Source organism: Vibrio maerlii (genome assembly GCF_003415655.1).
Classification (GTDB): domain Bacteria; phylum Pseudomonadota; class Gammaproteobacteria; order Enterobacterales; family Vibrionaceae; genus Vibrio; species Vibrio maerlii.
Window position 1 is genome coordinate 115343 of the sequence record NZ_QRHC01000003.1, and the last position, 57671, is coordinate 173013.

Annotated in this window: 54 protein-coding genes, 6 tRNA genes and 1 riboswitch (2 of these 61 running past the window's edge); of the genes, 31 read left to right on the plus strand and 29 right to left on the minus strand. The window is 44.6% G+C overall.

What is annotated here, in order from left to right:
• Positions 1-1225, plus strand: the 3' portion of a protein-coding gene (locus DPF91_RS04795) for a patatin-like phospholipase family protein (protein WP_117233310.1). Its footprint begins 122 nt before the window's first position; 1225 of the gene's 1347 nt are visible here — the last part of the coding sequence; its start codon lies off the left edge, out of view; it ends in the stop codon at positions 1223-1225.
• Between the two features lie 64 nt (positions 1226-1289).
• Here the strand turns inward: DPF91_RS04795 and DPF91_RS04800 are convergent, their stop codons facing one another.
• Together DPF91_RS04800 and DPF91_RS04805 are read right to left on the minus strand one after the other, a co-directional pair.
• Positions 1290-1979 (minus strand): hypothetical protein, encoded by a 690-nt coding sequence (locus DPF91_RS04800; RefSeq protein ID WP_241033761.1) that lies wholly within the window; start codon positions 1977-1979, stop codon positions 1290-1292.
• A 15-nt stretch (positions 1980-1994) separates the two neighbouring features.
• Positions 1995-2456 (minus strand): Lrp/AsnC family transcriptional regulator, encoded by a 462-nt coding sequence (locus tag DPF91_RS04805; protein ID WP_117233311.1) that lies wholly within the window; start codon positions 2454-2456, stop codon positions 1995-1997.
• 129 nt (positions 2457-2585) lie between these two features.
• Here DPF91_RS04805 and DPF91_RS04810 point away from each other — a divergent pair, with 129 nt between their 5' ends.
• The gene (locus DPF91_RS04810; protein WP_117233312.1) at positions 2586-3647 is read left to right on the plus strand and encodes a PLP-dependent cysteine synthase family protein; all 1062 of its coding nucleotides are present in this window, start codon (positions 2586-2588) and stop codon (positions 3645-3647) included.
• Positions 3648-3729: 82 nt separating this feature from the next.
• Here the strand turns inward: DPF91_RS04810 and DPF91_RS04815 are convergent, their stop codons facing one another.
• From DPF91_RS04815 to DPF91_RS04825, 3 genes are all read right to left on the minus strand, one after another.
• On the minus strand, positions 3730-4047 hold the full coding sequence (locus DPF91_RS04815) for a DUF1244 domain-containing protein (RefSeq protein WP_117233313.1): 318 nt from the start codon (positions 4045-4047) through the stop codon (positions 3730-3732).
• Between the two features lie 170 nt (positions 4048-4217).
• A complete protein-coding gene (vexH, locus tag DPF91_RS04820; protein WP_117233314.1) occupies positions 4218-7340 on the minus strand; it encodes a vibriobactin export RND transporter permease subunit VexH in 3123 nt (1040 codons plus the stop codon).
• Positions 7341-7342: 2 nt separating this feature from the next.
• Positions 7343-8434, minus strand: a complete 1092-nt coding sequence (locus DPF91_RS04825) for an efflux RND transporter periplasmic adaptor subunit (RefSeq protein WP_117233315.1) — start codon at positions 8432-8434, stop codon at positions 7343-7345.
• Positions 8435-8718: 284 nt separating this feature from the next.
• On the opposite strand from DPF91_RS04825, the gene DPF91_RS04830 reads away from it, so the two are divergent.
• From DPF91_RS04830 to DPF91_RS04850, 4 genes are all read left to right on the plus strand, one after another.
• Positions 8719-8803, plus strand: a tRNA-Tyr gene (locus DPF91_RS04830).
• Between the two features lie 102 nt (positions 8804-8905).
• Positions 8906-9829: an aromatic amino acid DMT transporter YddG gene (gene yddG, locus DPF91_RS04835; RefSeq protein WP_117233316.1), complete on the plus strand. Its 924-nt coding sequence runs from the start codon at positions 8906-8908 to the stop codon at positions 9827-9829.
• A 207-nt stretch (positions 9830-10036) separates the two neighbouring features.
• Positions 10037-10121, plus strand: a tRNA-Tyr gene (locus tag DPF91_RS04845).
• A gap of 99 nt (positions 10122-10220) precedes the next feature.
• Positions 10221-10305: transfer RNA gene (locus tag DPF91_RS04850), tRNA-Tyr, on the plus strand.
• A gap of 124 nt (positions 10306-10429) precedes the next feature.
• On the opposite strand, the gene DPF91_RS04855 is transcribed toward DPF91_RS04850, so the two are convergent.
• The 6 genes from DPF91_RS04855 to moaA form a co-directional block, all read right to left on the minus strand.
• Positions 10430-10813, minus strand: a complete 384-nt coding sequence (locus DPF91_RS04855; RefSeq protein ID WP_117233318.1) for a hypothetical protein — start codon at positions 10811-10813, stop codon at positions 10430-10432.
• Between the two features lie 265 nt (positions 10814-11078).
• Positions 11079-11537 carry a molybdopterin synthase catalytic subunit MoaE gene (moaE, locus tag DPF91_RS04860; RefSeq protein WP_117233319.1) on the minus strand — a complete coding sequence of 153 codons (459 nt, stop codon included), beginning with the start codon at positions 11535-11537 and terminating at the stop codon, positions 11079-11081.
• Position 11538: 1 nt separating this feature from the next.
• Positions 11539-11784: a molybdopterin synthase sulfur carrier subunit gene (gene moaD / locus DPF91_RS04865; protein WP_117233320.1), complete on the minus strand. Its 246-nt coding sequence runs from the start codon at positions 11782-11784 to the stop codon at positions 11539-11541.
• Positions 11781-12260 carry a cyclic pyranopterin monophosphate synthase MoaC gene (gene moaC, locus DPF91_RS04870; protein WP_117233321.1) on the minus strand — a complete coding sequence of 160 codons (480 nt, stop codon included), beginning with the start codon at positions 12258-12260 and terminating at the stop codon, positions 11781-11783. The genes moaD and moaC overlap by 4 nt, the downstream gene beginning before the upstream one ends.
• A gap of 2 nt (positions 12261-12262) precedes the next feature.
• A complete protein-coding gene (moaB, locus tag DPF91_RS04875) occupies positions 12263-12775 on the minus strand; it encodes a molybdenum cofactor biosynthesis protein B (protein WP_117233322.1) in 513 nt (170 codons plus the stop codon).
• 67 nt (positions 12776-12842) lie between these two features.
• On the minus strand, positions 12843-13832 hold the full coding sequence (gene moaA / locus DPF91_RS04880) for a GTP 3',8-cyclase MoaA (protein WP_117233323.1): 990 nt from the start codon (positions 13830-13832) through the stop codon (positions 12843-12845).
• Positions 13820-13967: riboswitch (molybdenum cofactor riboswitch) on the minus strand. (Overlaps the previous gene by 13 nt.)
• 187 nt (positions 13968-14154) lie before the next feature.
• Between moaA and DPF91_RS04885 the strand changes: the two genes are divergently transcribed.
• Complete coding sequence (locus tag DPF91_RS04885) at positions 14155-15045, plus strand: YvcK family protein (protein ID WP_117233324.1); 891 nt, start codon at positions 14155-14157, stop codon at positions 15043-15045.
• A 50-nt stretch (positions 15046-15095) separates the two neighbouring features.
• On the opposite strand, the gene DPF91_RS04890 is transcribed toward DPF91_RS04885, so the two are convergent.
• From DPF91_RS04890 to uvrB, 3 genes are all read right to left on the minus strand, one after another.
• On the minus strand, positions 15096-15446 hold the full coding sequence (locus DPF91_RS04890) for an Hpt domain-containing protein (protein ID WP_117233325.1): 351 nt from the start codon (positions 15444-15446) through the stop codon (positions 15096-15098).
• Positions 15443-16855 carry a quorum-sensing sigma-54 dependent transcriptional regulator LuxO gene (luxO, locus tag DPF91_RS04895; RefSeq protein WP_117233326.1) on the minus strand — a complete coding sequence of 471 codons (1413 nt, stop codon included), beginning with the start codon at positions 16853-16855 and terminating at the stop codon, positions 15443-15445. The genes DPF91_RS04890 and luxO overlap by 4 nt, the downstream gene beginning before the upstream one ends.
• A 478-nt stretch (positions 16856-17333) precedes the next feature.
• The gene (gene uvrB, locus DPF91_RS04905; RefSeq protein ID WP_117233327.1) at positions 17334-19364 is read right to left on the minus strand and encodes an excinuclease ABC subunit UvrB; all 2031 of its coding nucleotides are present in this window, start codon (positions 19362-19364) and stop codon (positions 17334-17336) included.
• Positions 19365-19874: 510 nt separating this feature from the next.
• Here uvrB and DPF91_RS04910 point away from each other — a divergent pair.
• From DPF91_RS04910 to gloA, 9 genes are all read left to right on the plus strand, one after another.
• Positions 19875-19950, plus strand: a tRNA-Asn gene (locus tag DPF91_RS04910).
• A 227-nt stretch (positions 19951-20177) separates the two neighbouring features.
• Positions 20178-20759, plus strand: a complete 582-nt coding sequence (gene rsxA, locus DPF91_RS04915; RefSeq protein WP_117233328.1) for an electron transport complex subunit RsxA — start codon at positions 20178-20180, stop codon at positions 20757-20759.
• Positions 20759-21343 (plus strand): electron transport complex subunit RsxB, encoded by a 585-nt coding sequence (gene rsxB, locus DPF91_RS04920; protein WP_117233329.1) that lies wholly within the window; start codon positions 20759-20761, stop codon positions 21341-21343. Before rsxA ends, rsxB begins: the two co-directional genes overlap by 1 nt.
• A 9-nt stretch (positions 21344-21352) precedes the next feature.
• The gene (rsxC, locus tag DPF91_RS04925; RefSeq protein WP_117233330.1) at positions 21353-24109 is read left to right on the plus strand and encodes an electron transport complex subunit RsxC; all 2757 of its coding nucleotides are present in this window, start codon (positions 21353-21355) and stop codon (positions 24107-24109) included.
• 2 nt (positions 24110-24111) lie between these two features.
• Complete coding sequence (gene rsxD / locus DPF91_RS04930; RefSeq protein ID WP_117233331.1) at positions 24112-25161, plus strand: electron transport complex subunit RsxD; 1050 nt, start codon at positions 24112-24114, stop codon at positions 25159-25161.
• A gap of 9 nt (positions 25162-25170) precedes the next feature.
• Positions 25171-25881, plus strand: a complete 711-nt coding sequence (rsxG, locus tag DPF91_RS04935; protein WP_117233332.1) for an electron transport complex subunit RsxG — start codon at positions 25171-25173, stop codon at positions 25879-25881.
• Positions 25881-26573, plus strand: a complete 693-nt coding sequence (locus DPF91_RS04940; RefSeq protein WP_117233333.1) for an electron transport complex subunit E — start codon at positions 25881-25883, stop codon at positions 26571-26573. Before rsxG ends, DPF91_RS04940 begins: the two co-directional genes overlap by 1 nt.
• Positions 26574-26634: 61 nt before the next feature.
• Positions 26635-27270, plus strand: a complete 636-nt coding sequence (nth, locus tag DPF91_RS04945) for an endonuclease III (RefSeq protein ID WP_117233334.1) — start codon at positions 26635-26637, stop codon at positions 27268-27270.
• A 91-nt stretch (positions 27271-27361) separates the two neighbouring features.
• Positions 27362-27778, plus strand: a complete 417-nt coding sequence (gene gloA, locus DPF91_RS04950; RefSeq protein ID WP_117233335.1) for a lactoylglutathione lyase — start codon at positions 27362-27364, stop codon at positions 27776-27778.
• An 80-nt stretch (positions 27779-27858) separates the two neighbouring features.
• Here the strand turns inward: gloA and motY are convergent, their stop codons facing one another.
• Positions 27859-28713 carry a flagellar protein MotY gene (gene motY, locus DPF91_RS04955; protein ID WP_117233784.1) on the minus strand — a complete coding sequence of 285 codons (855 nt, stop codon included), beginning with the start codon at positions 28711-28713 and terminating at the stop codon, positions 27859-27861.
• Between the two features lie 340 nt (positions 28714-29053).
• Here motY and rnt point away from each other — a divergent pair, with 340 nt between their 5' ends.
• Together rnt and DPF91_RS04965 are read left to right on the plus strand one after the other, a co-directional pair.
• A complete protein-coding gene (gene rnt / locus DPF91_RS04960) occupies positions 29054-29701 on the plus strand; it encodes a ribonuclease T (RefSeq protein ID WP_117233336.1) in 648 nt (215 codons plus the stop codon).
• Between the two features lie 47 nt (positions 29702-29748).
• On the plus strand, positions 29749-31074 hold the full coding sequence (locus DPF91_RS04965) for a Na+/H+ antiporter family protein (protein WP_117233337.1): 1326 nt from the start codon (positions 29749-29751) through the stop codon (positions 31072-31074).
• Positions 31075-31230: 156 nt separating this feature from the next.
• Here the strand turns inward: DPF91_RS04965 and DPF91_RS04970 are convergent, their stop codons facing one another.
• Positions 31231-31854, minus strand: coding sequence for a DsbA family protein (locus DPF91_RS04970; RefSeq protein ID WP_117233338.1), 624 nt, complete (start codon positions 31852-31854; stop codon positions 31231-31233).
• Positions 31855-31943: 89 nt separating this feature from the next.
• Positions 31944-32279 (minus strand): Grx4 family monothiol glutaredoxin, encoded by a 336-nt coding sequence (locus DPF91_RS04975; RefSeq protein ID WP_117233339.1) that lies wholly within the window; start codon positions 32277-32279, stop codon positions 31944-31946.
• Between the two features lie 240 nt (positions 32280-32519).
• Between DPF91_RS04975 and sodB the strand changes: the two genes are divergently transcribed.
• The 3 genes from sodB to DPF91_RS04990 all read left to right on the plus strand — a co-directional run bounded on the left by sodB (position 32520) and on the right by DPF91_RS04990 (position 34607).
• Positions 32520-33104 (plus strand): superoxide dismutase [Fe], encoded by a 585-nt coding sequence (gene sodB, locus DPF91_RS04980; RefSeq protein ID WP_117233340.1) that lies wholly within the window; start codon positions 32520-32522, stop codon positions 33102-33104.
• A 127-nt stretch (positions 33105-33231) separates the two neighbouring features.
• On the plus strand, positions 33232-33729 hold the full coding sequence (locus DPF91_RS04985) for a VC2046/SO_2500 family protein (RefSeq protein WP_117233341.1): 498 nt from the start codon (positions 33232-33234) through the stop codon (positions 33727-33729).
• Between the two features lie 209 nt (positions 33730-33938).
• Positions 33939-34607 carry an SDR family oxidoreductase gene (locus tag DPF91_RS04990; RefSeq protein ID WP_164684046.1) on the plus strand — a complete coding sequence of 223 codons (669 nt, stop codon included), beginning with the start codon at positions 33939-33941 and terminating at the stop codon, positions 34605-34607.
• 90 nt (positions 34608-34697) lie between these two features.
• On the opposite strand, the gene DPF91_RS04995 is transcribed toward DPF91_RS04990, so the two are convergent.
• The 3 genes from DPF91_RS04995 to adhE form a co-directional block, all read right to left on the minus strand.
• A complete protein-coding gene (locus DPF91_RS04995; protein WP_117233343.1) occupies positions 34698-35834 on the minus strand; it encodes a polysaccharide pyruvyl transferase family protein in 1137 nt (378 codons plus the stop codon).
• Positions 35831-37330 carry an MATE family efflux transporter gene (locus DPF91_RS05000; RefSeq protein WP_117233344.1) on the minus strand — a complete coding sequence of 500 codons (1500 nt, stop codon included), beginning with the start codon at positions 37328-37330 and terminating at the stop codon, positions 35831-35833. The genes DPF91_RS04995 and DPF91_RS05000 overlap by 4 nt, the downstream gene beginning before the upstream one ends.
• A gap of 421 nt (positions 37331-37751) precedes the next feature.
• A complete protein-coding gene (gene adhE, locus DPF91_RS05005; RefSeq protein ID WP_117233345.1) occupies positions 37752-40442 on the minus strand; it encodes a bifunctional acetaldehyde-CoA/alcohol dehydrogenase in 2691 nt (896 codons plus the stop codon).
• 638 nt (positions 40443-41080) lie between these two features.
• Here adhE and DPF91_RS05010 point away from each other — a divergent pair.
• Both DPF91_RS05010 and DPF91_RS05015 read left to right on the plus strand, forming a co-directional pair.
• On the plus strand, positions 41081-41719 hold the full coding sequence (locus tag DPF91_RS05010; protein WP_117233346.1) for a YchE family NAAT transporter: 639 nt from the start codon (positions 41081-41083) through the stop codon (positions 41717-41719).
• Between the two features lie 41 nt (positions 41720-41760).
• On the plus strand, positions 41761-42606 hold the full coding sequence (locus tag DPF91_RS05015) for an ion transporter (RefSeq protein WP_117233347.1): 846 nt from the start codon (positions 41761-41763) through the stop codon (positions 42604-42606).
• Here DPF91_RS05015 and DPF91_RS05020 read toward each other — a convergent pair.
• From DPF91_RS05020 to yejK, 4 genes are all read right to left on the minus strand, one after another.
• Positions 42603-42995: a hypothetical protein gene (locus tag DPF91_RS05020; RefSeq protein ID WP_117233348.1), complete on the minus strand. Its 393-nt coding sequence runs from the start codon at positions 42993-42995 to the stop codon at positions 42603-42605. The genes DPF91_RS05015 and DPF91_RS05020 overlap by 4 nt on opposite strands.
• Positions 42996-43082: 87 nt before the next feature.
• Positions 43083-44201, minus strand: coding sequence for an aspartate-semialdehyde dehydrogenase (gene asd / locus DPF91_RS05025; RefSeq protein WP_117233349.1), 1119 nt, complete (start codon positions 44199-44201; stop codon positions 43083-43085).
• Between the two features lie 212 nt (positions 44202-44413).
• Positions 44414-45643, minus strand: a complete 1230-nt coding sequence (locus DPF91_RS05030; RefSeq protein ID WP_164684048.1) for an Hpt domain-containing protein — start codon at positions 45641-45643, stop codon at positions 44414-44416.
• 159 nt (positions 45644-45802) lie between these two features.
• Complete coding sequence (gene yejK / locus DPF91_RS05035) at positions 45803-46804, minus strand: nucleoid-associated protein YejK (RefSeq protein ID WP_117233351.1); 1002 nt, start codon at positions 46802-46804, stop codon at positions 45803-45805.
• Between the two features lie 92 nt (positions 46805-46896).
• Here yejK and DPF91_RS05040 point away from each other — a divergent pair, with 92 nt between their 5' ends.
• The 4 genes from DPF91_RS05040 (at position 46897) to DPF91_RS05055 (ending at position 51029) form a co-directional block, all read left to right on the plus strand.
• On the plus strand, positions 46897-47124 hold the full coding sequence (locus tag DPF91_RS05040; RefSeq protein ID WP_117233352.1) for a YejL family protein: 228 nt from the start codon (positions 46897-46899) through the stop codon (positions 47122-47124).
• Between the two features lie 52 nt (positions 47125-47176).
• Positions 47177-48976, plus strand: a complete 1800-nt coding sequence (locus DPF91_RS05045; protein WP_117233353.1) for a DUF3413 domain-containing protein — start codon at positions 47177-47179, stop codon at positions 48974-48976.
• A gap of 142 nt (positions 48977-49118) precedes the next feature.
• Positions 49119-49209: transfer RNA gene (locus tag DPF91_RS05050), tRNA-Ser, on the plus strand.
• Positions 49210-49694: 485 nt separating this feature from the next.
• Positions 49695-51029, plus strand: coding sequence for a D-serine ammonia-lyase (locus DPF91_RS05055; protein ID WP_164684050.1), 1335 nt, complete (start codon positions 49695-49697; stop codon positions 51027-51029).
• Positions 51030-51151: 122 nt separating this feature from the next.
• Here the strand turns inward: DPF91_RS05055 and DPF91_RS05060 are convergent, their stop codons facing one another.
• Both DPF91_RS05060 and DPF91_RS05065 read right to left on the minus strand, forming a co-directional pair.
• The gene (locus tag DPF91_RS05060) at positions 51152-51784 is read right to left on the minus strand and encodes an HD domain-containing protein (RefSeq protein ID WP_117233355.1); all 633 of its coding nucleotides are present in this window, start codon (positions 51782-51784) and stop codon (positions 51152-51154) included.
• A 187-nt stretch (positions 51785-51971) separates the two neighbouring features.
• Positions 51972-52048 (minus strand) — tRNA-Arg (locus DPF91_RS05065).
• Between the two features lie 221 nt (positions 52049-52269).
• Here DPF91_RS05065 and folD point away from each other — a divergent pair.
• On the plus strand, positions 52270-53127 hold the full coding sequence (gene folD, locus DPF91_RS05070) for a bifunctional methylenetetrahydrofolate dehydrogenase/methenyltetrahydrofolate cyclohydrolase FolD (RefSeq protein ID WP_117233356.1): 858 nt from the start codon (positions 52270-52272) through the stop codon (positions 53125-53127).
• A 192-nt stretch (positions 53128-53319) separates the two neighbouring features.
• Here the strand turns inward: folD and DPF91_RS05075 are convergent, their stop codons facing one another.
• Complete coding sequence (locus tag DPF91_RS05075; protein ID WP_117233785.1) at positions 53320-54267, minus strand: lytic murein transglycosylase; 948 nt, start codon at positions 54265-54267, stop codon at positions 53320-53322.
• Between the two features lie 94 nt (positions 54268-54361).
• Positions 54362-54643, minus strand: a complete 282-nt coding sequence (locus DPF91_RS05080; RefSeq protein WP_117233357.1) for a YcgL domain-containing protein — start codon at positions 54641-54643, stop codon at positions 54362-54364.
• Positions 54644-54812: 169 nt separating this feature from the next.
• On the opposite strand from DPF91_RS05080, the gene minC reads away from it, so the two are divergent.
• The 3 genes from minC to minE are packed head-to-tail and all read left to right on the plus strand — an operon-like array spanning position 54813 to position 56577.
• Entirely contained in the window at positions 54813-55475 is a 663-nt protein-coding gene (minC, locus tag DPF91_RS05085) for a septum site-determining protein MinC (RefSeq protein ID WP_117233358.1), read from the plus strand.
• A gap of 21 nt (positions 55476-55496) precedes the next feature.
• Positions 55497-56309, plus strand: coding sequence for a septum site-determining protein MinD (gene minD / locus DPF91_RS05090; protein WP_117233359.1), 813 nt, complete (start codon positions 55497-55499; stop codon positions 56307-56309).
• Between the two features lie 4 nt (positions 56310-56313).
• Positions 56314-56577: a cell division topological specificity factor MinE gene (minE, locus tag DPF91_RS05095; RefSeq protein WP_117233360.1), complete on the plus strand. Its 264-nt coding sequence runs from the start codon at positions 56314-56316 to the stop codon at positions 56575-56577.
• Positions 56578-56725: 148 nt separating this feature from the next.
• On the opposite strand, the gene rnd is transcribed toward minE, so the two are convergent.
• Positions 56726-57671: the 3' portion of a ribonuclease D gene (gene rnd, locus DPF91_RS05100; protein ID WP_123766751.1), read on the minus strand. 173 nt of this gene lie beyond the right edge of the window; the window shows 946 of its 1119 coding nt (coding positions 174-1119); the start codon falls outside the window, past its right edge; the stop codon is at positions 56726-56728.

A 57671-nucleotide genomic window follows, 5' to 3' on the forward strand; every position in this document is an offset into this window, starting at 1 on the left:
GATGAAACTTAACAATGGTGAATACACCATTGTTATTGCAATGTCCGGTGGTGGTACTCGAGCATCGGCTCTTTCTTACGGCGTGCTAAAGGCACTACGTGCCGAGATTCACCCACTTGATTCGGAAAAGAGCTTGTTAAATGAAGTCGATGCCATCAGTTCAGTATCAGGAGGCAGCTTTACAGCAGCTTATTACGGCCTGTACGGAGATAAAATATTTAGCGATTTTGAACAGGACTTTCTTTATCACGACGTAAGCAGTGACCTGATTGATAACTTATTCAACCCATTTCAGTGGTTTTCTGAACAAGGTAGGACTGAAGAAGCAATCAATTTGTATAATGCTAGGCTATTCAAGGACGCCACGTTTGCAGATATCCGAGAAGATAGCCCACTGATCATTATTAACGCTTCCGATCTGGGCAACGGTGTACGCTTTTCCTTCTTGCAAGAATACTTCGACTTATTGTGCTCCGACCTTTCTCAATACCCAATTGCAAACGCAGTTACCGCTTCATCCGCGGTACCTGTCGTCTTCAACCCGGTAGTACTTGAGAACTACGATACCTGTAAAGTTGACGACAGCTATTTAATGCGAGATTTCAAAGAGCTGAGCCCTATGACCCGAGAGACACTCATCGGGTTATCAAAGTACCAGCGTAAAGACTACATAAAATACATTCATCTCGTCGACGGAGGCATAACCGACAACTTAGGACTATTGGCACTTTATGACATCGCCGACCTTGGTGGTGGTCAAATGGAGTTCTTTGAACAAACTAAGGTTCAACCTCGTCCGCACTACGTCATAATTTCTATCGATGCCTCAGCAAAGCCTGAGTCTATGATTCACAGTTCGCCACAGGAACCCGGAATCTCTGAGACAATCTCGGCAATGACAGATATACAGCTACATCGCTTTAATACTACGACTCGAGGCTTGATTGAAAAGTGGAGTGACGATTACGGGAAAATGACCTCTAGCAAGATGGGCATCAACGTAGAGACTTACCTTATTAATATCAACCTCTCCGACTTTGCGATACCAGATAAAGAGAAGCAACGTTATCTGAACAACATCCCTACCGACCTGACGTTGGAGAAAGAACAGGTAGACGCACTGGTGATGGAAGGTTACGTGCAGTTGCAAAACCACCCCGAGTTTTTTCGCCTGATGGGTAATATTAAAAAACAAGCCGAGTTGCAAACCTCAGCCAAGCAATGACAGAAAAATTTAACCGCCCACATTAGAGTGGGCGGTTTTGGTTTATATCTCAGAGGCTCAAAAACTACTCTTCTTCCGTTACGATACGACTCTTCACATTCTGTCCGGCATCTTTTAGCAGGTTGACCGGTGTTAACACTACACCTTTCACTGTCCCTTCCACTGCACCGATTGTCGCTTGCTGCATAATATCTTTGCTGTTATCGACAATTTCATCCGCTTTTGCCAGCATTGGGGGTAGTTCCTGGCGTAACTGTTCCGACTCTTTGATAATAACTGGGATTGTTTGTTCACGATATCCCTTACTTTCCGTCAGCACTGGCGGAATAACATTTTTTCGATATAGGCTTGCTTCTTTTAGCACAGCCGGCACGGACTGACGACGTACCGCTTCGACTTCCGTTAGTACAGATGGAATCGTCTCACTGCGAATCGCATAAACTTCGGTCACAATCGAAGGAATCTTACTATCGATAGAGGCTGCGGTTTTCTCAATGTCAGCCGCGGTCATCTGAACCTTATCGACGGTCGCTATAATTTGTGGAACAAATACTTCCAACTGATTGGTGAATTCGATCCAGTCTTCAATCTGCAATTCTTTCGTCACCTCAGACGCATCACTTAGCACTTGAGGATAGACATCAATCACATCGGTGATCTTTTGGCTGATTTGGTAAATGCTACTTCCTAAATAAACGATGGAAGCTGCCAAGATAAGTTGTACACAGGTGGAGATTTTAGCTTGCAGAGTCATGCGCGATCCTTGGCGTTATTCAATAGGTAATGCTGTGGTGTATTTTAATGATTCCATGGCGAAGGTTGAGGTCACATTCGAAATGCCATCCACGCTATTGACCAACTTTTTGTAGAACTGGTCAAATCGCTTCATATCCTCTACCAAGACTTTCATCATGTAGTCATATTCGCCTGCCATGCGATAAAACTCCATAACTTCGGGAAACTCAGACACAGTAGAAGCAAAACGATGATACCACTCATGGGAATGATCGTTAGTTCGCACTAGCACAAATGCGGTGAATGAGAGGCCAAGTTTATCTGGATTAACTAAAGCGACGCGCTTTTCCAAAATACCGTTATCTTCCAATCGCTTGAGGCGTTTCCAACAAGGTGTCGTCGTTAAATTGACCGACTCGGCCAATTCATTAAGTGACAGTGTGCCATCATTTTGCAGTAATGAGAGCAACTTTTTATCCGTATTATCGAGTTCCATTTCACAAACACTCAATCAGAGAGAAAAATTTTCTACAAATGTAGTGATATATACAAAATATAGCAAAGTATTTCTCCGCAATGAGAATTAGAGTATCTACATCGCCTCGATAAGAATAAAGGAACTCCCATGTGTACTGACCATAACTGGATCAACAGCGCTATCCAAAAAATTGAAGCTGACTATCAACGCTCTGCTGATACCCATCTCATCAAGCTCGATCTTCCTGCACTTGAAGGTATCGATCTCTATCTTAAAGATGAAAGTACACATCCAACAGGCTCACTGAAACACCGCTTGGCTCGTTCACTGTTCCTCTATGCAATCTGTAACGGTTGGGTGGGTCCTGAAACAACGATCATTGAATCTTCATCTGGCAGTACAGCAATTTCTGAAGCCTACTTTGCTCGCCTTCTGGGCCTACCATTTATCGCCGTTATGCCGAAGTGCACAGCCCGCAAGAAGATTGAACAGATAGAGTTCTATGGTGGTCAAGCTCACCTTGTGGACCGCTCAGATCAAATCTATGCAGAATCAAAGCGTCTAGCCAAAGAGTTGAATGGACACTACATGGATCAATTTACCTATGCAGAGCGCGCAACCGACTGGCGTGGTAACAACAACATCGCAAACTCAATCTTTGGACAAATGAAACTGGAACAACACCCAGTACCAACTTGGGTGGTAATGAGCCCTGGCACTGGTGGTACTTCGGCAACCATTGGTCGTTTCATTCGCTATCAAGCACTTGATACGAAACTGTGTGTCGTTGACCCAGAAAACTCTGTATTTCATGATTACTTCAAAACGGGTGATGCATCTCTTACTGGCGATAAAGGTAGCCGTATCGAAGGTATTGGTCGCCCTCGCGTAGAGCCAAGCTTTATTCCAGGCGTAGTCGATGAAATGCGTACCATCCCCGACGCAGCAAGCATCGCAACTATTTATTGGTTAGAAAAGGTGCTTGGTCGTAAGGTCGGCGCATCAACAGGTACAAATCTATTTGGTGCTCTACAGCTTGCTTGTGAAATGAAACAGCGCGGTGAGAAAGGGTCGATTGTCACCCTGTTATGCGACAGTGGTGAGCGATATCTAGATACCTACTTCAATCAAGAGTGGGTAAGTGAAAACATCGGTTGTTATCAACGTTACACCGACGAAATCGAGACGATGCTGGCGTCATCACTCTAAAGACACAGGGCAGGATATTCACTCTCCTGCCCTTTTCTTCTCTGGTTAGCCAAACCCTTTTACGGTTTGCCAAGTCCAGTTTCTATTTCTTTTGCTTTGCTTCAAATGCTGCCAACTGTTCTGGTGTTGCCTTAGGTTGGTGGTTTGTTTTCCACTCATCGTAAGTCATTCCATAAACACGCTCACGAGCATCATCAATATCGATGTCCAAACCGGCTTGCTCAGCTTCGGCTTTGTACCATTTACTGAAACAGTTGCGGCAGAATCCAGCTAAGATCATAAGATCGATATTCTGCACGTCTTTATTTTCATCTAAGTGAGCAAGCAGACGACGAAATGTCGCAGCATCCAGCTTGTCTTGTTCTTCTTGGCTTAGGTTTTTGTATTTAAATTCAGCCACTTTACTTTCCTTTCTCAGTGTTGTTTTTATTCCCTAGAGCATAGAGATTCCGCTACGCCAAGTCCATCTCAGCATCAACAATTCTTAACAGCGAAAATAGACAACTAAAAAAAGCGCTTGGTTCACACCAAGCGCTTTCGTATCAACACTTTTTACCAACAGAGGAACTATTAGCTCAACTCACCATGGCTACTACGTGTCTTGTGGTCATGCGATAGAGCCTTATTCAACTCAGCTTCTACGTGGCCAGGAGACTTAGTACCGGCTGAAATTAAGCGGTACATCGCAGGGATAACAAACAGTGTAACCAAAGTCGCAAAGGCCATACCGAAGAAGATCACCGTACCCACCGCCACGCGGCTCTCATAACCTGCACCCGTCGACATAATCAGTGGAATCGCGCCAGCCAATGTCGTAAAGGCGGTCATCATGATTGGGCGTAGACGACGTGCAGAAGCATCCAGAATCGCTTTCTCAAATTCAATGCCACGGTCACGAAGCTGGTTAGCAAACTCAACGATCAAGATACCGTTTTTCGTTACCATACCGATCAACATGATCATACCAATCTGGCTATATACATTCAGGCCTTGGTTCATTAGGAATAAACCTAGGAAGCCACCAAATACGCCCATAGGAACCGTAAACATAACGACCAATGGGTTGATGAAGCTCTCGAACTGTGCCGCCAGTACCAAGTAAGCCACCAGCAAAGCCAAGCCAAATACAATCAGAATACTCGATTGGTTCTCTTTGAAGTCTTTTGACTCTCCAGAGTAGCTCACTGAAATATCACCCGGTAGTACTTCAATCGCTTTTGCATCAAGGAAATCCAGAGCATCGCCCAATGTGTAACCGTCAATCAAGTTCGCGGTCACAGTGATCGCTTTTTGCTTGTTGTAGTGCGATAGACGAATTGAAGATGCAATTTCTTCAATCTTAGTCACCGAATCGAGCGTCACCAGCTCACCACTGTTAGTACGTAGGTAGATTTGACTCAAGTCTGCCGCATTGTTGAAGCTATTTTCATCACCACGTAGGTAAACATCATACTCTTCACCACGCTCAACAAAGGTAGTCTCGCTCTTACCACCGAGCATAATTTCAAGCGTATCCGAGATTTCCGATACAGAAATACCTAGTTCTGCAGCACGCTGTTTATCAACGCTTACCACTAGCTCAGGTGTTTTTTCTGAGTAGTTGATATCCGCACCTTCCATCATTGGGGAATCATCAGCTGCCTGTTTCAGCACTTCCGCCCATTCTTTTAGCTCTGGGTAATCTGAACCACCCAGCACGAATTGAACAGGCTCACTTGAACCACCACGGAAACCCGGCATGAACGGGAAGACACGTGCATCAGGAATCGCCCCTAATGCCTTGCGCACCATACCAACCGCTTCTTGAGCAGTAGCCGTTCTGTCATTCCAATCTTCTAAGATCATGATAACAAAGCCAGTTTGGTCACCCGCTTGGCCACCAAATGCTGGCGATTGAATGCTGAAAGACTTTAGTACACCTTGACCAAGTAATGGCATCAAGCGCTCTTCCACCAAGTCCATGTTTGCTGACATTCGGTTGTAACTGGTGGCATCCGCACCACGAACAAAGGCAAAGATCACACCACGGTCTTCTTGCGGAGTGAGCTGAGCGGGCACTTGCTGCATCAGACCATAACTACCACCTAAACAGGCGATGATCACAATCGGAGCCGCAAAGCGAAATTTAAGAGCACCTGCTAGAACCTTACGATAACCATTTTCAAGCTTACCAAAGACTCTTTCGACAAAGCGGTTGAATGCATTTGGCTTCACATTGGCTTTTAGGATTTTACTGCCAAGTACTGGTGTCAGAGTCAATGCTATCAGTGATGAGAAGATCACCGACATCGCCAACAATACCGAGAATTCAGTAAACAGCAGGCCAACCATACCGTCCATGAAAGAGATCGGTAGGAAAACCATCACCAGTACTAGAGTCGTTGCGATTACCGCGAAGCCTACTTCACGCGTCCCCTTATAGGCTGCCAGTAATGGCGATTCCCCCTTCTCGATATGGTGGAAGATGTTCTCAACCACAACGATAGCATCGTCAACTACCAAGCCAATTGACAGGATAAGCGCCATTAAGGTGATAAGGTTGATCGAGAAACCGAAGTAGTATGCCGCCATAAAGGAAGAGATTAACGATACTGGTACCGTCACCGCAGGGATCAACGTTGCTCGTGCCTGCCCAATGAAGATGTACAGCACCAAGATAACTAGGCCACCAGTGATAAAGAGTGTGCTATATACCTCAGCAATAGAGCGTTCGATGAATACCGTTGAATCGTAGTCAATCGCCAATCGGGTACCATCAGGTAAGAACTGCTGAATCTGCTCAACTTCATTGTGAACACGCTCTGCTACTTCTAATGGGTTGGCGTCCGACTGAGGAACAATACCCATACTTACGTTAACGACACCGTCACTCTTAAAGGTTGAGTTTTCATTCTCAGCACCTAGGTAAACATCAGCCACATCTTTAAGATAGATTGGGAAATCATCCGATGTACGCTTCACCACTAGGTATTCAAAATCTTCAGCAGATTGATAGGAACGTGCAGTACGAACTGACATTACAATCGAATCGTTACGTACTTCACCGCCTGGGTTTTCCACGTTCTCTGAGCGCAGTGCATTGGTAATATCCGCTGCGGTCACACCACGTCCTGCCATCAACTCCGGCTTGAGCTTAACGTACATAACTTTGTACAAACCGCCCGAGACATCTACCGAGCTTACACCAGAGATCAGGCTGAAACGGTCGAGCAACACACGGTCGATGTAATCCGTAAGTTGCGTACGGTCCATCTCACTTGAGCTTAGGTTAATGTAGAGTGATGCCTCGCCGCTACCATTGTTCTTAAATACAACCGGATCATCCGCTTCATCAGGAAGGCTACGCTGTGCACGTGCTACTGCATCTCGAACATCACTGACACCGGTATTGAGGTCATAGCCAAGCTCAAAGGTAATCGTGATGCGCGACATGCTGTTACGAGTAGTCGAGCTGATTTCGTCAATACCACTGATACCGGAGAGTTGGTCTTCCAATACTGAAGTAATTTGGCTCTCGATAATAGTCGCTGAAGCGCCATCGTAACGAGTACTGATCGAAACTACCGGACTCTCGATATCAGGCATCTCACGAACAGCGAGCTTAGAGAAAGAGACAATACCAAACACCACCAGCAGCAAGCTGAGTACGATTGCCGCTATCGGTCTTTTTACCGAAACGTCAGAAAGCAACATGATTATTCACCCTTTGCTGCTGATTTGCTTGGTTTACCAGAAGGCAGCTCTACCGCGACGCCGTCTGTACTTAGGATTTTCACTGAAGCACCATCACGCATGTTCACGATACCTTGAACCACAATATTGGCACCGATATCCAAACCTTTTTCGATAACCACTTCGTTACCAATACGAGCGCCAAGGAACACCTCAGTACGAGTAACCTTGTTATCTTCACCGATCACGTAGACGTATCGCTTGGTACCTGAATACTCAAGCGCTTGAACAGGAATAATAGGGGCAGAAATTGGTGGGAAAGCCATGTCAGCTGAAACCAACATGCCTGGCTTTAACCGCTGCTCTGGGTTATCAAAATGGATACGTACGCGCAGGTTCAAACTCTCAGAATTGATACGAGAGTCAATACCGACAACTGTGCCTGTGAATGTTTGGTCACCCCAAGCACTGGTTGTAGCAATAACCTCCATGCCATTTGAGATTTGAGCTAAGTAACGCTCTGGAACTTGCAGATCAAGCTGCATGACCGACAGGTCATCAAGAGTGATAAGTTCACTACCAGAACTCACCAATGCACCGCGGCTAAAATCGATGAAACCTACTGTTCCAGCAAACGGTGCAGAGATATGTAGGTCTTTTAGATTTGCGTTCGCTGCGTCAAGTCGTGCGTTTGCGATATCAACATTAGCGCGCTGGCCTTCGATCTCAGTTTGGGTGATTGCGTTTTTCTTTGCTAATCGCTCAAACTCTTTCAGCTTACGCTGTTCATCTTTCAGATAGGCTTTTGCTTCAGCAACTGCTGCAATCGCTTTGTCGTCATCGAGCTTGATTAAAAGCTCGCCTTGGTTAACAAACTGATTAGCTTTGACCAAGATAGTTTCAACCTTACCCGATACTTCCGAAGCAACAATTACCGATTGGTCAGCTTCAAGCTTTCCGATAAGAGTGAGTGATTGAGACACTTCATGAGTCTGAACCGTTTCAGAAACAACCGGAGTTGCACCTCCAGGACCACGAGGTTTCGCTGCATGAGCAGTCATTCCTGCTGAAAGTAAAGCCACAGACAACAAGCTTAAAGCAATTTTATTTTTCATAATTTAGGTACGTAATCAATATTATCGAATAGACGAATACATTAGCTAAGCAAATTCTATCAACTAAGTTGCGGGTGTAGCGTAAAGGAATGTAAATCTACCCAGATATTTTGTAAGTTTGTCGTGACGATTGCCGTGCATGATTTGTTTAGATTAAGTTTTATACGGCCAAGCACAAAATTAGACCAAACGGTTCAAAAGTATCAAATTTTTCTTTACTCTCTCGGCCTTAGTGCTATTGTTAGCGACCTAGCTGACACGAAAGTGTAACGGCAGCACAATTTGGGGGGGTTCCCGAGTGGCCAAAGGGAGCAGACTGTAAATCTGCCGGCACTGCCTTCGATGGTTCGAATCCGTCCCCCCCCACCATATTCCGAAAGCCAGCTCATTGAGCTGGCTTTTCTCGTTTTGCTTCAACCCTTTCCATGGTATACATGTTTCCTTTGCAACGACCGTTGAACAAGGAAGAGCATGTTAAGTCGTCAACGCTATAATGTTTTTGGTACCCTCGCGATTTTACTTTGGAGTTGTGTCATTTCTCTGACACGATTTGTCGCAGAGTACTTCGGCCCCGTCGGTGGTGCGGCTCTTCTTTACACCGTAAGTTCAGTGTTACTCATGTTGACTGTTGGTATGCCAAAGTTCTCACAGATACCAAAGAAGTATCTAATTTTAGGCGGAGTAATGTTTGCTTGTTATGAGATCTTTTTATCCCTGGCGCTAGGTATGGCAAATAGTCGTCAACAAGCCCTAGATATGGCGATCATCAACTACCTGTGGCCTGCTCTGACTGTTGTTATTGCGACTTTGATATCAAAGAAACCCACGCCAATTGCTCTCTACCCACTCATCATGGCTGCATTTGTTGGAGTCGTATGGTGCGTTAGTGGTGACCAGCCATTATCTTGGGCTACGTTGGTGAGTAATATTCAATCGAACCCTTTGACCTATACCCTCGCCCTTAGTGGCGCATTTATATGGGCTTTGTATTGTAACCTCACACAGAAGTGGTCAAACGGTATCAATGCGATCACTCCTTTTTTTATGCTCACAGCCATAACGCTATGGATTCATCTACTGTTTGTCGATGAACCTAGTTTTACCTTCACCTGGACAAATTCATCGGTATTACTGCTCTCTGCTGCAGTGATGGCTGGTGGTTATGGTTTATGGAACATCGCTATTATTGGCGGCAACATGATATTTCTCGCCACATTGTCTTATTTTACTCCCGTTATCTCCATCTTTATTTCAAGTATCGTGTTTGCAATTGCGCTTAGCTGGTCTTTTTGGCAAGGTGTGATCATCGTGACGCTAAGCAGTTTAGGTTGCTGGTGGTTAACGCGAGAGAAGAGCGAAAAAAGCCGAATAACTGAAATAGAACAGCCTCAATAGGGCCATCAAGACAAAGGTATATATGTCTACTTTTGCCACGATATGACTATTTTTTAGGTGAAACGTCCAAAACATCTACACTTGCACTATTTTTTGCAGAAAAATACTTTACAGCCAAATCTAATTTGCTATGATGCGCTCCGCACTTGAGCAACGGGCTGGGAAAACGTTGTGCTAAGTTCTTACCTTGAGTAAGTAAAAGACCCTGGGGGGGTTCCCGAGTGGCCAAAGGGAGCAGACTGTAAATCTGCCGGCACTGCCTTCGATGGTTCGAATCCGTCCCCCCCCACCATATTTTTGYTTGTGTTTGTTCCTTTCAAACATAAGAAAGCCTAAATGATGCGTTGGGAAATYATCATTTCGGTTCCTATCTTGAATAGGTAAAACCCCTGGGGGGGTTCCCGAGTGGCCAAAGGGAGCAGACTGTAAATCTGCCGGCACTGCCTTCGATGGTTCGAATCCGTCCCCCCCCACCATATACAGAAAGCCAGCTCATCGAGCTGGCTTTTTTGTTTCTGTTTTCGTCTCGAAACAAACAAATATAAAAAATCCGAGCCTTAGCCCGGATCTATTCGCTATCTTTTGTCTGATACAAAAAGCTTAGATACGAGAAATGTCGTAACCAGATGCGATCAACAGATCACGCTCTTGCTTGATCAACTGTGCGCGATCTTCAATCAACTCACGCAGTGCTTGCGATGGCTTATCAGCTTGTTCTTTAAACTGTGTAAACGACTCAACAGCATTAATTTCTTTAAATAAACCACTGATCACGTTGCGTGCTTCACATGAGCTGTCTTCCACTTTGAAGTATTCAACACTACCCGCAGCATCACGCATCTCAGTCAAAAGCTCAGCAGGGCTGTTCTGCGTTGCAATTGTCATGTAGTTATCAAGTACACGCTTAGCAAAAAGTAACTCTTTTAGAGGGATGTCACGACCACTAACGATCAGGTCTTGAGAAAGAATGTTGCTTGAGCTCATTATTTTACCTTGAGTTTATTTTGTTTTTTCCCAGTCTAATTTATTCAGACGACAAAGGAAATCGTTCATCTCACTCTATTCTTAAATAGCTTCACTTGTGAATCTAACCAAAATGTTTCTATAAAGAGAGATCCCCGGCGTACTCGTCGACTCGCGCTCGTGGATGACTATTAGGCTGTTGAAAATAAGAGTTTTATTCTTTCAATCTACCGGCATAAAAAAACCGAGCATAGGCTCGGTTCTCAATATAGAAAGTCTATTGTGACTACTGTTGCCAGCGCTCTGCTGCTTTCGCATCAGAATCACGAGACTCAACCCAACGAGTTTCTTCAGTCGTGCGTTCTTTCTTCCAAAATGGTGCTTTGGTCTTCAAATAGTCCATAACAAACTCGCATGCATCAAACGCCGCACCACGGTGGGCACTGGTTACGCCAACGAAAACGATTTGATCGCCGATATCCAGATCACCGACGCGATGGATAACATCAACCTTCTGAAGTGGCCAACGCTCAGCCGCTTGTTCTGCGATTTCGCGTAAAGCTTTCTCCGTCATACCAGGGTAATGCTCAAGAGATAAACCAATCACATTATCACCGAGGTTCATATCGCGTACTTTGCCAATGAAAGTTACCACAGCGCCTACAGAAGTACCTTCAGCCAGCCAGTCGTACTCACTACCAACAGAGAAATCGTCGTTTGATACAGTTATTCGGATATCTGTCATGTTAACCACCTGTTACTGGTGGAAAAAACGCTACTTCATCACCTTCAGAAATCGCAAAGTCGAGCGGCACAATCGCTTGATTCACTGCAACAAGCAGTTTACCAGCCTCTAAAGCTAGCTCCCACTTATCGCCACGAGTCACTAGGCTTTGGCGAAGTTCTTCAACGGTTGCAAAGCTCTCAGAGATTTCAACTTCACCGGTACCCACTAGCTCTTTAGTTTGAGCAAAGAAAAGAACCTTAATCATGCATCCGCCTTAAAATGACCTGACTTGCCACCTGTTTTTTCTAATAGACGAACCGCATCAATCACCATGTCTTTCTGTACGGCTTTACACATATCGTAGATCGTTAATGCTGCTACTGAAGCCGCTGTAAGCGCCTCCATCTCAACACCTGTTTTACCTGCAAGCTTACATACTGATTCGATGCGTACTTTGTTCTCAGCCTCAATCGCTTCAAGCTGCACTTCAACTTTAGATAGTAAAAGTGGATGACAAAGTGGGATCAGGTCCCAAGTCTTTTTAGCCGCTTGAATGCCCGCAATACGTGCAGTGGCAAACACATCACCCTTATGATGGTTGCCCGACATAATAAGTTGCAGTGTTTCTGGTGCCATGTGAACAAAAGCTTCGGCACGTGCTTCACGCACGGTTTCTGCTTTCGCAGACACGTCCACCATGTTTGCTTCACCAGAGGCATTAATATGAGTGAACTCGCTCATAACTACACCTTTAGATGAGGCATGAAGTTACAAGGGCGGTGACTCGCATCTAGCTGTTGCTTGATGATCTTCGTCCACGCTGTACGACATGCACCAGTTGAACCTGGCATTGCAAAAATCACTGTGTGGTTAGCAAAACCAGCAATCGCACGAGATTGAATGGTTGATGTGCCGATTTCTTCATAAGAAACAGTACGGAACAACTCACCGAAACCTTCAACTTGCTTATCAAATAAAGGGACAAGTGCTTCTGGCGTGCTGTCACGTGAAGTGAAGCCTGTACCGCCAGTAATCATCACCGCTTGTACGTTTTCATCCGCAATCCATTGGCTTACTACCGCACGGATTTGGTAAACATCATCAATAACAATTTTTTTGTCTGCCAGGATATGACCTGCTTCTTGAAGTTGTTCTGCTAGGTAACCGCCTGATGTGTCGTTTTCTTCTGTACGAGTATCAGAAACAGTCAGAACTGCAATCTTTGCAGCTTCGAATTTGCTAACCGCGTGACCCATTAAATTCACCTATTAATCTGTCTAGTCGTTATTTAATTTGAAATTTCAAGTTTGAAGTTTGCGCTCACTAACCGCCAATCGACGCTAGGTGAGGTGTCATGCCAGTATTTCCGTCTTGTAGGAAATGACTCACAGACTTAGTTTGAAGTTGTGATTGGATTCGTTCGATCAACTCGGCTTCTTGCTGGTCTTCTTGCAAAAGATCTCTCAGCTCAACGCCGTGTTCGCCGAACAAACAAAGATGAAGTTTACCCATCGCCGATACACGTAGACGGTTACAGCTCTCACAAAAGTCTTTTTCGTACGGCATAATCAGGCCGATTTCACCCTCGTAATCAGGGTGAACAAAGACTTGTGCGGGTCCGTCATTCTTCGAACGCACTTTTAGCAACCAACCATTAGCAATCAGTTGGTTACGTATTGCGACACCCGATACGTGATGCTTTGAGAACAACTCATCCATCTCGCCCGTCTGCATCAACTCAATGAAACGAAGCTGAATTGGGCGGTGTTTGATCCAGTTTAGAAAGGCTGGCAACTCGCCACTGTTAAGATCTTTCATCAACACAACGTTGACCTTAACTTGCTCGTAGCCGACTTCGAATGCTTTCTCGATACCATCCATTACCTCGCGGAATTTGTTCTCACCGGTGATTTGGTGGAACATGCGAGGGTCAAGGCTATCAACGCTGACGTTGATGTGGGTTAACCCCGCATCACGCCAGTCGGCCACTTGCTTGGCCATACGATAGCCGTTCGTCGTGGTCGCGACTTTGGTAATACCCTCAGTAGAAGCGATAGAGTGGATGATTTCAGTGAAGTCTTTACGCAGGCTTGGTTCACCACCTGTAATACGAACCTTTGAAGTACCGCAATCTGCAAACGCTTTTACAACACGTTTGATCTCAGGTAGGGATAAAAAAGACGAGTTTTTGTTGCCCGACGGTTTGTAACCATCAGGAAGGCAATATGTGCATTTAAAATTGCAAACGTCAGTAACTGACAAACGCAAGTAATAAAACTTGCGGTGGAATCTATCTTCGAATTGTTGCGCCACGGAACACCTTTCCAAACACGGGAGGCATAATCATTTCCAACTATGCCCTTGTGACAACACGTCACTGGCTTGGACGCCATATTAATGGATAGAAACCATTAACTTAGCCAGCCAAGCTCGGAGTTATGGCAGCTATACGTGAGAATTACTTTTTCTACAGCGATACAGCAGCTATGCCGGGTAAAATACTGAAAAACCTTTAGTGAATCTACCCTCATACACTAAAAACCCTATCAAACCCTCACTTTATTTGACCTAAGTTAGGATTTGCGTATGGTTTGTTTTAAATTGTAGCTGTTAAATAACCAAAACGTATAAAAATATGACGATTTACACATCAAAGAAAGTGGTCGCCGTCGGTGGTGGTCACGGGCTAGGTCGTATGTTGGCTGCGCTCAAGGACTTCGGCTCAAACGCGACAGGCATTGTCACTACAACGGACAATGGCGGTTCTACCGGACGTATCCGTGACTGTCAGGGCGGTATTGCCTGGGGTGACATGCGTAATTGTATGAATCAGCTGATTACCGAACCGTCGATTAGCTCAATGATGTTTGAGTACCGCTTTAAAGGCGCAGGTGAATTGAATGGTCATAACCTTGGTAACCTGATGCTCACGGCTCTAGATAACCTTTCCGTTCGCCCTCTTGATGCCATCAACCTTATCCGCGATATGCTCAAGGTAGATGTAAACATACTACCAATGACAGAACACCCAGCCGATCTCACTGCGTTATCGATGGATGGTCAATGGGTCACAGGAGAGACCGATGTTGACGACATGCCTCAAGAGCTACGTCGCCTAGATATCGTACCTGAAGTACCCGCGACTCAAGAAGCGGTACAAGCATTACGTGAAGCCGATTGCATCGTACTTGGACCCGGCAGCTTCTTAACCAGTATTATGCCACCGTTATTGCTGCCGGAAATTGGCTCTGCGATTAACAATAATACTGATGCTAAGCTTATCTTTATTGAGAACTTATCGCCGGAATATGGTCCTGCGGGACGAATGACGTTACAACAAAAGTTAGAATGGTGTGAACGCTCATGCAAGGGTAGAAAGATTGATGTTGTACTTGGTGATACACCGCACCCTGAGCTAGAAGAGCTGTGGAACTGCGTAACAGTTGAACTGGCATCACCAAACCGAGAGTGGCGACATGACCGAGACAAACTTCAACAAGCAGTTGAAAATTTACTCAGCGACTAAGTAACCTCAGCTGAGGTTAAGTAAAAAACAGAGCCTATTGGCTCTGTTTTTTAGGCGGTTACGGTGGCACGATAATCACTATAAGCTTGCTCGGTTTGAGACATCACAGCACAGAGTTCATTGCCTTCGACCTCAAATTTCAGTTCCGCAAACTGCTTCCCTTTAAGGTCAATAGATTGCGCAATATCTCGTAAAGCATCCGCGCCAAAACTGGCAGCACTGCTTTTTAATGCGTGGCTGATCTCTTTGAGCTGTTGTATTTGCTCATCACCATTAAGCTCCTGCAGCTTCGTTTTGTATGAACCGAGTTCACCAATAAAAATATCTAAGAGCATGGGTACGTTCTCTGCTCCAATCTCCGAACTCAACTTATCTACCTTGCCTTGATTCAATAAGGTCATGTAAGAGCTTCCTTCTCTCGTTTTTCCCAAGCTTGCAGTTTACGATAAATGGTTGATGGGCTTACATCAAGCAGGCGGGCCGCTTTAGGAATGTTTCCATCACAAATGTCAATCGCTTGTTCTATCGTGGTCTTCTCGCTAATCCACAAAGGTAAGATATCAGATTCGGTTAACGATGAAATATCTCCCTTAACGGCCTGCTGCTTAGCCTGCTGTAAGATTTCGGGGTTGTTGAGTGGCGGCGGAAGCATGCCAACTTGAATCTCTTTCCCTTGGTTAAGCACCACTACATTTCGCAGCACATTTTGTAACTGGCGCACGTTCCCTGGCCATTCATATTGACTAAAAATACGAGTCACTTCAGGAGAGAGTCGAACAAAGTCTTTCCCCTCCTCTACCGACATAAAGCCAAGGAGCGAGTAGGCTATCTCAATCACATCTTCTCCTCGCTCTCGCAATGGTGGAAGATGCAAAGGAATCACATAGAGGCGGTAATACAGATCTTCTCGGAATCGGCCGTTTTGCACTTCTTCCCAAGGGTCACGGTTGGTCGCACACACAAAACGAACATCCACACTCTTCATTTTAGAAGAGCCCACTTTTTGAAAGGTACCGGTTTGGATAAAACGTAGCAATTTAGTTTGTAGCTCCAAGTCCATCTCACACAGCTCGTCGAGGAACAAAGTACCTCCATCAGCAAGTTCAGCTGCACCTTTTCGATCAGAAGCTGCCCCGGTAAATGCTCCCTTCACATGGCCAAAGAGCTCACTCTCTATGAGATCTTTGGGAATCGCAGCACAGTTGATAGCAATAAACGGTTTATCACCACGCTTGCTCGCTGCGTGCACTGCTTCCGCACAAACCTCTTTACCTGTACCACTCTCACCGGTGATAAAAATACTGGCTTTACTGCCTGCCGCTGAATCGATCGTACTGTATACAGACTGCATGGTCTGGCTACTACCAATAAAGCCTTGATAAATGTGCTTACCACGCAGCAAGGTATCATTACGGAACTTGGTCGCCTTATGGATCGCATTGTTAACTGTTACACGCAAACGGTCCGCTTCACACGGCTTAATCAAGAAGTCTTGCGCGCCATGACGCATAGCCTCTACAGCAGTATCAATTGAACCGTGAGCAGTCATGAAGATGACAGGAACATCGGGATAATCACGCTTCACCGAATACAACACATCCATTCCGGTCATATCAGGCAGTCGTAAATCTAATAATATGAGGTCGGGAGTGCGCTCAGCTAAGCTTACGAGCGCATCTTTACCCGTACCGACGATGTTAATGTCGATACCTAGCGGGGTAAGATAAGAACGATAGAGAGCCGCTACGGACGCGGTGTCCTCCACCATCAGCAAATACTTGGTTTTACAAGCTTCTGAATTCGGTGACATAGACGTGTTTAAGCCTTATTTATACTTTTGCATTATGCAGTAATAATCTCACTTGCTGTTGCAATTTGCAACGAGCGTTCAATCAATATGTTTAAAATTCATTAACCAATTATTCATTCGAGAAATGATTCAAGATCGATCATTAAGAGTGATGTGGGTGCGCACTGTAAAACTAAGCCAAAGGTGCGCACTTAATTGGGTGGGATTATTGGTTAGGGTCTGTTGACCTTTCGAGCTGATTTTTGCAGCAGTTTGTGGGAAATTTCTACAAGGCAGAGGCTTTGATGTGTAGCTAGCCTACATGAGAAGCCGATAACGCAGTAGAAATGAAGCACAAACGCTGCCCGAAGGGTTCGGCTAAAATCGTTTTATGCTTTGTTAAGGGGTATTTACTTAGAGTGACTAGGCTACACACCCCTTGCCGCGCCTAAAACGATTTTATCTCGAACAAAATTTAACCTCGAAAGGTCAACAGACCCTAGCTATTCACAATGAACTGTTTACGCAGAGTTTCGATTTGATCGCGCTTTTCAGCCGCCAACTCAAACTCAAGGTCTTGTGCATGCTTATACATTTGCGATTCAAGTTTATTGATCTCTTTCTCTAACTCTTGTGGAGAGAGAGATGCATACCCTGCTGACTCTTCCGCCACCTTAGACAATGGCACTTGTTTCGACTGGCGCTTCTCTTTGCCCTTAGTGATATCCCCGAGCTCCATAATATCTTTGATATTACGTTTCAGCGCTTTTGGCTGCAGACCATTTTCTTCGTTGTAAGCCCGTTGTTTATCTCTACGACGGTTAGTTTCATCCATCGCTTTTTTCATGGAATTGGTAATACGATCTGCATAGAGAATCGCCTTCCCTTCCAAGTTACGTGCAGCACGACCAATAGTCTGAATCAAAGAACGCTCGGAACGTAGGAAGCCCTCTTTGTCAGCATCTAGAATCGCGACCAAAGAGACCTCTGGCATATCGAGACCCTCACGAAGAAGGTTGATCCCTACAAGCACGTCAAACTCACCTAAACGGAGGTCTCGAATGATCTCCACTCGCTCCACCGTATCAATATCCGAGTGAAGATAACGCACTTTGACACCATGCTCATCAAGGTATTCTGTGAGGTCTTCCGCCATGCGCTTAGTTAATGTCGTGACAAGTACGCGTTCATCTTTCGCAGAGCGTATACGTATCTCAGATAACAAATCGTCGACCTGGGTAGCGACTGGGCGTACTTCCAACTCAGGATCAAGCAGTCCTGTTGGACGAACAACCTGGTCAGCAATCTCATCATCAGATTTTTCTAACTCATAGTTGCCAGGTGTCGCGGATACAAAGATGGTTTGCGGCGCAATAGATTCGAACTCTTCAAACTTCATTGGCCGGTTATCAAGAGCCGACGGTAATCGGAACCCGTATTCCACTAGCGTCTCTTTACGTGAACGATCACCTTTATACATTGCACCAATCTGCGGCACTGTCACATGTGACTCATCGATAATCAACAAACCATCATGAGGTAGGTAGTCAAAAAGTGTCGGAGGCGGCTCACCCTCTTTACGACCACTGAGAAATCGAGAATAGTTCTCAATGCCCGAGCAAAAGCCCAGCTCATTCATCATCTCAATGTCGAACTGAGTACGTTGTGAGATACGTTGCTCTTCAAGTAACTTATTATTTTCTAGTAAGTACTTCTTGCGCTCTTCGAGCTCCTCTTTGATATCCTCAATCGCTTCGAGCATACGCTCACGAGGCGTTACATAGTGGGTTTTTGGATAGATAGTGAACCGAGGCAAATCACGCTGCTTAACCACACCAGTTAAAGGATCAAACACGCTGATACAGTCAATCTCATCATCAAACATCTCGATTCTAACGGCGTCTTGATCCGATTCAGCAGGGAAAATATCAATAACTTCTCCACGTACTCGGAACTGCCCACGCTCAAATGCCACATCGTTACGAGAGTATTGAAGCTCAGCTAAACGGCGTAATATATCGCGCTGATCCATGATGTCACCACGACGAACATGCAACATCATTTTCAAGTAAGAATCAGGATCACCCAAACCATAGATTGCCGATACAGACGCTACAATAATTGCGTCTTTACGCTCAAGTAGTGCTTTTGTGGCCGACAAGCGCATCTGTTCAATGTGAGCGTTTACTGACGAATCCTTCTCAATAAAGGTATCTGTCGTTGGAACGTAGGCCTCTGGTTGATAGTAGTCATAATAAGAAACAAAATACTCAACCGCGTTGTTCGGGAAGAAGGACTTCATTTCCCCGTATAACTGTGCTGCCAGTGTTTTATTCGGAGCAAGCAATATTGCGGGACGCTCCGATTGAGCGATAACGTTAGCTAAGGTAAATGTCTTACCTGACCCCGTTACCCCCAACAGCGTTTGGTGAGCAAGTCCCGCATCCAGGCCACCCATTAACTGCTTTATCGCAGTCGGCTGATCACCAGATGGGCTGTAGTCAGAAACCAATTCATACTGCTTACTCATTGACGATCCTTTCCTAAAACTTATATTGCTATCAGTTTACGAGATCCGACATAGATCGCACAACCACTCACGCACTACTCAACTCCACTCATAAAAGGATTCCCAACCCAGTAAACGTTTGCTATAGTATTTCGCCCTGATATTCGAACTACCTTCTCTCTAAAAGCAAAATAATCCACTGCTTTTCCCCACAACATCATTGTTTGTTAACATATCGTCAGTTTTCTCCCTATTTGTTTAATAGCGACTACAAGTGGATAAGTTACTAAGCTTATGATTTGAAACTGTTTAAATTTCGAACAAATACTCTAGTTAAATTTATAGCTCGGTTACTAAACAACCATCAACATAGTTATCCACAATTTTTGTGGATAAACATTGTAAACCTTTGTCCCATCAGGCTTTGATAAACACAATAAAAATTATCACATTATATTGGATAAGTTTTTGGCGTTTGAGTGTTGACTCATTTCAATAAGGGCTATATCATTCGCCCCGCTTTAGAGCAATTCCCCCTTAGTTCAGTTGGTAGAACGGCGGACTGTTAATCCGTATGTCGCAGGTTCGAGTCCCGCAGGGGGAGCCAAATTCAGAAAAAGCCGTGTCGAAAGACGCGGCTTTTTCGTATCTAAACTCACACACTTCTCTTAACTCACACACAAAAACGCTAGATTATTGATTCTCCTTTATGATCTGAGCACGCCAACTAGCAATATAATAAGAAAAATCCCATAAAACCCTACCGTTCCGTGGTTGTTATTAGGCGCACAAAGCACGATAATATTGGGATCGGATTAAATTACACCTAACATTATGACCGAATATCTTTTGTTGTTGGTCGGTACTGTACTCGTCAACAACTTCGTTCTTGTAAAATTTCTTGGCCTCTGCCCTTTCATGGGTGTTTCTAAAAAGCTAGAAACTGCTATTGGCATGGGGTTGGCGACTACTTTTGTACTTACCCTCGCGTCGGTATGCGCCTACTTGGTCGAAACTTACATTCTTGCTCCACTTGGCATTAGTTATCTGCGAACCATGAGCTTCATTTTGGTGATTGCTGTCGTGGTGCAGTTTACAGAAATGGTCGTCCACAAAACGAGCCCGACACTCTATCGCTTGCTAGGTATTTTTCTGCCTCTGATTACCACAAACTGTGCTGTATTGGGTGTGGCACTTCTCAACATCAATGAAAATCACAACTTCTTCCAGTCGATCATCTATGGCTTTGGTGCCGCGGTTGGTTTCTCACTTGTTCTTGTCGTTTTTGCCTCTCTACGAGAGCGTATTGCAGCGGCAGATGTTCCTACTCCATTTAAGGGGGCGTCCATCGCAATGATCACTGCTGGTTTAATGTCTCTAGCCTTTATGGGTTTCACAGGTTTGGTTAAGTTGTAATGAGCACCATTCTAATCGCAATTTTTGCACTCGTCGTATTAGCTGCTCTATTTGGTGGCTTACTTGGTTTTGCATCGATCAAATTCAAAGTGGAATCGGATCCTATTGTCGATCAAATCGACGCTATCCTTCCACAGACTCAATGTGGCCAGTGTGGATATCCTGGTTGCAGGCCCTACGCCGAAGCAATCGCTAACGGCGATGAAATCAACAAATGTCCTCCAGGTGGTCAAGCCACCATTGAAAAGCTTGCTGACCTAATGGGGGTTGAAGCAACTGAGTCGGCACATGACTTGAGTGACAATGTGAAAACTGTGGCCTTCATTCATGAAGATATGTGTATTGGCTGTACTAAGTGTATTCAAGCTTGTCCTGTCGATGCCATCGTTGGTGGTACTAAAGCCCTCCATACGGTTATCAAAGATGAATGTACCGGTTGTGACCTCTGTGTTGCACCATGCCCTACAGATTGTATTGAAATGATCCCAGTGGAAACCACAACCGACAACTGGAAGTGGCAACTAAACCAAATCCCTGTCGTTAACGTTGAAGCAACGTCAACTGCTGCAACCAACGAGTTATAGAGAGAGATTATGTTGTCACTTATCGAGCAAATTCGTACCGGCTCTCTTTGGGATTTCCCAGGTGGGGTTCATCCTGCTGAACACAAAAAGCAGTCGCTAAAAGAATCACTAGGCTATGCATCTTTGCCATCAGAGATTGTATTGCCGCTAAAGCAACACATTGGTAAAGCGGGTGACCTGCTGGTCAACGTTGGCGATAAAGTACTAAAGGGTCAGCCTTTAACCCGCTACACCACCAGCTTCATGCTGCCAGTGCATGCAACCACATCCGGCACAATCACAGCGATCGAGCCACGTACAACCGCTCACCCATCAGGGCTTACAGAGCTTTGTGTGATAATTCAACCAGATGGTGAAGACCAATGGTGTGAAAGAACGCCTATCGAAGACTTCAAGCAATCAACACCAGATGAGCTGATTGAGGTAATCCGTCAGGCGGGTGTATCTGGTATGGGTGGTGCAGGGTTTCCTACTGCGAAGAAAATCCAATCAGGAATGGCACGTACCGAGATCTTGATTGTCAACGCTGCGGAATGTGAACCTTACATTACCGCCGATGACATTTTGATGCAGGAGTTTGCTCAAGACATCCTCACTGGTATTGAAATCGTGGAGCACATCCTTAAGCCGAAACTGACTATCATTGGTATCGAGGATAACAAGCCGAAAGCCATTAAGGCACTAACTGAGGCTGCGGTAAACAAAGATATCGTTATCCGAGTGATACCGACTAAGTACCCATCAGGTGGTGAAAAGCAGCTAATTAAGGTACTAACGAATAAAGAAGTGCCTAATGGTGGTATCCCTGCTGATATCGGTTTATTAGTACAGAACGTAGGCTCGTTATTTGCGATAAAAGAAGCAGTTATCGACGGTAACCCTCTGATTGAGCGCATCGTTACCCTAACTGGTAAAACCTTTAAGCGCCCACGTAATGTGGTCGCTCGCATTGGTACACCCGTTGAGTCGTTACTGAACGAGTTTGGCTATAAAGCTGATAAGAAGCACCCACGCTTAATTATGGGTGGTCCTATGATGGGCTTTACCCTACCTCATTCACAGGTGCCAATTACTAAAGTCAGTAACTGTATTCTTGCGCCAACACGACGTGAGATCGCCCCAGAGCGAGATGAAATGGCGTGTATTCGCTGCAGTCAATGTGCTGAAGCCTGCCCAGCTTCTCTTCTACCACAGCAGCTGGTTTGGTACTCGAAGTCACAAGACTACGAAAAATTAGAAGAACTGAATCTCAAAGATTGCATTGAATGTGGTGCGTGTGCTTACGTCTGCCCAAGTGAGATCCCACTAGTTCACTATTACCGCCAATCTAAAGCGGAAATGAAAGCAGCCAAGCAAGAAGCCGATGCTGCTGAACGCGCTAAACAACGCTTTGAAGAAAAGAATGCTCGCCTTGAACGCGATAAACAAGAGCGAGAAAACCGCTTTAAGAAAGCTGCCGAAAGCCGACGCACTGAAATGAAAGCAAAAGGTGGTGATGATGCTGTGGCCGCTGCCATCGCTCGCGTCAAAGCGCAAAAAGAAGCGACAACTTCAGAGCCAGCGGTAAAACCAGCGGTAGCCGCTGCTATTGCTAAAGCAAAAGCAAAACAAGCAGAGGCGGCAAAGCAAGGTGTTACAGAGCCTGACAACTCAGATATGGCTAAACTGCGTGAAGAACGCAAGCGTCAAGCGCGTGAACGTAAAGCGCAAAAAGCCGCAGAAGCGAGCACAAACGAATCAGAATCGAGTTCAGGCGATGCTAAAAAAGACGCTGTCGCAGCGGCTATTGCTAGAGCCAAGGCCAAAAAAGCGGCTCAAGCTAATAGTGTGACAGAGTCAACGTCTGAGAATACAAACGACAGTAAAAGCGATGCCGTAGCTGCAGCGGTTGCAAGAGCAAAAGCGCGCAAAGCGGCGCAAGCATCAGAAGTCACAGCAGAGGATACTCCAGAGGCAACAGCCCAAGACGACGCTCCTGCTGATCCTAAGAAAGCCGCTGTTGCTGCAGCCATCGCTCGCGCTAAAGCTCGTAAAGCTGCGCAAGATACTACAACCGAAGGCGCGCCTGAGGAGTCTTCAGAGACAGAATCTCAAGAAGAAACGCCTGTCGATCCGAAGAAAGCCGCCGTTGCTGCTGCCATTGCTCGCGCTAAAGCTCGTAAAGCAGCGCAAGAGCAAACAACGGAAGCCTCAGCAGAAGAAACTTCAACTTCAGAGGCAGAATCTCAGCAAGAAGCGCCTGTCGATCCGAAGAAAGCCGCTGTCGCTGCAGCCATTGCTCGCGCTAAAGCTCGTAAAGCAGCACAAGAGCAAGCAACGGAAGCCTCAGCAGAAGAAACTTCAACTTCAGAGGCAGAATCTCAGCAAGAAGCGCCTGTCGATCCGCAGAAAGCCGCTGTCGCTGCAGCCATTGCTCGCGCTAAAGCTCGTAAAGCAGCACAAGAGCAAGCAACGGAAGCCTCAGCAGAAGAAACTTCAACTTCAGAGGCAGAATCTCAGCAAGAAGCGCCTGTCGATCCGAAGAAAGCCGCTGTCGCTTCAGCCATTGCTCGCGCTAAAGCTCGTAAAGCAGCACAAGAGCAAGCAACGGAAATCTCAGCTGAAGAAACTTCAACTTCAGAGACTGAACCTCAACAGGACGCTCCAGAGGTAGAAGCTCAAGATGAAGCACCTGTCGACCCCAAAAAAGCCGCCGTTGCAGCCGCAATCGCAAGAGCTAAAGCTCGCAAAGCAGCTCAAGAAAAATTAAAGAGTGAGGAAGAATAATCGTGGCTTTCTTTATTGCAAGTTCACCCCATACGCACAACCGTAAGCGCACATCAGACCTAATGAAATGGGTGGCACTATGTGCTATTCCAGGTCTAGCTGCGCAAACGTATTTCTTTGGTTGGGGCACCCTCATTCAACTGGTTTTCGCCATTGCGTTAGCACTCACTTTTGAAGCGAGCGTAATGCTACTTCGTAAGCGTCCTATACGTTCTGCGTTGAATGATTACAGCGCAGTTGTCACTGCTTGGTTGCTCGCCGTCGCGATCCCGCCCCTATCTCCATGGTGGCTATTAGTGATCGGAATGATCTTCGCGATCTACATTGCAAAGCACCTATATGGTGGCCTAGGACAAAACCCATTCAACCCAGCGATGGTTGCTTATGTAGTGCTTTTGATCTCATTCCCCGTGCAAATGACCAGCTGGTTAAACCCAGATTCGATGGCCAATGAATCTCTATCATTTGCAGACTCTTTAAGCCTAATCTTTACCGGCTTCAACCTAGATGGATATTCATTACAGCAAATCCGCACAGGCATTGATGGCGTCACCATGGCAACACCATTGGACGCATTCAAAACGTCACTCCATTCAGGTCTTACCGTGCAAGAAACACTGCAACTGCCAATGTTTGGTTTGATCGCAGGCCAAGGCTGGGAGTGGGTAAACGCAGCCTACTTAGTAGGTGGATTAGTGCTGCTCCAACAACGCATTATCATGTGGTACATTCCAGTGGCGTTCCTAGTGAGCCTGTTTGTCTTTAGTTTAGTGTTCGCCATGTTTGCACCTGGCACGGTTGCTGGTCCTATGATTCACCTATTCTCTGGTGCAACCATGATCGGTGCTTTCTTTATTGCAACCGACCCTGTATCAGCGTCGACGACGATAAAAGGTCGCTTAGTTTATGGTGCACTGATTGGTGGACTGGTCTTTATTATTCGCTCTTGGGGTGGTTTCCCTGACGGTGTTGCCTTCGCTGTCATTCTCGCCAACATGTTTGTGCCACTTATCGATTACTACACAAAACCAAGAACTTACGGGCATTCATAGGACTAAACCATGATCAAAGCAATTCGAAAAAATGGTGCGGTACTTGCGTTGTTTGCATTAGCTTCCACCAGCGTTGTGGTGTTAACTCACACCCTGACTATAGATACCATTAACGAGCAAAAAGAAAAAAACTTACTTAAGCAATTGAATCAGGTTATTCCTGAAGAGATGCATGACAACAACTTATTCACCAGTTGTACGCTGTTAGTGAGCCCGCGATTCTTAGGAACAGATAAACCGATGCCGGTTTACATCGCGAAGAAGAATAACCAACGTACTGGTTTGGCTATGGAAGCAATAGCACCAGACGGCTACAACGGTAATATCCGCATCCTAATCGGCTTCGATAGTTGGGGAACGGTGACAGGTGTGCGTGTTCTTGAGCACAATGAAACTCCAGGCCTAGGTGATAAAATTGATAAAAAGGTTTCTGATTGGGTAGATAGCTTTGTCGGTAAGAACTTAGAACGATCTCGCGAGATCAAGGGTATCGACGGTAATACTGGCGCTAGCAGCCGAGGTGGGATGGCAATACCTAAACAATCACTCACATTAGAAGAGTGGAACGTACGCAAAGATGGTGGTCAGTTTGATGCTTTCACCGGTGCAACAATCACACCGCGCGCTGTTGTTAAGGCAACGAAGAATGCCTCGATTTACTACCACCAAATTTCGGAATCGATCGCTCACCGTCCGCAGAACTGTGGAGAACAAAGATAATGTCTATACAGAAACAACTATTTAAAAATGGTATCTGGGACAACAACCCTGTTTTAGTTCAGCTTCTTGGTTTGTGCCCACTACTTGCCGTTTCGTCGACTGTAACGAACGCTATGGGCTTGGGTGTCGCTACTCTATTGGTACTGGTGGGTTCGAATGTCACCGTCTCACTAGTGCGAGATTATGTGCCCAAGGATATTCGTTTACCTGTGTTTGTAATGATCATTGCGTCACTGGTAACCTGTGTTCAGCTGCTGATGAATGCTTACGCGTATGGCTTGTACTTATCACTAGGTATCTTCATCCCACTTATCGTGACCAACTGTATCATCATTGGTCGTGCAGAAGCATTTGCCGCTAAGAACGATGTTATTCCATCAGCGTTAGATGGTTTCTGGATGGGTATGGGTATGACAATGGTGTTGGTTCTACTTGGTGCCATGCGTGAGATTCTTGGCAACGGTACCCTATTCGATGGTGCTGACTTATTGCTTGGTGAATGGGCATCTGTATTACGCATTGAGGTGTTCCAGTTAGAGAGTAGCTTCTTATTAGCGCTCCTTCCTCCAGGTGCCTTTATTGGTGTTGGCTTTATCATAGCGGGTAAAAACCTGATTGATAATTACCGAGCATCGAGAGAACCTAAAGCGGATAAGCCGTCAATTGAACGTGCTCGTGTAACAAACGCATAAAATAATAATATAAAAAGGGGCAGTTGAGCCCCTTTTTCAAATCTAAAAGAACAATAGCTCAATGAACAAAGACAAACGCCTGCAGATCCTAACGCGTCTGCGTGATGATAATCCAAACCCACAAACCGAACTCAATTGGTCAACACCATTTGAGTTGCTAATTGCTGTGCTTCTTTCTGCGCAGGCAACCGATGTTAGTGTAAACAAAGCAACGGACAAGTTATATCCTGTTGCCAACACTCCACAAAGCATTCTGGATCTTGGGGTTGAGGGCTTAACTGAATACATCAAGACCATAGGTCTTTTTAACTCCAAGGCTAAGAACACCATCAAGACCTGCCAGATCTTGTTAGAAAAACATAACGGCGAGGTACCGGAAGATCGAGCTGCTTTAGAAGCCCTACCAGGGGTTGGCCGTAAGACTGCCAATGTTGTGCTCAACACTGCATTCGGCTGGCCTACGATTGCAGTAGATACTCATATCTATCGTGTCTCAAATCGCACTAAGTTTGCCATGGGTAAAACAGTGGATGACGTTGAAGAGAAGCTGCTTAAAGTGGTACCAAGAGAGTTCAAGCTCGATGTACACCATTGGCTGATTCTGCATGGCCGCTACACTTGTGTTGCACGTAAGCCGCGCTGCGGAAGCTGCCTCATCGAAGACCTTTGTGAGTTTAAAGATAAGACTGAAGTTTAATTTGAGGATTGTTGACGACGGAATGGTTAGAACATTCAACAACCATCAACCTCCACGGATACATAACAATAACGGAAACTAGGAGCAAACCATGTCAAACGGCCGAATTCTACATACCATGCTACGTGTCGGTGATCTTGATAAATCTATCGAGTTTTACACCAAGGTTATGGGTATGAAGTTACTACGTACCAATGAAAATAAAGAATATGAATATACACTTGCTTTCGTTGGTTACGGCGATGAGTCTCAGGGTGCAGTGATTGAGCTTACTTACAACTGGGGCACAACCGAGTACGACCTTGGCAACGCGTTTGGTCACGTTGCAATCGGTGTTGATGACATCTACTCAACGTGTGATGCAATCAAAGCGGTAGGCGGTAATGTTACTCGCGAGCCAGGTCCAGTGAAAGGTGGTACTACCCACATCGCTTTCGTTAAAGACCCTGACGGCTATATGATTGAGCTGATTCAAAACAAGCAAGCAACTGCAGGCCTTGAAGGGTAATTAAGAATCCCTAGAGTCCATAGTTAATCCCAGCGATCTTCATCGTTGGGATTTTTTTTAAAGGCCTGCAAAGCGATAGGTTAAACTTGTGTGCGCCCTAATGAAATGACTACCCTTCGGTTTTTGTCACTGCCTACAGGGCTTGCGTTATCAGCCACAGGACGACGACGGCCATACCCTTGAACTTGAATACGATCTTCCGGTAGACCTAACTCTTTGAAGTACTTACGAAGCTCTTCTGCACGGCGGTCAGACAACGTTTGGCTCTCACTCTTGCTCAATGAAGAATCCGTATAGGTGGATACCAGTACCAAATCGATGTCAGCATTGTGGCGAATATACTCTGCGATTTGTCCTAAGCGCTTCTGCGAAGCTTTGTTTAGCTGAACACTCTTGCGATCGTAATGCAAAATTGTAAAAGCAATATCTTCAAAGCTATAAGGCAATAGATTGCTGATACAATCGCTGAAAACATTGTATTTAGATTGGAACGTCACCGCTGACAGCGACACTTCTACTCGCTGATTACGACTTTGCCAATCTGAGTAACTAAACGTTGGGTAACGTCCATTTTCCAGCTCACTAAGCAACCCCCACGCAGCCTGCCCTCCGACATAACCATCAAACTGCTGGTAGAAATGCAGCTGGTCAACGCGTTCTGCATTCTCGCCTGGGCGCCATGGCGGTGGCATAGAAATTAGAGAGACGTTGGCAGTCTTCCCCATTGGACGCCGCATCTTCAATTCAAAATCGAGGTTAATTTTCTTACTTGCTCTAGAGCTGAAGACGGCATCACCATAATTTGGAATTGGATGCACTAATTGACACTCTAATGGTGTATTGACCACCATTTCCCATTGGGATTGCTGAGGCGTAGCAACATAACGCTTGGCGGAAATCGGCCCAGCAGCTTGAGCTGCAGGCATCATCGCCATGGTTAAGGCTAGACTGAGCGGCAATTGCCAACGATATTTCATCACAGGTACTCTCTAAACTACGGTAACGCATTGCCACTTCTGTCAGTCAAAATCGTAAACCTATGATTTTACTGAGGCAATATAACAAAACTCATCTTCCCCTTAGAGTTAAGCAAAAACTTAGCCACCTTTAGGTCATGCAGCAATTTATTTACCATATCTTGAGAAAACGTTTGCCAATTAATTCTAGAAATAGTCATAACAATCGTCTATAGAACGTCATACCAGCATGATTAGTGGTTGTGTATCACTCAATATCTGCAATAATGTCGCCTTTATCACATAAATATCAATAAACATGTCTGTAGAAAATGAAGCTCTAACGCTAAAAAAGCGCTTTAGAGGCTATTTCCCTGTTGTTATCGATGTCGAAACCGCAGGGTTCAACGCAAAGACCGATGCCCTTCTAGAAATTTGTGCGATTACGCTAAAGATGGACGAAGAAGGCAACCTTCACCCTGCGAGCACACTTCATTTTCATATCGAGCCTTTCGAGGGCGCCAACCTTGAAAAAGAGGCGCTAGAGTTTATTGGTATTCGTGACCCTTTCAGCCCACTTCGTGGTGCTGTGACGGAAGCTGAAGCACTCAAAGAAATCTACAAAATGGTTCGCCGTGAACAAAAGCACGCGGATTGTGGCAGAGCTATCATGGTCGCTCATAATGCTACCTTTGATCATAGCTTTGTCATGCAAGCGAGTGAGCGCTGTAAGCTAAAAAGAGTCCCTTTCCACCCCTTTGCTACTTTTGATACTGCGGCCTTAAGTGGTCTTGCTTATGGTCAAACAGTTCTAGCTAAAGCCTGCCGTACAGCTGGGATGGAATTCGACAACAAAGAAGCACACTCTGCACTTTACGATACTCAAAAAACCGCAGAGCTTTTTTGTCGCATCGTTAACAAATGGAAAGCCCTAGGTGGTTGGCCGTTGAGCGATGATGAAAACTAACGTTTTCAAAGCCCTAGATAAGTAATCACAACATATAGAGAACTACTATGAATCCGGTTGTTATTTCAGTATGTGTCATGCTGATCCTCGCATTAATGCGAGTAAACGTCGTTGTTGCTTTGACATTCAGTGCCATTATCGGTGGTGTTGTGTCTGGCATGTCTTTAAATGAAGCCGTTTCAGCATTTGAAGGCGGCCTTGGCGGTGGTGCAACGATTGCGCTTAGCTACGCAATGCTTGGTGCTTTTGCCGTTGCTATTTCAAAATCTGGCCTGACTGACCTACTTGCACAAAGCGTTATTAAAAAAATTAATGGCAAAGAGAACCAAGCGGCATCAACAGGTCTTAAGTACCTTGTTCTTATCGCACTTATCTTGGTTACCGTTTCATCGCAAAACGTTATCCCTGTGCATATCGCCTTCATTCCAATTCTAATTCCACCTCTATTGGGCGTATTTGCAAAACTTAAGTTAGATCGTCGTTTGATCGCGTGTGTCCTAACTTTTGGCCTTGTTACCCCATACATGCTTTTACCAATTGGTTTTGGTGGTATCTTCTTAAACAACATTCTGTTGAAAAACCTTCAAGACAACGGTCTTACTGAGGTTGCAGCGAGCCAAGTACCAACTGCGATGATGATCCCCGCTGCTGGTATGCTCTTCGGTCTTCTCACAGCAATGTTCTTCTCTTACCGTAAGCCTCGTGAATACAAAGAGACTGAACTGACCGTTGTTCACGAAGAAATGTCTTCAGTAAAACCTAAGAACATTGCGGTTGCGATCGCAGGTATCGTTGCTGCTCTTGCTGTTCAACTATCAACGGGTTCGATGATCATTGGTGCTCTTGCTGGCTTCATGGTATTCACATTCGGTGGTGTGATTAAATGGAGCGAGACGCAAGATGTGTTCACAAAAGGCGTTCACATGATGGCAATGATCGGCTTCATCATGATTTCGGCAGCGGGTTTTGCTGCAGTAATGAAGTCAACCGGTGGTGTTGAATCTTTGGTTGAGGCACTATCAACAAGCATTGGTGACAACAAACCACTCGCTGCACTACTGATGTTGATCGTTGGCCTATTAGTGACTATGGGTATTGGTTCTTCGTTCTCTACGATTCCAATTCTAGCGACAATCTACGTTCCACTAGCTGCCGCATTTGGTTTCTCACCAATGGCAACTATCGCGCTAGTAGGTACTGCTGCTGCTCTGGGTGATGCAGGTTCTCCAGCTTCTGACTCAACGCTTGGCCCAACATCTGGTCTAAACGCAGATGGTCAACACGAGCACATCTGGGAGACGGTTGTACCAACATTTATCCACTATAATATCCCACTGATCGTATTCGGTTGGATTGCTGCGATGGTGTTGTAAGAGCTAGAGAGCTAGAGAGCTAGAGAGCTAGAGAAAAATATGGGGTTGACGTTAACGCGTCAGCCCCTTTTTCATCTTCGGATATAAAAATCTAGATCTCTAGTATCCAGCAGCGAAGCGATCGAGTTATCTAGCCCTCCAACACGAAGTGAAGATTTAGCTTAACTCTGCAACCAAACGCTCGCGAATGGCTTGTAATGTTGGCTCTGTAGATTTGTAATCTTGAACGATTGGGAAGAACTTGTCGTTTACTTCCAACACTAAGCTTGGGTAAGAGTTAACGCCGATTGAACGAGCGAAATCGAGCTGATGTTCGAACTCTTCTTCAAGGAATCGACTGGCAACATCGATTCGGAACTGATTCAGATCTACCCCTATCTCTTGCGCAAGCTGTTCATGAGTTTCTTTAGCATGTGGAAGCATAGCTCGCAGGTAATAGGCTTTTTGGATTGCCTCAAGCATTTCCTCATAACGATCTTGGAATCCTGCAGCAATGACTGCACGACACGCTTGGTAAGTGGTGCGAACAGGTTGGCATTTCGTCCAGTAGTCAAAGTTAAACTCTGTGCCCAGTTGTGCTTGGATAGTATGCCAAATGCTTTCTAACTTTTGTTGCATCTCAACAGGCATAGGCTCTTCGCTATCTGGCGCTAAACCACCCACAACGTAGTTAAAAACAATATTTGCCGGCAGTTGAGATTTCAGTTTTATCAGTGTCGGTTTATAACCCCAGCACCAGCTGCACATGGGGTCATGTACATAATGAAGTTTGATGTTCATTAGACCTATCCTTTGTTTCTTTCTCAATATTCAAACGATCATTGATCAAAAAAGGAGCCACTCGGCTCCTTCTAATAACAAAAGCTGAATTAAGCTTCGTCACCAGCAATCTTCGCCGCTGCTTCTTTAACTAGAGGCTGTAGTTCGCCTTTTTGGAACATCTCTAGAATGATGTCACAACCGCCGATCAGCTCGCCTTCAATCCATAGTTGCGGGAATGTTGGCCACTGTGCATAAGCTGGTAGCTCAGCACGGATATCTGGGTTTTGCAGAATATCTACGTAAGCAAACTTTTCACCACAAGCCATTAGTGCTTGTGCCGCTTGAGAAGAGAAACCACAGCTTGGTAGTTTCGGAGAACCCTTCATGTATAGAAGGATTGCGTTTTCTTCAATTTGCTGTTTGATTTTATCGATCGTTTCCATTGCTTCCTCGTAAATGGATTGTCTGCTTTCAATCCTGTCATTCTAAACGATTCGACTAGAATAAAAAGCACATAATATGTATGGTTATTGTAGATGGGATGCAACTAATTCGCTACGGGGGTTTTAATAAAGTAAAAACTTGCTAAAATGCTATGCGAAGTCAGTCGCATCGACGATATAAAAATAAACATTGGAAGCAACGAAAGAGGCAACTCTTTCTAATATATGGAGAATTGAGCAATGGCATTTGAACTACCAGCTCTTCCTTACGCAAAAGACGCACTAGAACCACATATCTCAGCTGAAACTCTAGATTTCCACCACGGTAAGCACCACAACACTTACGTTGTTAAGCTAAACGGCCTTATCCCAGGTACTGAGTTTGAAGGCAAAACGCTAGAAGAAATCGTTAAGACTTCAACTGGTGGTGTTTTCAACAACGCTGCTCAAATCTGGAACCACACGTTCTACTGGCACTGTCTTGCTCCAAACGCTGGCGGTGAGCCAACTGGTGCAGTTGCAGATGCAATCAACGCTGCATTTGGTTCTTTCGAAGAGTTCAAAGCGAAATTTACTGATTCTGCAATCAACAACTTCGGTTCTTCTTGGACTTGGCTTGTTAAGAAAGCGGACGGTTCTCTAGACATCGTTAACACATCTAACGCTGCTACTCCGCTAACAGAGGAAGGTGTAACACCTCTTCTAACTGTTGACCTATGGGAACACGCTTACTACATCGATTACCGTAACGTTCGTCCAGACTACATGAATGGTTTCTGGGCGCTAGTTAACTGGGAATTCGTTGCTGCGAACCTTGCTAAGTAATCGAGCTGCTAGAATCTGACTAACCAATAGTCAAACTGACAAAACCTGCTGAATTCAGCAGGTTTTTTTATTTTTGCCCTAAAGCTTTGAGTACTGGTGTCGCTATATAGATATCAGCGAGGGCACTATGCAAATTCATTCTTTAGACAAAGCGACATTAATTAACGAGATACAGCTCGGCAGCAGCGTGAACCAAGCAGTTCAACACGGCCGTCGCTCTGATTTTGCTCTAATGATGTCAATGTTTTCCAGTGACCTAACGCAAGCGGTACCAGTTGATGCTGTTGCTGAACAGAAAGTCCGCGATCTTCGCAGTGAGTTTGAACTCCAAGAGCCTCAGCAGCTGCGTTCAGACGAAAACTCGTATCAACGTTCAGCAGAGCAAGCAAAACAGTTCCACAATGCGGGCTTAAGCAGTGCAAAGCTAAGTCACTACCTAAAGCCTGATGCACTCGCATACATGCCAGAAGGTACGCACAACCTACCTGAAGAGGTTTATCACAACCTTTCAAATCACGAGCGTACTAAGCTTTCAGGTGTTAACGAATCCTTGCCAGTGAGTAACAATTTATACGCTTCTATGCAGACAGCAGCGCGTAAGCAACAGCTCAACCTTTCTATCTAAGTGCACTGTTAAGTAACCTACAAAACTCGACCTAAGCCTCAGATTCAACGATTGTTCTTTCATCAAGTTCAGAGATTATTGTGATCTCTCCCAAGACAATTCAACGCCAATCTTTCTCAAATAGAATTTTTGAATTGAATCACATCGACAATCTAGAACATCATCCATGATTACACTACCGTTTAACCAAAATGTTAGTGGATAAGGCTATGATTATTAAAGATGCAGTCACGGTGATAACTTCAGCAGGAAGCCCGATGGGTCGTGCTCTAGCGTTACACTATTGCCTGCTTGGTGCTAAGGTAGCTGTGACTGACAACGATGAACGTAAGCTCGAAGCCACCTACCAAGCGTGCCGTGCGAGTAATCACAACGTCGCTAAGTACCACCTAGCAGACAATTCAGCGTCCAGCATTCATCTGTTTTTTGTCTATCTAGAGAAGTTCTTTGGGCAGGGCGCGGATATCTTACTCAATAATTGGCAGACCTTACCTTCCCCGAATCTGACTCAGCCAAATAGCGCTTCGCTGTTTACCACTCAGCTATCAAAGTTGACGGAATCTTTATTTACCTTCGGTCAAGTTTACTTAGAGCATACCCAACAGCTCGATAAACCCGGTTTAATCATTAATGTCACCTCATCATCGATAGGAGTAGAAAAAACCGTACATGACAGTATGGGAGATGTGATAAAAGGCATTACAAAACAGTGGGCTCACGATCTTGAACCCTACAATGTCCGAGTCGCGGCAATAATGCCAAGTGAGAGCTCGAACTCTTCAGCCAATCACTGGAAGCATCAGCAAGATGAGATATCACGAAGCACCGAGTACATAGTGACTAATGATTCATTCACCGGCCGAGTAATGGCGGCGTAACTGTCAGATCAGGTCTGAATTAGTACACATAAAGAAAGAGATGATACCTATGTCGGTATCATCTCCTTACTATCAAAGATCTACTTCAGGCTAAACCATTGAAACCATTTTGTTGATACTACTATCTATAGTTTGCCTATAAGCATCATAACGAACTGGTTCATACCCCTCAGAAGCGGCGGAGAGCAAACGCTCGACAATCAATTTGGCTTCAAACTGATGACTCTCAAACATTCTTTCTGAATAACCGATACAGTCTCCAAACATCTTCAGTTTGTTATTCCATACCAAGCCAACAAAAGGTACTTTTAACGAGTACGAAATAATGCAGGCATGTAACCGCGCAGCAATCGTAGCTTGAAAACTCGATATTAATGCAACCAACTCTTTCGGCGTTTTGGGCTCTACTAGGTTTAGGCGCTTACCCATGACTTTTTCTAAGTCAGATAAAATAATGGCGTCTCCTTTTAAGCCATTAGTGAACAATTGGTAAGTGGCACCGCGTTGTTCTAGCTCTTTTAAGATAGCAGCATAGATATTAACAACCTCGTCTTTGCATAAGGAAATGCCATTGTCTTTAAAAATTGAGGGACGCACTAATCCGACCCCGACCACCTCTCTTACTTTCTTTCGTCGAATGCCATAAACTTCAGAACAAAAGACTGCAGAATCAGCGACTTGAGCTGTTTCTATGTCCTTATTTTCAATATAACCGCTTTGCAATAAACTCAAATCATCTCGAGTCGTTATCATTTTAACAACGTCTCTATTTAGGCTTTGCTTCATAAGTTGGCATTTAAAATCGTTCTCATCGACGCCTTCAACACCAACAGCATTGAAGAACACCGGGCACTCGCTCTTTTCAGCGGTATCAATTAACGCAGAAATATGCGCCCAGCAATCTTGATACTTAAACTTAATCATCCCGCCCCCTGCGAACATAACAGCAGAGTTATCATCGAGTTTGTTCCTGTAATCTCGCTTGTAGCAACCCACTTTGTATTTGAACGATAAGTTAGGGGAAATCTTGCTCAGCAGTTTATTGATAGACTTGCGTTTTAACTTCTTGAATGTGTTGAACTCATTTGAGTAGTTGAGATCGAACCTCTCTACTTTAATATTGCTATCATGGCGCTTAATTAGATACTCCGCACTATCAGCAATCACCTGATCACCAAGATTAGTATCATGCGTGTAACCTAACAGCGCTAATTTTTTAATCGTCATATCCTTAGACCCTTTAACTTTATAAAATCCCTTTCACTAGCATTCAACGCCACTCTGTAGCTGAGTACTATCATTGAGAGCGTCGACACAACAAAAGACAATGCTGCTCTATAGAGGCTTATCTCATAATAAAAAGTAACCAGTTGTAGCAATGTCGAAGACGATAGGATGACTATCATTGCCCTATACACAACTTCCGTTAGATACCGGCGGATATCTAAGCCTGCTTTATTTTTTAATATCAGAAGTCGCATCACGCATGAGATAGACTCCAAGATAATGGATACCACCAAGACATAGTGAGGAGGGTATCCAAGTTGTAGAGCCATAATAGAAAAAGGAATAGTGAGAAGTAATAAAGAACCAATACTTACTTGATAAAACTTAACATCTCCGATCGCCTGAATGGCTGTCTGAAGACCTATCGTCGTCAAGTTAATGAAAGACAAAATCAAAAACAATCGAATAAAAATTACTGATTCTTGAGGGTAATCCCCCAGCCAAAACGATAATAAGAACTCCAGTTCAAAATAGAGGGGTAAGGCGACTGCAGAGTAAAGTAATAAACTAAAACGACTCGCATGCATTGAATAGTTCAACATCTCATGCCTTACACCAGAGCTCTCATATTTAATAATCTTTGGGTTAATCGCTTTGAGAACGTTGACACTAAACTCTCTGAGCTTCCCGTTAATTTGAACAGCTATTGCATAAACAGCATTCACGTATACGCCAAAGAAGTTATTCAAAACAATGGCTAACCCTTGAACTCGAGCAACACCGCAAATCGCGCCAAATGTGTTCCACCCCGTGAAGCCCATCATCTCTTTGTACAAAGTGCGATCAAACTGAAAAACAAACACCCTGCACTCAAGATACCTAACTCGGCAATAAGTAATTTTCATAATCAGCATCAAAATAGAGACTGAGACAAACAGTATTCCAAGGGCTAACAGTTTTTCAGCAAAGAGCACAATACAAAACGCAGAAAGGAGCTTAAGGAGTGATTCTAGAATTCCAAACAGAGCATCGATGCCTAAATGTTCATAGGCATTGAGTTGTGCGTTATATGGTACTGTGACAATCGAAGCGACAACCCCAAATGTCATTATCAAGTAAAGCTGATATGCCTGCTCATAACGATATTCAGGCACCTTGATCATATGCTCAAATACAGGGACTACGGCGAAGATTAAGCAGGTAAGGACAAAAAAGCCGAGCATTGCGTGTAGCCATTTTATCGTTGAAAAGATTCTGACCTTGTTCTCAAATGAAGAATGATTAAAAAAAGAGAGGTAGCGCTGACTTGAAGTCGTCATGGCTCCGTTTAAGAACAACATCATAGCGAGAATACCCGCTATTAAGTTGAAGAGCCCATAATCCTTCACACCAAGCTCCAATAACAACACCCTTACCATGTATAAGTTAGTAAATGTTGTAACACCCATCTTAATTATCTGAAAAAGGGTGTTCCTTGCTATACGCTTCCCTGACATCTCTTTTCACTTTTACAGCCCACCTTAGCCCAAATTCATGTTCAGTTAACTGTCACTCGTTCGACTTTAAGGTGCAATTTTCCATCCCCTTACAATAAGTAATCCACTGGTGAGATTCCATTAACAGACGCGCCTCAGCCCACTTTCCATACTTTTTCCGTTGCCAACTTACCGTAGAGTATGAGCTTATTCTTATCACGTCTTGCGTAAGTCGCTCCCAACTCTCGACGGAGCGTCAACCGAAGATATAACTTTACTCATAGATATATCAGCAGACCCACCGTTTGAAACCTACGTGCACCTCAAATGGCATACAAACGTTAAAATAAAAAAAGACCCCAGCCTTTCGACTGGGGTCTTTACTCTTTCCCGATATAGGTTTCGTGCTAGCGAAAACCTATTTCATAACTGAATCAGTTAATTAAGCTTTAGCTTTTTCTTTCTTAGCAGGCTTAGCTTCTTGGTCAGCTTTCTTCTTGATTACTGTCGTACCTTCGAAAGTCTCACCTTCTACGTATGGTTTACCGTAGTAAGCTGCTGTTAGAACTTCTTTAAGCTCAGTGATTAGAGGGTAACGTGGGTTCGCACCAGTACATTGGTCATCGAACGCTTCTACCGCTAGCTCATCAAGCTTAGCTAGGAAGTCTGCTTCAGAAACACCTGCCGCTTGGATAGATGTTGGGATGTCTAGGTCGCCTTTCAGCTCTTCTAGCCATGCTAGTAGACGCTCAATCTTCTGAGCAGTACGGTCACCAGCTTGGCTTAGGCCTAGGTGGTCAGCAACTTCAGCGTAACGACGACGTGCTTGTGGACGGTCGTACTGAGAGAATGCAGTCTGCTTAGTTGGGTTGTCGTTCGCGTTGTAACGTACAACGTTAGAGATTAGTAGTGCGTTCGCCAGACCGTGTGGTAGGTGGAACTCAGCACCAATCTTGTGCGCCATAGAGTGACAAACACCTAGGAATGCGTTCGCAAATGCTACACCAGCGATAGTCGCTGCGTTGTGTACTTTTTCTCGAGCGATTGGGTCGTTTGCACCGTTCGCGTAGCTTGATGGTAGGTATTCTTTAAGCATCTTAAGCGCTTGTAGAGCCTGGCCATCAGAGTATTCGTTCGCTAGAACAGATACGTAAGCTTCTAGTGCGTGAGTTACTGCATCGTAACCACCGAACGCTGTTAGAGACTTAGGCATGTTCATAACTAGGTTAGCATCAACGATAGCCATGTTTGGCGTTAGCTCGTAATCAGCTAGTGGGTACTTAGCACCAGTTTCGTCGTCTGTAACAACGGCGAATGGAGTAACCTCTGAACCCGTACCTGAAGTTGTAGTGATACATACAAGCTCAGCTTTTTCACCCATTTTAGGGAACTTGTAGATACGTTTACGGATGTCCATAAAGCGCATTGCTAGTTCTTCAAATGCTGTTTCTGGGTGCTCGTACATAACCCACATGATCTTAGCAGCATCCATTGGTGAACCACCACCTAGCGCTAAGATTACGTCAGGTTGGAAGCTTTGCATTGCTTCTGCACCTTTCTTAACTACAGATAGCGTTGGATCCGCTTCTACGTCGAAGAAAGTTTGAACTTCGATGCCTTGAGCTTTAAGCAGTTGTACTACTTCGTCAGCGTAACCGTTGTTGAATAGAAAGCGGTCAGTTACTAGGAACGCACGCTTCTTACCTTCTAGGTCGCTCATTGCGATTGGAAGGCTACCACGACGGAAGTAGATAGACTTAGGTAGTTTGTGCCACAACATGTTTTCAGCTCGCTTCGCTACAGTTTTCTTGTTGATTAGGTGCTTAGGACCTACGTTCTCAGAGATAGAGTTACCACCCCAAGAACCACAACCTAGAGTTAGAGACGGTGCAACGTTGAAGTTATACAGGTCACCGATACCACCGTGAGTAGTAGGGATGTTGATTAGGATACGTGCAGTCTTCATCTTGTCACCGAAGTAACGGATACGGTCTGCGTTAGTATCTTGGTTTGTGTATAGACCAGATGTGTGGCCGATACCGCCGATCTCTACCATTGTCACTGCTTGAGCAACTGCGTCTTCGAAGTTGTCAGCGCGGAATAGACCTAGAGTTGGAGATAATTTCTCGTGAGCGAACTCGTCGTCGTAAGAAACTTTACCTAGACCTTCACCAACTAGAACTTTAGTGTCAGCAGGAACTTTAACGCCCGCTAGTTCAGCGATTGCAGGAGCTGGTTGACCAACGATTTTCGCGTTTAGTGCGCCGTCGATAAGAAGAACTTTACGTACTTTGTCAGCGTCAGCTTTAGATAGAACGTGAGCTTTGTGAGAAGCGAAACGCTCTTTAACTTCGTCATATACATCGCTAACAACGATTGCAGCTTGCTCAGAAGCACATACTACACCGTTATCGAACGTCTTAGACATTAGGATAGATGCTACAGCGCGTTTGATGTCAGCTGTTTCATCGATAACTACAGGAACGTTACCCGCACCTACACCGATTGCTGGCTTACCTGAAGAGTATGCTGCTTTAACCATGCCTGGACCACCAGTTGCAAGGATAAGAGCGATCTCATCGTGCTTCATAAGAGCGTTAGAAAGCTCTACAGATGGCTGGTCGATCCAACCAATGATGTCTTTTGGAGCACCTGCTGCTACTGCTGCATCTAGAACAAGTTTAGCTGCGTCATTTGTAGAGTTTTTCGCACGTGGGTGTGGCGAGAAGATGATCGCGTTACGAGTCTTAAGTGAGATAAGAGACTTAAAGATAGCAGTAGAAGTTGGGTTCGTTGTTGGAACGATACCACAGATGATACCTACAGGTTCAGCGATAGTCATCGTGCCTAGGTTGTCATCTTCTTCAAGGATGCCACAAGTTTGCTCGTCTTTGTATTTGTTGTAGATGAACTCAGACGCAAAGTGGTTCTTGATTACTTTGTCTTCTACGATACCCATACCAGACTCAGCTACCGCTTGTTGTGCTAGCGGGATACGAGCTTGGTTAGCTGCTAGAGAGGCTGCGCGGAAGATTTTGTCAACTTGCTCTTGAGAGTAAGTTGCAAACTCAGCTTGAGCCGCTTTAACGCGTGCAATCATTGCATCTAGTTCAGCAAGATTTGTTACAGGCATAGGGATTCTCCTAAAAAAATAAAAACTAAAAATTAAAAACTTTTTATTAATCAAACTGTGTGTGCTTTGTCAGCGGGTCTACATACCGTGACCTACATCGCAATGAAACAGAGTTCTTAGTAAATTGCTTTCGGAACTGAGTATATTATTTCACTGTGTGAAAAAAATTGATCCAAATCAGTTCTGAAAAATTATTTACCCCCTTAGTGTTAACCCTTAGGGGTTAATGGCAGTAAGCTGTTGAATATAAAGAATAAAAAGATTTTTATCGGTTAGAACAAATTTTCAGCATTCGGTAACAACCATCTTAACGTGCTACATAAGCTGTAAAAAACTTTCATTTTTTAAATAATAAACGCACAAATCATCACGTCATTTACGTGCTACTTAGTATATATATACGTGATGACATCTCCATTACCTCTAGATCGTTTTATAAAAAACGTGCATTAGTTAACATAATTAACACAAAATAATCACAAACCTATCAAGGTACACTAGGGCTTACACGAGATTACGAGCAGCATGAGTACAAATAAGTTCTATGCGTTAGTTTTTTTCATTCGATTGCACTCGATAAATCCATTACATTAGCGCGGAAATTATCCTTCCCCTTAAACCATCATTGGAAATAGAAAGTGAACACCATCGAATTTGCTATCTACTTACAGTTTTTTCTCGGCCTAGTCGCTGCGGTAAACCCTATTGGCATCATGCCGGTATTTGTCTCTCTCACTGGGCATATGGATCCAGAAGAACGGAACAAAACCGCGGTAACGGCCAACTTAGCTGTTGCCATCATATTGATCGTCTCTCTTCTTGCAGGTCAGTTACTATTAGATATGTTTAGTATCTCTCTTGATTCCTTCCGAGTTGCTGGTGGCTTGCTACTAATGAGCATCGCCTTCTCGATGATGAGTGGTAAATTGGGTGAAGATAAACAGAATAAACAAGAGAAGTCTGAGTACATCAGTAAAGAACAGATTGGCGTTGTACCACTTGCGATGCCATTAATGGCTGGGCCTGGTGCAATCAGCTCAACGATTGTTTACGGCTCTCGCTATCCGAGCACCATGGACACCATTGGCATCATCATCAGTATTGGTGCTTTCTGTGCGTGCTCTTGGCTGCTGTTCCGTTCTGCTCCAATTATCGTACGCTTCTTAGGACAGACAGGGATCAACGTCATTACTCGTATTATGGGTCTAATACTGGGTTCGCTGGGTATTGAGTTTATAGCAAGTGGCTTGCGTAACCTGTTCCCTGGGTTAACATAAGCTATAGAAGTTTATTGCGATACAAGGAATGTAATTAGCTAATGGAACATACAAGCACGTTAAGACACCATCTATACATCATTATTTTTGGTACCCACACTCGTGCTGGACGAGCCTTCGACATTGGGCTCATCATCGCTATCCTCACATCACTTATTGTTCTTACCTTGGAATCTTTTGAGTCGGTCCGTGAACTCTACGGACCAACTCTCCTCTACATCGAGCTGGGATTTACCCTGCTCTTCACTCTCGAATATATCTTGAGGCTATATAGTTCACCCAAGCCTCTTGCTTACGCAAAGAGCTTCTACGGGGTTGTCGATTTATTGGCAATATTACCCACTTACCTTGCCCTGATCTTCCCTGGAGCTTATGTGCTTGCAGTGGTGAGACTCTTACGTGTGATGCGCATCTTCCGCATCCTTAAACTGGTGCGCTACTTACAAGATTCAAACCTACTCCTTCGCTCGCTCCTCGGCTCTCGTAGAAAGATATTCATCTTCTTCAGCACAGTGGCGATCTTGGTTACCATCCTTGGCGCATCTATTTATTACGTCGAAGGACCAGATAACGGTTTCACGAGCATCCCGCAAAGTATTTACTGGGCCATAGTGACCATTACTACCGTTGGTTATGGGGACATCACACCGAAAACACCGCTTGGGCAAGCACTTGCGTCTTTCACTATGCTGCTTGGTTACTCTATTTTAGCTGTTCCAACCGGCATTATTACTGCCGAATTAAACCAAGAAATGAACGCGCACCGCAGCCTAGTAAAATGTTTAAACTGCATGAGAACGGGTCACGACTCCGATGCGATGCACTGTAAATACTGTGGAAGTGAATTAGCAGAACCGGATAAGCGAGTCGTACCGGTCAAAGATTAGCGCCTGATGCATTTGAGGGTAAAGAAGCCGGTAATCAAAGCACTCGCCCAACACGCGATCACAAATGCTGAAAAACTTGCTGAAACAACCAGAACGGAAGCTGCAAACATCCCGGTTCCATAAGTGATTTTTGCAGCCAGTATCCGATTCTCTCGGTTAAGCCATACAGCACTTAAAATTGTCATCATGGCGGAAAATCCAACACCTAAAACTAGCACGGGTGATTCTATGCTTGGCCAGTAATCAGCATAGCAAATACCATTACGGTACAGTTCGTCTCCACATATCAACATAGCAATTATGCCGAGGATCTCCTCAACAAGAAGATGAGTCACCACCCAGACAAGTGTAGCGACCACAATCGTGACTAATACCCTGATAAACTTCAATTTTAACCCTTATAAAAACAACAAACCCCACTAAAAAGTAGTGGGGTTTGTGACATTTAGAAAGGGTAAAAGTCTATTGACTTATAATTACGCTTTTTCGTTTAGGATGATGCGTAGAGTACGACGAAGTGGCTCCGCGGCACCCCAAAGTAGCTGATCACCTACAGTGAATGCGTTTAGGAAGTCGTTACCCATCGACATTTTACGCAGACGACCTACTGGCACAGACATAGTGCCTGTCACTTTTGCAGGTGTAAGCTCTTGAGCGGTGATGTCGCGATCGTTAGGAATCACTTTAACCCAGTCGTTATGTGTCGCAATGATCTCTTCGATTTCATCCATTGGAACATCTTGCTTAAGCTTGATCGTCAAAGCTTGTGCGTGACAACGCATTGCACCGATACGAACACAAGTACCATCAATAGGGATTGGCTGACCATCAAGACCTAGGATCTTGTTCGCTTCAACTCCCGCTTTCCACTCTTCTTTACTTTGACCATTTTCACGCTTCACATCGATCCAAGGGATCAACGAACCAGCAAGTGGTGCACCAAATTGATCAGTAGGGAAAGAAGATGAGCGGATGGTATCAGCAACTTTTTTATCGATATCCAAGATCGAGCTTGCAGGATCAGCAAGTTCAGTGCTCACACATTCATTGATGACACCCATTTGAGAGATAAGCTCACGCATATTTTTCGCACCAGCACCAGAAGCTGCTTGATACGTCATTGCGCTCATCCACTCAACCATACCTTTCTCATACAGGCCACCCAATGCCATTAGCATCAAGCTTACAGTACAGTTACCACCCACAAATGTGTTGGTGCCTGAGTGAATGCCTTGCTGAATTTGTGCTAAGTTGACTGGATCAAGTGTGATGATTGAATCTTTATCCATACGAAGCGTAGATGCTGCATCGATCCAGTAACCTTTCCAGCCAGCTTGACGAAGTGCTGGATATACCTTTGACGTGTAATCGCCGCCTTGACAAGTAATCACGGCATCCAGCTGCTTTAAGCTCTCAATATCAAAAGCGTCCTGTAGCATGCCTGCATCTTTACCACCAAGTACAGGTGCTGGGATACCTACTTGAGAAGTACTGTAGTACACAGGTTCGATATGGTCGAAATCACGCTCTTCAACCATTCGCTGCATCAGTACTGAACCAACCATGCCGCGCCAACCAACTAAACCAACTCTCATCTCAACTCTCCATGTAATTCATTCAAAAATCGTTTACACCATATTTATGTGTTTCGAAACCAAAGCGCAAGCACAATTTTTACATAAGTGGCAATTTTATCGCCGATATTTAAATTTCGTTACGAGTTAAGTAAAACTGAACCTCTTTACGACTGTAAACCACATTATTCCGGCCCAATAACTGTAAAGTGCTGAGGGACTAGTCCGATGAGCTATTTCTCCATCCTAGATAAGTGTTCATTAACTTGGACGAGTACCCATTCCAGTTCTTGGCCAAGTAAATTCAACTCTTCCGGCATAATTGGGCGATTGTGCTTAAACTTACCTTCAATCGTTGCAGCTAAACTGCGAAGTTTATTTGCACCAAGGCTAGCTGAAACGCTCTTTAAGCTATGTACTTTACGCTGAGCGGCTTCTGTATCCACATCCGTCAGGCTCTTTAGCTGCTCAAAGTCCTCACTGTGATCCTGAATAAACACGTTGAGCAACATAGCGACCGCTTCTTCATCCTCCCCCATCGTTTCGTATAGCGTAGTGAGGTCAATCCTTGCATACTCAGGCTCTTCCACTGGCATATGATCAACCGGTTCGCCCCCTATTGGTATCTCTTGTTGCTGAATACTCTCCGATTCAAACCTGTTTGGAGTCACCGACTCTGACTCAATGCGGCCGACCAAATGTTTTTTCACCCAGATGGCCATCGCGACAATAGTAACCGTCGCAAGCATTACTAGCGCAATCATATACTTGATGCTCATTTCGCTTAGCTGCTTCATCACCAGGAGTTGTTCGTTATTCACTTGATGATGAAATAACTGATCAATATGGAATGTCATTTGTGCATGGCTTGTTAGTACACCAGAAACTTCAGACAAAATTTGTAAAAATGCGGCCTTTTCACTATCCGCTAACAGGTTGGCTTTTTCATAGATGCGGTCAAAGACAAGATAAGTGTCTGGGTTCTGAGCTCTATCAGTAAACATCACTTCAAAAACCTGAGCGCCCAACTCGTAATAAAGTGCGTGGGCTTGTGGACTTATTTGCGCCAATTCTCTTTGTTGCTTGATAGTCTGAGTAAGCTCTTTCACTTGGTATTCAACAGATATGTAGTGATTGCTTTGCTCAATAAACCTATCGGTCTGATAGAACAAGTTTTCGACATCAGGATGAAAAACAAATGGAAGTATGGAAGTTTTGGTACTGTCACGCAGGGTAATCAGTCGTTCAGCCGTGCGAGCAAACTTCTCTACATGTAGCGCTCTAAATGGCTCAGGGAACACAAATTCACTTTGAAGCTCAGAAATCCCAAAACAAAGCTCTTCAATGTTCTCAGCCAAGCGATTGAGACCAACGCTTTGGTAGGTAATAAAAAATGCAGAGCAAAGCCAAGTAATGACGATGATACGAAGACTAAAAGAAACCTTGCCTTGTTTGAGATTCAACTGACACATCCTGTGATAAGCGATTGAACTAATTTATTAAAATTACTACTCAGCTCAAAGGATTACCAGTCATTTGAACATAAAAAAAGCAAGCTAAATCACTATTTTATCCTTCACAGGAAATAGAATTCAACTTGCTTAGTTTAGGTTTATAGAGGCTTATCGGTCTCTTGAAAGCTGATCACGTAAGTTTGGTGGTGTCCCTTTAATCGTTAGCGTATCAGTTTCCGGATCGTAAAAAATACGTTCACCTAACAACAGACTATCGAAGCTAACATTCAATCCGCCTCCAGCACCCACATACTTAGTCAGTTTACGTACCGTTGCACGGTCACCAGGAAAGCTCTCTTCTAGCTCATAGCCCTGCTCTTGAGCGAATTGGTGGAAACTCGTGCCATCCGAACTTGCTGGCAGCTCTCCCGAAAGCTCTTTTACGAACACCTCATCACCAGACTTAATCTGTTCGTTGCAGTATTCGGCGACTTGTTTGCGGTAATTGTTGGTCTCTTCTTTATCTAACTGAGAGTCAGCACAAAAGTCATCAACCGCCTGCATTAATACCAAGTTTTGTTGCTTAGTATCTAACCCAACTTCTGCTTGCATGAAATCTAAGAAGAAATCAGCCACTTTGCGACCAACTCTGCCTTTGATGTAGGCAAGGTAACGATTGGAATCTTTATCGGTGTCATAGCGAGACAGATCGATACGTGCCGCAATATCCATCTTTGTGATATCTAGATAGTCAGTAGAGAGGATCTCAAGGCCTTCCGTCACCTTCAAGCTGTGATTAGAAGGTAGCAAACCGATAAATAGGTAATCTGTTGCTAAGGATTGGTATTCGGCTAGAACTAGAGTTCCCTCTTCCGCAAATGGGTATTTGCTAATTTCTTGGTTGAGACGTTGAGCACAAACCTGTGAAAAATCATAAAAATCTCTTTCGCCACGGCGCAGCTCTTGCAACCATTGTTGAAAGTCGCTGTCAGATTGAAAAGAGCCAAACCCTTTACCTGCTTTTGAATGGAATACACGGTGTAGCTCAGCCACCAGGCTTTCTGATGAGGTATCGTTGTCTAGAGCATGTTCTCTATAGTTAACAACCAGTTCATCCTGATCGTTTTTAGTAAGCTGATGTAAAATTACGTTAGAAAGATGAAGACTCATAGCAGTTTTATTTATTTCGGGTTTCAGTTGTCATTGAGAGTAGGTTATCATAAGCCGCTTTTACTATCATTATCTGACATTATTGAGTCCTTATGCCAATTACATCTAAATACAGCGACGAAACTGTTGAACAAATCCTAACTGAGATTGCTGCCGTTCTTGATAAGCACGGTGCAAATGCCGAGCTTTCATTGATGATTGCAGGCAACATTGCGACGAACGTTCTAAACCAAAACGTTCCTGCTTCTCAGCGCAAGGTTATCGCTGAAAAATTTGCGCAAGCTTTACTGTCTTCTCTAGACGAAAGTAAAACACATTAATCATTAGTCTTACGGACTAAAGACGAATAAAAAGACGGACAGAAGTATCTAAATGGTAGATAGTGAGAACACATACGGTGGCCGCGTTTCTCGAATGGTAGGTTGGGGGCATTGGTTTGCTTTCTTCAACATCATTGTATCCATGCTTATCGGCACCCGCTATATTAGCCAATCACCTTGGCCTGAGACTTTGCTTGGGCAATTTTACTTAGCGATCTCATGGGTTGGGCATTTTGGCTTTTTGGCCTTTGCTCTCTACCTTTTGGTACTTTTCCCTCTGACCTTTGTCATTCCCTCACGAAAGCTATTCAGGCTGTTTTCAGTTTGTTTCGCAACTGTGGCTTTAACCGTGTTATTGATTGATACTCAGTCTTATGAGGCTATCAATCTACACCTAAACTCTGCGGTTTGGGAGGTGTTGTGGAATGACACGGAAGGTACTAGTGCAGCAGAGTGGCAAAAGCTATTCATCGTGCTGCCGATCATTTTCTTACTGCAACTTGCTCTTTCCGAATGGGTTTGGAATAAGCAACGCAAGCTGTCGCACAAACATATCGGTCGTCCATTGGCCGCAGTATTTTTCCTCTGCTTTATTTTAAGCCACCTAATTTATATCTGGGCGGATGCGTATTTCTACAGCCCGATTACCAATCAAAAAGCGAACTTCCCTCTGTCATACCCAATGACGGCGAAGACCTTTATGGAAAAACATGGTCTGCTTGATAAAGAAGAATACGAGCGTCGCTTATTAGAAAGCGAAAGCAGTGTTGACCTCATGAACTACCCGCTAGAAGAGTTGAAGTTTAACCGTCGTGGTAAAAATCTTAACCTACTGGTTATCAGTGCAAACAACCTTCGTGCAGATGCAGTGAACGAAGAATCAATGCCGTTTACTACTCAACTCGCTAACGACAATGTGAACTTCACGAATCATTACAGCTCAAGTAACGATTCTTTGGGGATGTTTGGCCTGTTCTACGGCCTCCCTAGTAGTTACGCAGGCAGCATTCGAGAGCAAAAAGCCTCCCCTGTCCTGTTTGACGTTATGAAGGACCAGAAGTACAGATTTGCGCGCTTCAGTGGTTCTGGCTTCAATGATCCTTTGTACAAAGAGACCATTTTCCGCAAGCTACCAGTTAACTTATCGCAAGATATCAAATACAACGACCAAGTGGCTGTTGATGAGTGGAATACTTGGCTAAACGGTACTAAATCATCACCTTGGATGAGCTTTATTGAACTGACATCTGTGGACGATTTCACCAACTACGGTGACGAGGATAAGGCTCTAAGCGCGAGTGACAACTTTAAGAAAGCATACTATAAGGCCGCTTCGAGTGCAGACACTTACATCGAGCAGGTTTTCACTAAGCTGCAAGAAAAAGGCTTACTTGAGAGCACCATCGTAATCGTCACATCGAATCACGGTACCGAGTTTAACGAGACGAAAACGAATAGCTGGGGCACAGGTACAAACTACAGCCGTTACCAACTGCAAGTTCCGATGATCATGCATTGGCCAGGTAAGTTGGCTACGACTTACAATCATCAAACTAGTCACCTTGATATGCCAGCAACTCTAATGCGAGACCTGCTGGGCGTGTCATCAAAAGCGAGTGACTTCAGTAGCGGTCGCAATCTTCTTAATGAATCTAGCCGCCGTTGGATTATCGCTGGTGACTCAAGAGAGATTGCATTAATCACTCCAACTGAAACCACGGTGATTGACCGATTCGGCAACTTCAAGCTTTACGATGCCGACTACAAACGTATCAAAGATGGCAAGCCTCGCTTACCGGTTTTGATGCAAGGTCTGACAGAGCTAAAACGTTTTTACGTGAATGAAAACTAATCCAAGGAGAGCAAATTGCTCTCCTTTTTTCTATCTAGCTACTCTCTCCTAGATACTTTCTTTGCAATCGGTCACAAAGCAAGCAAACAGTCACTCGAGGGCTTTACATCATTGTGGAGGCTCTATATTATGCGTCCCCAGAGGAGAGATGGCTGAGTGGTCGAAAGCACCGGTCTTGAAAACCGGCAACCGTTAATAGCGGTTCTAGGGTTCAAATCCCTATCTCTCCGCCACATTTATAGAGATAAGCCACTGATTTTCAGTGGCTTTTTCTTATCTGAAGCAAGCTGAGTCCCCAAAATGGATTGACTCAGACAATATACCCTCTCAAAACTACCGCTGGCACCTACTACAGCTGTGTTATTGATTACAGCTAAGCCTAAACGTATTGGTATCACTTTAAAAAATATACGCTGATGCCCCGGTTAGCGAACCGCTTTTCCTAGTAGAACTCGTGGTGCGACAAGCACTTTGTCACCACTCCCACCGTTTGCTTTGATATCAGCCCAGAAATTATCACACCTGTTATAGGCTCAAGCGCACTTGGATTGAATCGCCGATGGTAGCCGACATACTTTGTGGCTTGTAAAACAATATTGCTGGTGCTTCCATAAGCTAGATTTTCTAATACTATCGCTCAGCTAACTTTACTACATACTTCGGGGCACTTGCCGGCACATTCATACTGTCTTACATTGCATAAAAACAAGGTATTCTGATGACTATTAACATTGACCAGCTAACCGCGCAGTATCCGCTGGTTAAAGAACTTATAGAGCTCAAAGAAACATCGTGGTTTAACCCGCATATCACAAGCCTTGAAGAGGGTTTGCCATACGTTGGACTTAATGCTGAGAATATTCAAGATGCAAGCAACAGGCTAGCGCGATTCGCTTCGTATCTTGCCAAAGCGTTCCCGGAAACGGCCATAACAGACGGTATCATCGAGTCGGAAGTGGTTCCCATCAAGAAAATGCACAACCTACTCGAGCGAGAATATAACACTCAGGTACAAGGTCGCTTGCTAATAAAAAAAGATAGTCACTTGCCTATCTCAGGCTCTATTAAAGCCCGAGGCGGGATATATGAAGTCCTGACACATGCAGAAAAACTTGCAATGGAAGCAGGACTGCTTACGGAATCGGATGACTACAGTAAATTGTTGAATAAAGAGTTCCAAGATTTCTTCAAGCAATTCAGTATCGCTGTAGGCTCTACTGGAAACCTTGGGATGTCTATTGGGATCATAAGTGCCAAATTAGGTTTTTCCGTTTCTGTGCATATGTCTGCTGATGCAAGGGAGTGGAAGAAAAACAAACTTCGCTCTCATGGCGTTAATGTTGTCGAGTATGAACAAGATTATGGTGTCGCAGTGGCTCAAGGTCGGAAAGAAGCAGAAAACGACCCTACCTGCTTTTTCATTGATGACGAAAACTCGCAAACCCTGTTCTTGGGTTATTCCGTTGCTGGTGAACGTCTTAAGAAACAGTTAACTGAGAAAGGTATCGAAGTAGACGCGCAGCACCCTCTATTTGTGTATCTGCCGTGTGGTGTTGGTGGTGGCCCTGGTGGAGTCGCGTTCGGCCTGAAAATGGCATTTGGAGATAACGTTCATTGTATTTTTGCTGAGCCGACACATTCTCCATGTATGTTGCTTGGCGTCCATACCGGCCTGCACGATGACATTAGCGTTCAAGATATTGGCATCGACAACATTACCGCCGCTGATGGTCTAGCCTTCGGTCGTGCCTCCGGATTTGTCGGTCGAGCGATGGAAAGGTTGTTAGATGGTTATTTAACAATAACCGATGAACGTATGTACAACTTACTGAAACAATTGAGTGAGTGTGAAGACATACAGCTTGAGCCTTCGGCACTAGCGGGCATGATTGGGCCTGTGGTTGTAACGAATGATCGGGGCTATAGAAAGCAGATGGAGTTTAGTGACACCATTATGAGCAATGCCACACATTTAGTTTGGGCGACAGGTGGTGGCATGGTTCCTGAAGCCGAAATGTCCTATTACCTTAAAAATATGCTATCTAATCAATAACTAAGTTAATGGCACTCTACTGGATTGCTTCCCTAAATCGAACAAATAACAGAGAACTATATCTAAGAGTGCCAGTGATTAACTGTACCGTGAGATGTAGCCTTCAATGCAGGTCGCGTGCACTATTCTATTTCGCTTTTAAGTTGATCTAAAAATGCTTTCATGTAACGAGTTCGCCTCTCCCCTTCCTTTCGCGCCGATTTCGTATTGAGCTTATTCACTAACTTGAAGAGTTTGGTATAAAAGTGGTCCACCGCAAACTGCTTATCTGCAAGCTCACGTTCAACACCAAAAGGGTCATCAACGCTATACAGCTTTGAACCAAAGCCACTACTCACTTGAATACAACGGGCAATCCCTACAGCGCCTAAAGCATCCAACCGATCAGCATCTTGAACAATCTTAGCTTCAACTGTTTGGGTTTCTATATCCGCACTATAACTGTGAGCCACGATAGCATGATGAATGGATTCAAAGTACATCTCTGGGTAACCAATAGACTGCAGAAAATCGATGGCTTTATCTGCCGCTACGACTGAGCTTTTTCTCCTATCGGGATGATCTTTAGGGTAAGAGAAACAGTCGTGTAAATAGGCGGCAGGCAATACAACTTCTAGCATTGCCTCTTCTTCTATACATAACTTCTTGGCACTGGAGACCACACGCAATACATGGCTCATGTCGTGAGCCAAATCTTGCGTCATCTCTTTTTCAATGAATGCCTTAAATTGTTGTTCATAATTGGTGAGGTTCATGCATTCTTGTTTCGATTAGTTGGAAAAACAGTGTAGCCATCAATTAAAATTGAACACAAAACAATGAAACTACTTTTGTGATCAAACGGGTGCTAGTCGCTTGAAAAAGTTTTGTTGCACCACCATAGCACCACAGAAACGAAAAAGCCCCGACAACTCATTGAGTTGTCGGGGCTTTAAGAATAAATGGCACGCCCTGAAGGATTCGAACCTTCGACCACATCCTTAGAAGGGACGTGCTCTATCCAGCTGAGCTAAGGGCGCGCTACAGGGAAAGGATTATACGAGTTGATTGAGCGAAATCAATGGGTTTGTGCCACTTTGAGAATTGAGTGCCGAAAAAAAAGCCATTTATTGCTTCCACGACTAAAAACAGAACAAAGCAAACGTTTGCTTTATGGATATTCCCAGACATTTTTGAGACAATGCGCGCAAAATAAAAGCATAAAGCTTTATCATTTCAGCGTAACTTCTAAAGGAAGCTCATGACTGCTCAAAACATCGATGGAAAACTCATCTCACAAACCGTTCGCTCTGAAGTAGCGGCTCGCGTTAAGGCTCGCACAGAAGCTGGTCTTCGTGCTCCTGGCCTTGCTGTTGTGCTTGTTGGCGAAGACCCAGCATCGCAAGTATATGTCGGTAGCAAGCGTAAAGCTTGTGAGGAAGTGGGCTTTGTATCAAAATCTTTTGACCTACCAGCAACCGCATCCGAGATGGAACTTCTTGACTTGGTTGATCAACTAAACCGCGATCCAGAAATTGACGGTATTTTGGTTCAGCTTCCACTGCCTGCTGGTATTGATAGTACAAAGGTACTTGAACGTATCACTCCAGAAAAAGATGTGGATGGTTTCCACCCATACAACGTGGGTCGATTAGCACAGCGCATTCCAAAGCTTCGCTCTTGTACTCCAAAAGGTATTATCACACTGCTGGACCGTTACAACATCGATCTGCGTGGCAAACACGCTGTTGTGGTTGGCGCTTCGAACATTGTGGGCCGCCCAATGACATTGGAACTTCTGTTAGCAGGTTGTACGACCACAACATGTCATCGATTTACTCAAGACCTTGAATCACATGTTCGTCAAGCGGATGTTGTGGTTGTTGCTGTTGGTAAACCTAACTTTATTCCAGGTGCTTGGATTAAGAAAGGCGCAATTGTGGTCGATGTCGGTATCAACCGCCTTGAGTCGGGTAAGCTTGTTGGTGACGTTGAATATGATGTTGCAAAAGAAAACGCAAGCTTCATCACACCAGTACCGGGTGGTGTTGGCCCGATGACTGTAGCAAGCCTAATCGAGAACACTATGATTGCCTGTGAGCAATACAACTCGAACTAAGAGCTAGAGAGCTAGAGAGCTAGAGAGCTAGAGAGCTAGAGAGCTAGAGAGCTAGAGAGCTAGAGAGCTAGAGAGCTAGAGAATTTTGAAAGGTTGACGTTTAACGTCAACCCTTTTTAGTGCGGTAGGTTAAAGAATCTAGATATCCAGTTTTCCAGCAGCGAAGCGACCTAACTATCTAAAAGCAAAGTATTAACCAAACTTGATTCGATCCGCTAGGTGGCTCACCGCTAGTGCGAAATAGTAAGAACGGTTCCACTTCATCAACACGTTGTAGTTGTTGTATACCAAGTAGCTGCGACCATTTTGGTCATCAGGCATTATTAGCCACGCTTTAATATCTTCATCAAGTCTCGGTAGTGGACGGCCATCAAATCGTTTAATTCCAAGTTCCGACCACTCTTGAAGGTATTTACCCTTCTCTTCTGAGCGGCCTTGTAATTCTAAACTGATACCTGATGGCACTTGAACTTGACGCCCCCACGTATACTCTTCCTGCCAACCAGACTGACTTAAATAATTTGCTGCTGAAGCAAAAACATCAGCTTTAGTATTCCAGATATCCTTCTTACCATCACCGTTGCCGTCCGCGGCGTAAGCCATAAACGAGCTTGGCATAAACTGAGGTTGCCCCATAGCTCCCGCCCAGGACCCTTTAAAGTTTTCGACAGGGATATGCCCTTCATCCAAAATCTTAAGTGCATGCATCGCTTCAGTACGGAAGAACTCCTCACGACGACCGTCGTAAGCCATCGTAGCGAGCGCATCCATCACCCTGTAATTACCGGTGAAAGTACCGAAGTTACTTTCGACCCCCCATAACGCAACGATAAAGCGAGGCTGAACGCCATACTCATCGCCAATACGTTTCAAGTCTGCGTAGTTTTGCTTATAGAGTTTCTGCGCCTGCTTTACTTTCCAATCCGGTACAGCCCTTGGAATGTACTCATCAAGTGTAAGCCTTTTCTCTGGTTGGTTCTTATCTGCCTTTACTGCTCTTGGCTTATAGGTCACGTCTGAAAAGGCTTGTTCTAAAATTGGCTCAGAAATACCTTGCTCGCGCCCCTGCTCTTTCAGCTCAAGCACATAATCTTCGAAACTTGGTTTTGCGCTTTCCGCCCAGCTCGTGAACGGAAGCATTGTGGCTAATGCTAATGTTGTTAGCTTAGATTTGAATGTGATCAAACTTCCTCCTTGAAAGCACCTGTCCGTAAACGCTCTACAGACTGTAGCTTTAACCTTGGTTCTGTTGTTTTTTTCGTTCTTTATAGGTTTCAAGCAAGTTTTCTGGTGGCGGCGGCAGTTGTAAGAAGAAGCCCTCTTCCTGCAGTGATGCTTTCACCTTTTCAACATCGACTTGTGCTAGTTTTCGGCCATCTAGCTTTATCACCATGACGAACACAGGTTTGCCAAACATCTCCATCAATTTGTCAGGAACTTGTGAAAAATCGTCTTTTTTTGAAATGTAGAGGTAAGCGCCCTCTTTTTTTGTGCTTTTATAGATCGAACAAAGCATGTTAGGCCTTCTAATTTATTAATATCGCGTTGCTTTGATAAGCGTGTGCAATTATTGAGCTAAAAACTGGGAAATCAGCGAGATAACTTGCTGCTCACCACCTAGGAATATAACATGTTATCCCTAGTCCAAAGCAACGCTGAATGCAAAAGAGGTTGTATTAATTTCTATGGCTACACTACCCGATCTAAAAGGCAGCAGTTTCACCTTAACGGTATTACATCTAGCCAGCAATGACGTTGCAGAAGCAAAATCCTTTCTCACAGAAAAAGTAGAAAAGGCACCCGCCTTTTTTGCCAACGCTCCTATCGTCCTTAATATTGAAAAGGTCGACGGTGATATCGATTTTGCTGCACTCAAACAAGCCGTAAATGATGCAGGTATGATCCCTGTTGGCATTACCGGTAGCAAAAACAAACGCACGCAAACCTTAGCTACCGATGCAGGCTTTGCGGTAATGACTGCAAGCAAGACACCCACTCAGGCTCCAGCCGAGATGAAAGCACCTAAAGTGGTCCGTACTCCCGTCCGCTCTGGTCAACAAGTCTATGCAAAAGATAGCGACCTTATAGTGCTCAGCCACGTCAGCGCTGGCGCAGAAGTTATCGCGGATGGCAGTATACATATTTACGGTTCTTTGCGTGGTCGAGCTATCGCGGGTGCAAGTGGACAATCAGAATCAAAAATACTGTGCCATGATCTTCAGGCAGAACTTGTCTCGATTTCAGGACACTACTGGCTCAGTGATCAAATCAATAGTGAGTATTGGAAAAAGAAAGTCATGCTGAGCATGGCAGACGAACAACTTCAATTTGAAATACTCGCTCAATAAGTTTTTTATAAGGAATTTCGAATGGCTCGTGTCATTGTTGTGACATCCGGTAAGGGTGGTGTTGGTAAAACAACTTCAAGTGCTGCTATCGCATCTGGCTTAGCGGTAAAAGGGAAAAAGACGGCAGTAATCGATTTCGATATTGGCCTACGTAACCTTGACCTAATTATGGGCTGTGAACGTCGCGTCGTGTACGACTTCGTTAACGTAATCAATGGCGAAGCAACACTCAACCAAGCACTAATCAAAGATAAGCGCACAGATAACTTGTTCATCCTGCCAGCATCACAAACTCGTGACAAAGACGCGCTCAGCAAAGAAGGCGTTGAACGTGTTCTAAATGAGTTGGATGAAATGGGCTTTGATTTCATTATCTGTGATTCCCCTGCGGGTATCGAACAGGGTGCACTGATGGCACTGTACTTCGCAGACGAGGCGATTGTGACAACGAACCCTGAAGTCTCTTCTGTTCGCGATTCAGACCGCATCCTCGGTATCCTAGATTCTAAATCTCGTCGCGCCGAGCAAGGCTTAGAGCCTGTGAAGCAACATCTACTGCTCACACGTTACAACCCAGCACGTGTGACCCAAGGTGAAATGCTGAGTGTTGAAGATGTAGAAGAGATCCTGCACATCTCGCTGCTAGGTGTTATTCCAGAGAGCCAAGCAGTACTGAATGCATCAAACAAAGGTGTGCCAGTATTCTTCGATGAGGCATCTGATGCAGGTATGGCCTATGATGATACAGTAGAGCGTCTGCTAGGACAGCAAGTGGATTTCCGCTTCCTGACTGAACAGAAAAAAGGAATTTTCAAACGCCTATTCGGAGGTTAAGCCTGTGTCATTACTCGAGTTTTTTAAGCCGCAGAAAAAGAAGTCGGCTAACCTAGCCAAGGAGCGACTGCAGATTATTGTTGCTGAGCGTCGTAGCCAGGGGGATCCAGCACCGTCATACCTGCCTCAACTCAAAGAAGAAATTCTTCAAGTCATTGGTAAGTATGTCAATGTTGACCCATCGATGGTTGACCTATCGTTTGAGCACAAGGACGATGATATCTCGGTACTAGAACTGAACGTTAAGCTTCCAGAAGACGAAAAATAAAGCTAGAAAGCTATAAAGCTATAAAGCTATAAAGCTATAAAGCTATAAAGCTATAAAGCTATAAAGCTATAAAGCTATAAAGCTATAAAGCTATAAAGCTATAAAGCTATAATGTTGAAAGGGTTGACGATTACGTCAACCCTTTCCTTTATTTGATCAATTTATCGAGCTTTTCACCTAGTAGCTCTAATCGCCAACCTTGCATTGCATCAGGCAATGACGACGGATCACGATCTTTCTTCCACACCCAGCGAATCATCTGATTCAACTGCTTCTTAGACGCCAAAAACTCCGTAGCGAGACCTGAGTTTTGCGATACACGCTTCACTTCGTCTTTTAACGTTTTAAATAGCTGCTTGTAGCCCGGCATATCCATTAAGCGCTCAATCTTATCAGGATAATCCTCTTCTGCCGTGTAGTAGGCTTTCTTGACTATCTGGCTAATTCTCTCGCCGTGACGACGTACCGAGCGAGGGTCCATATCTTGTGCTTCCATCTTCTTCGCAGAATTACAATGAAAGCGCGCTACATTTAACAGGTCTTGTTCTTTGAACACAAAGTTCAAAGCAAGGTCGCGCTTGATTGCTTCTTTAAAGCGCCATTTTGCCAAAGGCTTTAGCGTTGCAAGCTGCTTTGGTGTTAGCTGCCATGCACCTTTAATATCTAAGTAGGCATTGTTTGGGTCGATCGTTTTAATACGCTTCGACACAACCAATTCTGACTCTTGCATTGCTGCTTCCCACCAGCCAGCTGCTTGTACTTTGTTTTGTAGCTTTTGGTACATTGGCAATAAGTAATGGACGTCGGCAGCAGCATAATCAAGCTGTTTCTGAGTCAATGGACGAGCCATCCAGTCGGTACGAGACTCACTTTTGTCGAGCTCAATACCTAAATACTCTTTCACAAGTGCCGCAAAGCCGGTTGAAAGACCATGACCAAGGAATGCAGCCATTATCTGGGTATCCACCATAGGGAAAGGCGTACAACCAAACTCATTCTGGAATACTTCTAAGTCCTCACCACAGGCATGCAGCACTTTGAGCACCGAGGTATTTTGCAACAACTCCTTGAGCGGAGACATGTCTGTTAGTTCA

Excerpts from the sequence above, each read along its gene's own strand:
- DPF91_RS05000 (WP_117233344.1), bottom strand. The coding sequence starts at position 37,330 with ATGTCAGGGAAGCGTATAGCAAGGAACACCCTTTTTCAGATAATTAAG.
- rnt (WP_117233336.1), top strand. The coding sequence starts at position 29,054 with ATGTCTGTAGAAAATGAAGCTCTAACGCTAAAAAAGCGCTTTAGAGGC.
- luxO (WP_117233326.1), bottom strand. The coding sequence starts at position 16,855 with ATGTCACCGAATTCAGAAGCTTGTAAAACCAAGTATTTGCTGATGGTG.
- DPF91_RS05040 (WP_117233352.1), top strand. The coding sequence starts at position 46,897 with ATGCCAATTACATCTAAATACAGCGACGAAACTGTTGAACAAATCCTA.
- DPF91_RS04800 (WP_241033761.1), bottom strand. The coding sequence starts at position 1,979 with ATGACTCTGCAAGCTAAAATCTCCACCTGTGTACAACTTATCTTGGCA.
- uvrB (WP_117233327.1), bottom strand. The coding sequence starts at position 19,364 with ATGAGTAAGCAGTATGAATTGGTTTCTGACTACAGCCCATCTGGTGAT.
- rsxA (WP_117233328.1), top strand. The coding sequence starts at position 20,178 with ATGACCGAATATCTTTTGTTGTTGGTCGGTACTGTACTCGTCAACAAC.
- DPF91_RS04970 (WP_117233338.1), bottom strand. The coding sequence starts at position 31,854 with ATGAACATCAAACTTCATTATGTACATGACCCCATGTGCAGCTGGTGC.
- folD (WP_117233356.1), top strand. The coding sequence starts at position 52,270 with ATGACTGCTCAAAACATCGATGGAAAACTCATCTCACAAACCGTTCGC.
- DPF91_RS04810 (WP_117233312.1), top strand. The coding sequence starts at position 2,586 with ATGTGTACTGACCATAACTGGATCAACAGCGCTATCCAAAAAATTGAA.
- moaE (WP_117233319.1), bottom strand. The coding sequence starts at position 11,537 with ATGACAGATATCCGAATAACTGTATCAAACGACGATTTCTCTGTTGGT.
- gloA (WP_117233335.1), top strand. The coding sequence starts at position 27,362 with ATGTCAAACGGCCGAATTCTACATACCATGCTACGTGTCGGTGATCTT.
- sodB (WP_117233340.1), top strand. The coding sequence starts at position 32,520 with ATGGCATTTGAACTACCAGCTCTTCCTTACGCAAAAGACGCACTAGAA.
- DPF91_RS04985 (WP_117233341.1), top strand. The coding sequence starts at position 33,232 with ATGCAAATTCATTCTTTAGACAAAGCGACATTAATTAACGAGATACAG.
- moaB (WP_117233322.1), bottom strand. The coding sequence starts at position 12,775 with ATGGGTCACGCGGTTAGCAAATTCGAAGCTGCAAAGATTGCAGTTCTG.
- DPF91_RS05015 (WP_117233347.1), top strand. The coding sequence starts at position 41,761 with ATGGAACATACAAGCACGTTAAGACACCATCTATACATCATTATTTTT.
- rsxB (WP_117233329.1), top strand. The coding sequence starts at position 20,759 with ATGAGCACCATTCTAATCGCAATTTTTGCACTCGTCGTATTAGCTGCT.
- DPF91_RS05055 (WP_164684050.1), top strand. The coding sequence starts at position 49,695 with ATGACTATTAACATTGACCAGCTAACCGCGCAGTATCCGCTGGTTAAA.
- DPF91_RS04995 (WP_117233343.1), bottom strand. The coding sequence starts at position 35,834 with ATGACGATTAAAAAATTAGCGCTGTTAGGTTACACGCATGATACTAAT.
- DPF91_RS05075 (WP_117233785.1), bottom strand. The coding sequence starts at position 54,267 with ATGCTTCCGTTCACGAGCTGGGCGGAAAGCGCAAAACCAAGTTTCGAA.
- DPF91_RS04855 (WP_117233318.1), bottom strand. The coding sequence starts at position 10,813 with ATGAGCTCAAGCAACATTCTTTCTCAAGACCTGATCGTTAGTGGTCGT.
- DPF91_RS05045 (WP_117233353.1), top strand. The coding sequence starts at position 47,177 with ATGGTAGATAGTGAGAACACATACGGTGGCCGCGTTTCTCGAATGGTA.
- DPF91_RS04990 (WP_164684046.1), top strand. The coding sequence starts at position 33,939 with ATGATTATTAAAGATGCAGTCACGGTGATAACTTCAGCAGGAAGCCCG.
- minD (WP_117233359.1), top strand. The coding sequence starts at position 55,497 with ATGGCTCGTGTCATTGTTGTGACATCCGGTAAGGGTGGTGTTGGTAAA.
- DPF91_RS04825 (WP_117233315.1), bottom strand. The coding sequence starts at position 8,434 with ATGAAAAATAAAATTGCTTTAAGCTTGTTGTCTGTGGCTTTACTTTCA.
- nth (WP_117233334.1), top strand. The coding sequence starts at position 26,635 with ATGAACAAAGACAAACGCCTGCAGATCCTAACGCGTCTGCGTGATGAT.
- motY (WP_117233784.1), bottom strand. The coding sequence starts at position 28,713 with ATGGCGATGATGCCTGCAGCTCAAGCTGCTGGGCCGATTTCCGCCAAG.
- DPF91_RS05080 (WP_117233357.1), bottom strand. The coding sequence starts at position 54,643 with ATGCTTTGTTCGATCTATAAAAGCACAAAAAAAGAGGGCGCTTACCTC.
- DPF91_RS05060 (WP_117233355.1), bottom strand. The coding sequence starts at position 51,784 with ATGAACCTCACCAATTATGAACAACAATTTAAGGCATTCATTGAAAAA.
- DPF91_RS04975 (WP_117233339.1), bottom strand. The coding sequence starts at position 32,279 with ATGGAAACGATCGATAAAATCAAACAGCAAATTGAAGAAAACGCAATC.
- yddG (WP_117233316.1), top strand. The coding sequence starts at position 8,906 with ATGTTAAGTCGTCAACGCTATAATGTTTTTGGTACCCTCGCGATTTTA.
- DPF91_RS04890 (WP_117233325.1), bottom strand. The coding sequence starts at position 15,446 with ATGACCTTATTGAATCAAGGCAAGGTAGATAAGTTGAGTTCGGAGATT.
- moaC (WP_117233321.1), bottom strand. The coding sequence starts at position 12,260 with ATGAGCGAGTTCACTCATATTAATGCCTCTGGTGAAGCAAACATGGTG.
- moaD (WP_117233320.1), bottom strand. The coding sequence starts at position 11,784 with ATGATTAAGGTTCTTTTCTTTGCTCAAACTAAAGAGCTAGTGGGTACC.
- DPF91_RS04805 (WP_117233311.1), bottom strand. The coding sequence starts at position 2,456 with ATGGAACTCGATAATACGGATAAAAAGTTGCTCTCATTACTGCAAAAT.
- vexH (WP_117233314.1), bottom strand. The coding sequence starts at position 7,340 with ATGTTGCTTTCTGACGTTTCGGTAAAAAGACCGATAGCGGCAATCGTA.
- adhE (WP_117233345.1), bottom strand. The coding sequence starts at position 40,442 with ATGCCTGTAACAAATCTTGCTGAACTAGATGCAATGATTGCACGCGTT.
- minC (WP_117233358.1), top strand. The coding sequence starts at position 54,813 with ATGGCTACACTACCCGATCTAAAAGGCAGCAGTTTCACCTTAACGGTA.
- rsxC (WP_117233330.1), top strand. The coding sequence starts at position 21,353 with ATGTTGTCACTTATCGAGCAAATTCGTACCGGCTCTCTTTGGGATTTC.
- DPF91_RS04965 (WP_117233337.1), top strand. The coding sequence starts at position 29,749 with ATGAATCCGGTTGTTATTTCAGTATGTGTCATGCTGATCCTCGCATTA.
- yejK (WP_117233351.1), bottom strand. The coding sequence starts at position 46,804 with ATGAGTCTTCATCTTTCTAACGTAATTTTACATCAGCTTACTAAAAAC.
- DPF91_RS04940 (WP_117233333.1), top strand. The coding sequence starts at position 25,881 with ATGTCTATACAGAAACAACTATTTAAAAATGGTATCTGGGACAACAAC.
- rsxG (WP_117233332.1), top strand. The coding sequence starts at position 25,171 with ATGATCAAAGCAATTCGAAAAAATGGTGCGGTACTTGCGTTGTTTGCA.
- DPF91_RS04885 (WP_117233324.1), top strand. The coding sequence starts at position 14,155 with ATGACGATTTACACATCAAAGAAAGTGGTCGCCGTCGGTGGTGGTCAC.
- asd (WP_117233349.1), bottom strand. The coding sequence starts at position 44,201 with ATGAGAGTTGGTTTAGTTGGTTGGCGCGGCATGGTTGGTTCAGTACTG.